The organism is Vibrio mangrovi (assembly GCF_024346955.1).
In the GTDB taxonomy this organism is placed as follows: domain Bacteria; phylum Pseudomonadota; class Gammaproteobacteria; order Enterobacterales; family Vibrionaceae; genus Vibrio; species Vibrio mangrovi.
The window spans coordinates 1,211,102-1,268,772 of sequence record NZ_AP024883.1; the positions used below are offsets into that span (position 1 = coordinate 1,211,102).

General features: G+C 44.8%; 47 protein-coding genes and 2 tRNA genes (2 of these 49 running past the window's edge). 32 read left to right on the forward strand and 17 right to left on the reverse strand.

Annotation, left to right across the window (positions count from 1 at the left end; translation table 11 throughout):
* The 10 genes from OCU74_RS05545 to OCU74_RS05590 all read left to right on the forward strand — a co-directional run.
* Positions 1-4: the final stretch of an MBL fold metallo-hydrolase gene (locus OCU74_RS05545; RefSeq protein WP_087480630.1), read on the forward strand. The gene continues 767 nt to the left of window position 1, outside the view; only the last 4 of its 771 coding nucleotides appear in the window; the start codon falls outside the window, past its left edge; it ends in the stop codon at positions 2-4.
* Positions 5-65: 61 nt separating this feature from the next.
* The gene (locus OCU74_RS05550; protein ID WP_234993567.1) at positions 66-1,091 is read left to right on the forward strand and encodes a GlxA family transcriptional regulator; all 1,026 of its coding nucleotides are present in this window, start codon (positions 66-68) and stop codon (positions 1,089-1,091) included.
* 477 nt (positions 1,092-1,568) lie between these two features.
* On the forward strand, positions 1,569-1,712 hold the full coding sequence (locus tag OCU74_RS05555; protein ID WP_159457408.1) for a hypothetical protein: 144 nt from the start codon (positions 1,569-1,571) through the stop codon (positions 1,710-1,712).
* A 248-nt stretch (positions 1,713-1,960) separates the two neighbouring features.
* Entirely contained in the window at positions 1,961-4,180 is a 2,220-nt protein-coding gene (locus OCU74_RS05560) for a type VI secretion system Vgr family protein (protein WP_087480632.1), read from the forward strand.
* A 14-nt stretch (positions 4,181-4,194) separates the two neighbouring features.
* Entirely contained in the window at positions 4,195-6,933 is a 2,739-nt protein-coding gene (locus tag OCU74_RS05565; protein WP_143693163.1) for a glycoside hydrolase family 24 protein, read from the forward strand.
* 18 nt (positions 6,934-6,951) lie between these two features.
* Positions 6,952-7,422, forward strand: coding sequence for a hypothetical protein (locus tag OCU74_RS05570; RefSeq protein ID WP_087480634.1), 471 nt, complete (start codon positions 6,952-6,954; stop codon positions 7,420-7,422).
* Positions 7,423-7,450: 28 nt separating this feature from the next.
* The gene (locus OCU74_RS05575; RefSeq protein WP_087480635.1) at positions 7,451-7,837 is read left to right on the forward strand and encodes a lysozyme inhibitor LprI family protein; all 387 of its coding nucleotides are present in this window, start codon (positions 7,451-7,453) and stop codon (positions 7,835-7,837) included.
* A 264-nt stretch (positions 7,838-8,101) separates the two neighbouring features.
* The gene (locus tag OCU74_RS05580) at positions 8,102-8,725 is read left to right on the forward strand and encodes an SH3 domain-containing protein (RefSeq protein WP_087480636.1); all 624 of its coding nucleotides are present in this window, start codon (positions 8,102-8,104) and stop codon (positions 8,723-8,725) included.
* A gap of 108 nt (positions 8,726-8,833) precedes the next feature.
* Positions 8,834-9,493: a hypothetical protein gene (locus tag OCU74_RS05585; protein ID WP_087480637.1), complete on the forward strand. Its 660-nt coding sequence runs from the start codon at positions 8,834-8,836 to the stop codon at positions 9,491-9,493.
* A 73-nt stretch (positions 9,494-9,566) separates the two neighbouring features.
* On the forward strand, positions 9,567-10,553 hold the full coding sequence (locus tag OCU74_RS05590; RefSeq protein WP_143693165.1) for a tetratricopeptide repeat protein: 987 nt from the start codon (positions 9,567-9,569) through the stop codon (positions 10,551-10,553).
* 154 nt (positions 10,554-10,707) lie between these two features.
* Here OCU74_RS05590 and OCU74_RS05595 read toward each other — a convergent pair whose 3' ends face one another.
* Entirely contained in the window at positions 10,708-10,905 is a 198-nt protein-coding gene (locus OCU74_RS05595; protein WP_087480639.1) for a hypothetical protein, read from the reverse strand.
* A 1,156-nt stretch (positions 10,906-12,061) separates the two neighbouring features.
* On the opposite strand from OCU74_RS05595, the gene OCU74_RS05600 reads away from it, so the two are divergent.
* On the forward strand, positions 12,062-13,741 hold the full coding sequence (locus tag OCU74_RS05600) for a carboxylesterase family protein (RefSeq protein ID WP_159457409.1): 1,680 nt from the start codon (positions 12,062-12,064) through the stop codon (positions 13,739-13,741).
* A 242-nt stretch (positions 13,742-13,983) separates the two neighbouring features.
* On the opposite strand, the gene arsB is transcribed toward OCU74_RS05600, so the two are convergent.
* The 3 genes from arsB to OCU74_RS05615 are packed head-to-tail and all read right to left on the reverse strand — an operon-like array spanning position 13,984 to position 15,833.
* Positions 13,984-15,000 (reverse strand): ACR3 family arsenite efflux transporter, encoded by a 1,017-nt coding sequence (gene arsB / locus OCU74_RS05605; RefSeq protein ID WP_087480641.1) that lies wholly within the window; start codon positions 14,998-15,000, stop codon positions 13,984-13,986.
* A 1-nt stretch (position 15,001) separates the two neighbouring features.
* A complete protein-coding gene (locus OCU74_RS05610) occupies positions 15,002-15,478 on the reverse strand; it encodes an arsenate reductase ArsC (protein ID WP_087480642.1) in 477 nt (158 codons plus the stop codon).
* A gap of 13 nt (positions 15,479-15,491) precedes the next feature.
* Positions 15,492-15,833, reverse strand: coding sequence for a metalloregulator ArsR/SmtB family transcription factor (locus tag OCU74_RS05615; protein ID WP_087480752.1), 342 nt, complete (start codon positions 15,831-15,833; stop codon positions 15,492-15,494).
* A 55-nt stretch (positions 15,834-15,888) separates the two neighbouring features.
* On the opposite strand from OCU74_RS05615, the gene OCU74_RS05620 reads away from it, so the two are divergent.
* The 3 genes from OCU74_RS05620 (at position 15,889) to OCU74_RS05630 (ending at position 19,579) form a co-directional block, all read left to right on the forward strand.
* On the forward strand, positions 15,889-16,428 hold the full coding sequence (locus tag OCU74_RS05620) for a DUF2946 domain-containing protein (protein WP_261856159.1): 540 nt from the start codon (positions 15,889-15,891) through the stop codon (positions 16,426-16,428).
* Positions 16,429-16,577: 149 nt separating this feature from the next.
* Positions 16,578-18,026, forward strand: coding sequence for a PepSY-associated TM helix domain-containing protein (locus tag OCU74_RS05625; RefSeq protein ID WP_087480643.1), 1,449 nt, complete (start codon positions 16,578-16,580; stop codon positions 18,024-18,026).
* Positions 18,027-18,184: 158 nt separating this feature from the next.
* The gene (locus OCU74_RS05630) at positions 18,185-19,579 is read left to right on the forward strand and encodes a sensor domain-containing diguanylate cyclase (RefSeq protein WP_087480644.1); all 1,395 of its coding nucleotides are present in this window, start codon (positions 18,185-18,187) and stop codon (positions 19,577-19,579) included.
* Positions 19,580-19,605: 26 nt separating this feature from the next.
* Here OCU74_RS05630 and OCU74_RS05635 read toward each other — a convergent pair whose 3' ends face one another.
* Complete coding sequence (locus OCU74_RS05635) at positions 19,606-20,448, reverse strand: helix-turn-helix domain-containing protein (protein WP_087480645.1); 843 nt, start codon at positions 20,446-20,448, stop codon at positions 19,606-19,608.
* A 393-nt stretch (positions 20,449-20,841) separates the two neighbouring features.
* Here OCU74_RS05635 and OCU74_RS05640 point away from each other — a divergent pair, with 393 nt between their 5' ends.
* From OCU74_RS05640 to OCU74_RS05670, 7 genes are all read left to right on the forward strand, one after another.
* Entirely contained in the window at positions 20,842-22,560 is a 1,719-nt protein-coding gene (locus OCU74_RS05640; RefSeq protein WP_087480646.1) for a purine-cytosine permease family protein, read from the forward strand.
* 13 nt (positions 22,561-22,573) lie between these two features.
* The gene (gene rhaM, locus OCU74_RS05645; protein WP_234993568.1) at positions 22,574-22,897 is read left to right on the forward strand and encodes an L-rhamnose mutarotase; all 324 of its coding nucleotides are present in this window, start codon (positions 22,574-22,576) and stop codon (positions 22,895-22,897) included.
* Positions 22,898-23,280: 383 nt separating this feature from the next.
* A complete protein-coding gene (rhaB, locus tag OCU74_RS05650; RefSeq protein ID WP_087480647.1) occupies positions 23,281-24,723 on the forward strand; it encodes a rhamnulokinase in 1,443 nt (480 codons plus the stop codon).
* Between the two features lie 10 nt (positions 24,724-24,733).
* The gene (gene rhaA / locus OCU74_RS05655) at positions 24,734-25,993 is read left to right on the forward strand and encodes an L-rhamnose isomerase (RefSeq protein WP_087480648.1); all 1,260 of its coding nucleotides are present in this window, start codon (positions 24,734-24,736) and stop codon (positions 25,991-25,993) included.
* Positions 25,994-26,143: 150 nt separating this feature from the next.
* Positions 26,144-26,944, forward strand: a complete 801-nt coding sequence (gene rhaD / locus OCU74_RS05660; RefSeq protein ID WP_087480649.1) for a rhamnulose-1-phosphate aldolase — start codon at positions 26,144-26,146, stop codon at positions 26,942-26,944.
* A gap of 13 nt (positions 26,945-26,957) precedes the next feature.
* Positions 26,958-28,100, forward strand: coding sequence for an iron-containing alcohol dehydrogenase (locus tag OCU74_RS05665; protein WP_087480650.1), 1,143 nt, complete (start codon positions 26,958-26,960; stop codon positions 28,098-28,100).
* 235 nt (positions 28,101-28,335) lie between these two features.
* On the forward strand, positions 28,336-29,991 hold the full coding sequence (locus tag OCU74_RS05670) for a glycoside hydrolase family 43 protein (protein WP_087480651.1): 1,656 nt from the start codon (positions 28,336-28,338) through the stop codon (positions 29,989-29,991).
* A gap of 41 nt (positions 29,992-30,032) precedes the next feature.
* Here OCU74_RS05670 and OCU74_RS05675 read toward each other — a convergent pair whose 3' ends face one another.
* The 3 genes from OCU74_RS05675 to betC all read right to left on the reverse strand — a co-directional run bounded on the left by OCU74_RS05675 (position 30,033) and on the right by betC (position 34,375).
* Positions 30,033-31,823 carry a SulP family inorganic anion transporter gene (locus tag OCU74_RS05675; protein ID WP_159457410.1) on the reverse strand — a complete coding sequence of 597 codons (1,791 nt, stop codon included), beginning with the start codon at positions 31,821-31,823 and terminating at the stop codon, positions 30,033-30,035.
* An 11-nt stretch (positions 31,824-31,834) separates the two neighbouring features.
* Complete coding sequence (gene choX / locus OCU74_RS05680; RefSeq protein ID WP_087480653.1) at positions 31,835-32,785, reverse strand: choline ABC transporter substrate-binding protein; 951 nt, start codon at positions 32,783-32,785, stop codon at positions 31,835-31,837.
* A gap of 66 nt (positions 32,786-32,851) precedes the next feature.
* Positions 32,852-34,375: a choline-sulfatase gene (gene betC / locus OCU74_RS05685; RefSeq protein WP_087480654.1), complete on the reverse strand. Its 1,524-nt coding sequence runs from the start codon at positions 34,373-34,375 to the stop codon at positions 32,852-32,854.
* 141 nt (positions 34,376-34,516) lie between these two features.
* Between betC and OCU74_RS05690 the strand changes: the two genes are divergently transcribed.
* Both OCU74_RS05690 and OCU74_RS05695 read left to right on the forward strand, forming a co-directional pair.
* The gene (locus OCU74_RS05690; RefSeq protein WP_087480655.1) at positions 34,517-35,422 is read left to right on the forward strand and encodes a choline sulfate utilization transcriptional regulator; all 906 of its coding nucleotides are present in this window, start codon (positions 34,517-34,519) and stop codon (positions 35,420-35,422) included.
* Between the two features lie 345 nt (positions 35,423-35,767).
* Complete coding sequence (locus OCU74_RS05695; protein WP_087480656.1) at positions 35,768-36,370, forward strand: nitroreductase family protein; 603 nt, start codon at positions 35,768-35,770, stop codon at positions 36,368-36,370.
* 102 nt (positions 36,371-36,472) lie between these two features.
* On the opposite strand, the gene OCU74_RS05700 is transcribed toward OCU74_RS05695, so the two are convergent.
* From OCU74_RS05700 to OCU74_RS05720, 5 genes are all read right to left on the reverse strand, one after another.
* Complete coding sequence (locus OCU74_RS05700; RefSeq protein ID WP_143693167.1) at positions 36,473-37,207, reverse strand: hypothetical protein; 735 nt, start codon at positions 37,205-37,207, stop codon at positions 36,473-36,475.
* 204 nt (positions 37,208-37,411) lie between these two features.
* Positions 37,412-37,502, reverse strand: a tRNA-Ser gene (locus tag OCU74_RS05705).
* Between the two features lie 168 nt (positions 37,503-37,670).
* A tRNA-Pro gene (locus tag OCU74_RS05710) sits at positions 37,671-37,747 on the reverse strand.
* Between the two features lie 51 nt (positions 37,748-37,798).
* Positions 37,799-39,604: a DUF3413 domain-containing protein gene (locus OCU74_RS05715; protein WP_087480658.1), complete on the reverse strand. Its 1,806-nt coding sequence runs from the start codon at positions 39,602-39,604 to the stop codon at positions 37,799-37,801.
* Between the two features lie 25 nt (positions 39,605-39,629).
* Complete coding sequence (locus OCU74_RS05720; RefSeq protein ID WP_087480659.1) at positions 39,630-39,854, reverse strand: YejL family protein; 225 nt, start codon at positions 39,852-39,854, stop codon at positions 39,630-39,632.
* An 84-nt stretch (positions 39,855-39,938) separates the two neighbouring features.
* Here OCU74_RS05720 and yejK point away from each other — a divergent pair, with 84 nt between their 5' ends.
* The 3 genes from yejK to asd all read left to right on the forward strand — a co-directional run bounded on the left by yejK (position 39,939) and on the right by asd (position 43,386).
* A complete protein-coding gene (gene yejK / locus OCU74_RS05725; RefSeq protein ID WP_087480660.1) occupies positions 39,939-40,940 on the forward strand; it encodes a nucleoid-associated protein YejK in 1,002 nt (333 codons plus the stop codon).
* A gap of 332 nt (positions 40,941-41,272) precedes the next feature.
* Positions 41,273-42,058: a nucleoside-specific channel-forming Tsx family protein gene (locus OCU74_RS05730; RefSeq protein WP_087480661.1), complete on the forward strand. Its 786-nt coding sequence runs from the start codon at positions 41,273-41,275 to the stop codon at positions 42,056-42,058.
* A 215-nt stretch (positions 42,059-42,273) separates the two neighbouring features.
* Entirely contained in the window at positions 42,274-43,386 is a 1,113-nt protein-coding gene (gene asd, locus OCU74_RS05735; RefSeq protein WP_087480662.1) for an aspartate-semialdehyde dehydrogenase, read from the forward strand.
* Positions 43,387-43,465: 79 nt separating this feature from the next.
* On the opposite strand, the gene OCU74_RS05740 is transcribed toward asd, so the two are convergent.
* Positions 43,466-44,317: an ion transporter gene (locus OCU74_RS05740; protein ID WP_200807699.1), complete on the reverse strand. Its 852-nt coding sequence runs from the start codon at positions 44,315-44,317 to the stop codon at positions 43,466-43,468.
* Between the two features lie 716 nt (positions 44,318-45,033).
* Between OCU74_RS05740 and adhE the strand changes: the two genes are divergently transcribed.
* Positions 45,034-47,739, forward strand: a complete 2,706-nt coding sequence (gene adhE, locus OCU74_RS05745) for a bifunctional acetaldehyde-CoA/alcohol dehydrogenase (protein WP_087480665.1) — start codon at positions 45,034-45,036, stop codon at positions 47,737-47,739.
* Between the two features lie 412 nt (positions 47,740-48,151).
* On the opposite strand, the gene OCU74_RS05750 is transcribed toward adhE, so the two are convergent.
* Together OCU74_RS05750 and rne are read right to left on the reverse strand one after the other, a co-directional pair.
* Entirely contained in the window at positions 48,152-49,711 is a 1,560-nt protein-coding gene (locus OCU74_RS05750) for a SulP family inorganic anion transporter (RefSeq protein ID WP_087480666.1), read from the reverse strand.
* Between the two features lie 309 nt (positions 49,712-50,020).
* Positions 50,021-53,095: a ribonuclease E gene (gene rne, locus OCU74_RS05755; protein ID WP_087480667.1), complete on the reverse strand. Its 3,075-nt coding sequence runs from the start codon at positions 53,093-53,095 to the stop codon at positions 50,021-50,023.
* Between the two features lie 655 nt (positions 53,096-53,750).
* Here rne and rluC point away from each other — a divergent pair.
* Entirely contained in the window at positions 53,751-54,710 is a 960-nt protein-coding gene (gene rluC / locus OCU74_RS05760) for a 23S rRNA pseudouridine(955/2504/2580) synthase RluC (RefSeq protein WP_087480668.1), read from the forward strand.
* A gap of 2 nt (positions 54,711-54,712) precedes the next feature.
* Here the strand turns inward: rluC and OCU74_RS05765 are convergent, their stop codons facing one another.
* Positions 54,713-55,294, reverse strand: coding sequence for a Maf family protein (locus tag OCU74_RS05765; RefSeq protein ID WP_087480669.1), 582 nt, complete (start codon positions 55,292-55,294; stop codon positions 54,713-54,715).
* 151 nt (positions 55,295-55,445) lie between these two features.
* On the opposite strand from OCU74_RS05765, the gene yceD reads away from it, so the two are divergent.
* The 4 genes in view from yceD to OCU74_RS05785 are tightly spaced (at most 40 nt apart) and all read left to right on the forward strand, a layout consistent with a single transcriptional unit that may run on beyond the window.
* A complete protein-coding gene (yceD, locus tag OCU74_RS05770) occupies positions 55,446-55,967 on the forward strand; it encodes a 23S rRNA accumulation protein YceD (RefSeq protein ID WP_087480670.1) in 522 nt (173 codons plus the stop codon).
* A 40-nt stretch (positions 55,968-56,007) separates the two neighbouring features.
* Positions 56,008-56,178, forward strand: a complete 171-nt coding sequence (gene rpmF, locus OCU74_RS05775) for a 50S ribosomal protein L32 (protein ID WP_021019534.1) — start codon at positions 56,008-56,010, stop codon at positions 56,176-56,178.
* A 9-nt stretch (positions 56,179-56,187) separates the two neighbouring features.
* Entirely contained in the window at positions 56,188-57,213 is a 1,026-nt protein-coding gene (gene plsX / locus OCU74_RS05780; protein WP_087480671.1) for a phosphate acyltransferase PlsX, read from the forward strand.
* Positions 57,214-57,218: 5 nt separating this feature from the next.
* Positions 57,219-57,671, forward strand: the 5' end (the start) of a protein-coding gene (locus tag OCU74_RS05785; RefSeq protein WP_087480672.1) for a beta-ketoacyl-ACP synthase III. The gene runs 498 nt beyond the window's last position; only the first 453 of its 951 coding nucleotides appear in the window; it begins with the start codon at positions 57,219-57,221; its stop codon lies off the right edge, out of view.

Consider the following 57,671-nt stretch of genomic DNA (forward strand, 5'->3'; position numbering starts at 1 on the left):
CTGAACCCAGTATTTGTTTATGATGCTCATATACAGGAATGATCACATACGGGAGTACTGTGCTTTTGTCTTCATCAATCAGGTCTGCAACAATTAGTTCATCAGAGCACAGCGCTTTAGAGAAAAGTGTGCGCCCGCCGGTTGTTGCCGTACTGGCTTTCAACCGGTTCAGTCCGTTTCACTTTTCGGTGCCGTGTACCATTTTCGGTCCGATTCTGCCGGAACGGCCTGCGCTGTTTCAACTGCGTATCTGTGCCGGAGAACCCGGCGTGCTCCGCTCTGAGATGGGATTATCGGTTGAAACCGGGTTTGGTCTGGAAGGTCTGCATGATGCGGATCTGGTGATCGTACCGTTCTGGCGCAAGTGTGATGAGCGACCGGATGAAGCCTTACTGGATGCGCTGCGGCAGGCATACCGACGCGGCGCAAAAATTGTCGGGCTGTGTCTGGGCACTTACGTACTGGCTTATGCCGGACTGTTGCAACATCGCAAAGCGTCAACGCACTGGGAGTACGAGCAGGACTTTATCCGCCGCTTTCCGGATGTCCGGTTAGACACCAACGCACTGTATGTTGATGAACAGCAGGTGATTACTTCAGCAGGCACCGGAGCCGGGCTGGACTGCTGTCTTTATCTGGTACGCCAGTATTACGGCAGTGCGATTGCCAATAAAGTCGCCCGGCGGATGGTGATTCCGCCTTACCGCGAAGGCGGACAGGCACAATTCATCGACCGGCCGGTGCCGGTTTCAACTCAGGATGCCCGGATCAATCAACTGCTGGATTATCTGCGCAGCCATCTGGATCAGACACATACACTCGATGTGCTGGCCGAGCGGGTAATGATGACCCGGCGAACGTTTACCCGCCAGTTTCATAAAGCCACGGGGATTTCGGTTGGCGAGTGGCTGCTGGCCGAGCGGCTGCAACGCAGTCAGGAACTGCTGGAGTCCACCGATCTAGGCATCGAGCAAATAGCCGGGCAGGTTGGTTTCAGCCACGGCACTTCACTGCGGACTCATTTCAAGAAACGTTTTCAGGTAACGCCGAATGAGTGGCGGAAGACATTTCATAATCAGGGGGATTTTTGATTTCGGTGCCCGAAGGCTTTTATTTTTCTAGCCTTTGGATATGAGATATGATGCGCAATTAATCTTTTGATGCGTGTAGGACACGCGCAGAGATGTCATATTTTGCTGCGCCAAACTGCAGCTATTTTTTCTCCTTCTAACTCTGAGATATGACGCGCAATTAATCTTTCAATTTCAGTTAGTTCAGTGATAGCGCACCAGTTACTTTTGATAGATGTCAGAAGTAACCAAAAACATCTGTTTGGGCTTCTGTGCTTGCTATCAGGGTCGTTTTTATTCGCTCCTGCTCATGCCTTTTTGTTAGGGAACAGCTAAAAATTCCGTCCCTGGAATTTTCCCCTGAGTTTATCGTCCAATTTAGCTTTTACAGTATTTCATCCAAGTTCAACGAATCCACTAAACGAAGAAAACCATTCCGGGAGAATGGTTAGGCTTTTCAGTGCAGGGATGCGCTTAAAAGCCGGTTCTGGACCATAAGTGACCAAGCCGACCCCAAAAGATTTTCTGGTTCGTCTTTCATCTTTGAAAGATGAACTGGCGCACATGACACCGATGTTTCTGAAATTGGAGAAAATTATTGTGCGTCATATCTCGGAGCCGGAAGCTGGGAGTTTCAAGTAAAAATCCAGTAACAACAAAATCCCCCACCTACTAATAACAAAACTGTTATACCCGTTCAGAAAATCGCGTTTCAAAAATAAAATTCACTTGATAAAGAGTGAAACCTGACCTGCAAGTTGCATATAATGCTTCAGCTTGCAGGTAAAATTCTATTTCAGATGAATGATTTGCCTGCGGTAGCGTGAATTTGAATAAAAACGTCAATCACGACGTCGACAATAACGAAGAACAACACGAAGGGTGTTTACATGGCAACGTTAGGGTTCAGGCTCACCATCGATGGGGTCGATGATGAGACGCTGGTGGTGCGTGACTATCAGGGCATGGAGTCGGTTTCAGACTCGGTGGATCATCAGGGTCAGCCGGTTTACGGCTATCGTTATACAATTGATATCGCCAGCCGCAACAGTGATTTAACCTATGAGCAGATGGTGGATACCACCGCACTGCTTGAAGTGATCCGGGATAGGGAAGTGGTGCAGAAAGTCCACGGCGTGATCCGCAACTTCAGCCGGGGCGATACCGGTCATCACCATACCTTTTACTCACTGACACTGGTGCCTTCGCTCGAAAGACTCTCTCTGCGCCATAACAGCCGCATCTTCCAGCAACTGGATGTGCCGGAAATTCTCTCGATCCTGTTCAAGGAAATGAACATCAGCGATTTTGCTTTCTCGGTCAAACGCGAATGTGCCAAGCGGGAATACTGCGTGCAGTACCGCGAGACTGATTTAGAGTTCTTCCACCGTCTGGCTGCCGAAGAAGGGTTAATGTACCGCTTCGGTCATGCCGATGACCGGCATGTGCTGGTGATTACCGATAACCCGGAAGGCTTCGGGCGTCTTGCCATGCCGGTGCCTTATAATGCCTTGTCCGGCGGTGTGTCTGAAAATCCGTATGTTTCGACCCTGACCGAGCGTAAGCGGACCGAAGTCAGTGACGTGCAGCTCAGTGACTACAGCTTTAAAAAACCTTCGTACCATATTTCTCAGTCGACCACCGCCCAGGACATGGATTATCAGCGGGGCGACTACGAACACTTCGACCATCCGGGACGCTTTAAAGACGATGCCAGCGGCAAAGCCTTTACTCAGGTCCGCCTTGAAGCGCTGCGCAGAAAAGCCCACACCTTTGAGGGTAAAAGTAACGAAGCGCGGCTTCAGGCCGGTCAGCGTTTTGATTTAATGGAGCACCCGGATAGTGAAATGAACCGCAACTATCTGTTGGTGCAGATTGCGCATCAGGGCAGTCAGCCACAGGCGTTGGAAGAATCCGGCGGCAGCGGCGCGACAACCTACGCGAACCAGTTTGCTGCCGTTCCCGGTGAGCAGGTATGGCAAATCAGCCCGCGCACCAAGCCGAAAATGACCGGCCCGACTATGGCAGTTGTGGTTGGCCCCGAAGGGGAAGAAATCTACTGTGACGAGCATGGCCGGGTGAAAGTACAGTTCCCGTGGGATCGTTACGGCAACTCCGACGATCAGAGTTCCTGCTGGATCCGTGTGTCACAGGGCTGGGCCGGTGCTCAGTACGGCATGATGACAATCCCGCGTATTGGTCACGAAGTGATTGTTCACTTCCTCAACGGCGACCCGGATCAGCCGATTATCACCGGCCGGACTTACCACGCGAGTAATGTCGCGCCGTATCCGCTGCCGGATAACAAAACCAAAACAGTCCTCCGCACAGAAACCCATCAGGGCGACGGTTACAACGAACTGAGTTTTGAAGACCAGTCGGGCAGCGAGAAAATCTATCTGCATGCGCAGAAAGATACCGATACGCTGATTGAAAACGACGCAACCACGCATATCAAGCACAACCAGAGCACGACCATCGACAATGACCGTTACAGTCATATCAAGGTCAACGATCACCACACCGTCAGCGGTGAAGCGAGAACCAAAATCGCCCAGAGCCAGTCACTGGTCATCGAAGGCGAACTGCATGTCAAAGCGGGAAAAGTCTGGGTCAATGAAGCCGGAACAGAAATCCACATCAAGGCCGGAGATAATGTCGTCATCGAAGCCGGTAGTGAAATCACCCTCAAAGCCGGCGGCAGTTTTGTCAAAGTCGACCCGTCAGGCGTTTCCCTCAGCGGCGCCGGGGTGAACCTGAACTCCGGCGGTAGTGCCGGGAGTGGCAGTGGCGTCAGTGCTCAGGCTGCCGTATTACCTAAGGTTTTAGATAAAGCGGCAGCCACCAATGAAGCAGAATTCACACCGGGAGAAGCGTCTCTGTCCACCGACGATGCAGAAGTAAAAACTGACATGCCGGATATGGAGATTGAGGGGAGTGCGGCATCTTCCTTTTCCTCTTCAGCGACGGGGACTGCTGGAACTGCTGTATCGAAAGTTGTATCAGACAAAGTTAGTTCTAGTTCTAGTTCTAGTCCTGAGTCGCTTTCAGATGAAGATAAAAAAGAAGATGATGATGAGAATTTCATCTCTTATAGTTTTTCTGGTTAATGGGGTTTCTTTGGATGAAGTTTGTATTTCCGATAACAAAAGAAGATGGTAAAGAGTTTCCGGATCAACAATCATTAGAAACTCAAGTTCAAAAAGAAGAAAATGGACAATTTGGTTATAACCCAGCTAATAAAAGCTGGCATGGTGGTATTCATTTTACGAAAAAAAATGCAAAATGGGTTAAAAATCAAAGGCCTATTAGGGCAATTGCTGATGGAAAAGTAGTAGCTTGTCGAATTGGTTCTGATTATCAAACAACAGAGTTTAATTGTCATATTTCGAAATATAGTAATGATTTCTGTCTGATTGAGCATGAAATGTCTTACAAGGAAGGGAAGACAGATAAATCTTTCACTTTTTATTCGTTGTATAAACATTTGGCTCCTCACTGTGAACCCCATGCTGCCATTAGTTTATGCCGTCGTTATGTAATAAGTGAGCCTCGTAATGCCCGGGCCCATGCAGGACTGAGTGGAGATTCAGTTAAGTTGGAAAAAGGAGTTGTCCTTGAAGAGACGGATTGTGAATCTCAAATTAAAGATAATTATGAATTTCGTCAGTTCAAAGTAGTAGGCAATCCATCTGATGGTAAAGGGATTGCAGATACGGGATTGAATATATGGCTTGCAGTCAGAGAAACAAAAAACCTGATGCCATCCTTCGCTACAAAAATAGAGAAGCTTCCCGGTCAGTATAAAATGACTAGATCTGACAGAAATGTTCGAAAGCAGGCTGGACTGGAAGGTTCAGCCGAAACGTTACACACAGGTACAATAATCGAAGTTCTGGATGAAGCCGGAATTAGCAAAGATGGTTATGAGTTCCGAATTATTAAAATTATTGATAATAAAGGAACTGCTACTGATTTGATTGATAATGGAGTAAAAGTTTGGTTAGCAGTCTCAGAAATTAAACATGCCAGAAATCTATTAAAGACTTTTGCGACAAAAATTAAAACGGAAGAAGATGATAATATTTCCGGGCAATATAAAATGACTAAGTCTGATCGCAGAGTCCGTAAAGAAGCAGGATTAGATGGAGACTCTGAAACGCTGTTTACTGGCACAATTATTGAGGCTGTTGATGATTCAGTTGATGTAAAAGATGGGTATGATTTCCATGAATTTAAAATAGTTGAGAATAAAGGCACAGATACAAATATAATCAAAAATGGGGCACATGTTTGGTTAGCATGTCGGGACAGCCAAGATATTTTTCCATCTTTTACATGTGAAGCTTCTCCTGATTGGATGGTTCATGGTGTCATTGCGAAAGTTACTACAAATATGATCGTACGTTCTGACCCAGATCCTAAAACTAAAAATATTGGCGACAAGATAGCAAGTATAAAATCAGGAACCCGTATCTTTTATCAGAAGACTCAGAATCATGATTGGTTTTTCCTAAATGGAAAGAAACGTTTATTTGCTCTATGTAAATTTATTGATAACGATGTTGAGATCGCAAAAGGCCGTTCATTAGAAACTGGCTGGTTATGTATTGAAAGTACATATATTCAACCACTAGCAAGGAAAACACTGGAGCTGGATACACTTCATAGTTTAAGTTCTAGTTCCCCATATATAGTTAAAGCTGGAGATCCGATAGGATATCTTGGTCGTTACGATAAACTGAATACTCAAAAAGAAAATTCTTTCGATCCAGAATATCAAATTCATTTTGAAGTATTATCTAAAGAAAGACCACCAGTCGGTTTTTTTGAACGATTGATGGATAAAGATTCAATAGAAAAACTTAGATGGATAAAAGATGAAGATTCGGATGGTTTTATTGATAAACCAGATCCACCATTTCTGTTTCAGGAAGTAACTCGCCTTGTTACCAAAAGTGATGATGTACAAACGACAGAACAGACAAAGGACGCTTTGCTACCGTGGGACAGCTTTAGAACGATTGTCGCCTATCATGAAAGTGAGTGGTATCTGAATTCTTCAGAGAAGCCATTTTTGGATGATTTGTTGGAAAAATATAGGCACCCACAAATGCCTGATATCATTAATCATGAAAAGCAACGGATAGATAGTCTGATATGGATGCAAGAAGAGAAGAAGATTAATTTTGACCGATGTGCATGGCATTGGTGGCCTATTTTTAGAAATGGTATTTCCCCAGAAGAAGCAAGAGTTAGAGCATTTTTAAGAATGATCCGTGTTGGAGAAGGGACTATTGGTGAGAAAGGATATGAGACGCTATTTGGTGGGGAATCTTTCATTAAAGATTATAAAAAAGATTGGTCGACACACCCGAAAATATTGATTAAGACTAAAGCTTTTAATTCAACGGCTGCGGGAGCATACCAAGTAATGGGATATACATGGGATGATCCTATGATGAAAAAATTGAGAGAGAAAAAATATTCTAATCTTATTCTTGATTTCTCCCCACTGTCTCAAGATTATTTTTGTATTGCGCTACTGAAATACAAGGTTAAAGGTTTTTCAGGAGAGATAAAAATCAAAGTAAATAATAAGGAAGTTATAAAGAAGTATAATGAAAAGTTTTATGTAGATGGGAAAAGACAATCAGCTTTAGACCTCATAATACGTGGTGAAATAGATAAGGCAGTCAAAGTGTCAGCATTTGTGTGGGCTAGTTTACCACCTGGTGTTTATGGCCAACCTAAAAAAGAAGAAAAAGAAGTAATGAAGTTATATAATAATTACTTACTGGAAGAAAAGTCAGGAGTAAGTGATTTACATTTGCCCCAAGGATTTTTAGAGTATTTTAAATAACCATATGGTATATTAAAAATGAGAAATAGCATAATTTTTTCAATTTTATCTTTTTTATTCGTCTTTTCTTTTGCCTCTGACTTGATGGGATATGAAAGTCCTAAAGAGATAAATAAAATTAATGGATATTGGATGTATGATTGTTCTGGTGAAAGTGATTACTCTGGATATGTTGATTTTTCGAATGATGATGAGGTAATCATTAATATTGCAGATAATCAAATATATATAATGGCAAGAGCTATTTATTCTAAGAATGTATTTGAAATGTATTACAAATCATCTGATATCGGTCGTGGAGGAATGGATATTGAGTGGGATAAGGTATCCAAAGAGTATCCAATAGCTACATTTAAGATGTTAACTGATAATAAAATGTCTTTTAGTTGGATTGGTTTGAAAGATGCTCGAAGTAAAAGAATAGGATTGCCATTTTTTTCACTTCCAGTGGAAAGAAAAGATTTAACTCTAATTAAGTGTGTAGAATGAGTCCAGTAATATTAGATAGAGCGCCATTATGAGATATCTATTGGTATTTTTTCTATATGTTGGTTTTTCTACATATGCAGATGAATTGATATGCAAAGATAAAACAAACGCGTCATATCATATATGTTTAACAAATGAGAAAAATAAGGTCAAAAAAATCGCTAATGATAAATTTACATCTATAGAAGATAAGTTATCTAAATATGAAGATTTTCATGATCTAAAGATGCAAGTTATCAAATCAAAAGATGATTGGGAAAAACAAGTAAAGAGTGATTGTTCTAACTATATCTATTTTATAGAGAGCACATCTCCTGTTAGTCAGGATCAACATAATATATGTATGATTCATGCTTATAGAGAGCGACTAAGTTATTATGATCGATTTATAGATATGATAGATACTTTCATTTGAAATATGATTACTAGAATGTATTATTTGGAAGATTAGGTACTTATTCTGTTTTAGAAAATGGCGTTATAACTAATTTATAGTTCCTCTTATCTCAACAAAACGAGCCGCTTCTGTGGCTCACTCATTGGTTCTTTCGTGAAAAGATAGATATGAAATCTACTTAATAAGAGAAGGGGAGTCATGGACATTGAATAAAAAGTATAATTAATAATCATACAGCTGCTAGGGCCATAGTAAATTCAGCCTAATTGAAGAGAAATTCGTATGCGATTTATAATAAGTGTGTTTATAACTGTTTTTTCATCTCTGAGCTTTTCTAATGAATTAACCTTTGAAGACGGATTTATAAAGAGTGAGTATAGAATAGGTGACTTCGATATATTAGAATATAATTGTGACTGTACAATGCAAGAGAATAAATTTTTTGTTGAGGATTTAAGTAAGACTTATATATCATATGAAATATTCGATGCATCTAAAGTTTCAGATAAAAATTTTAATAAAAAGAATGCACTTCTAAGTGCATCTACAGAATATTTTCTTAAAAATAAGAATCTTTGTGACACTCAAGAAAAATTCAAAGGAAATGAACTATATATATTTACCTTAATTCCACACAATGATTCATATTGTTATGAGTTGAGTGGTGTTATCGGTTCAAATGGAGTTAATTTAACTAGTCAAGATATTGTTATAAAATTGAGTAGTGAAATAAAAGTAGATAAACAATATCTATTTAAAAATAAAAATGAAGATTCGAAAACAAAAATGTATTTAATTAAGGGTGATAAGGTAGAAGTTTTGAAAGAGGATAAAGATTGGCTATATGTTATTTATAGAGGAAAGAAAGAAATTCGAGCTTGGATTCCTTTATCTTCTGTTCAATGAGGTATGCTATAATTTTGTGGAAGTATATAGGGAATGGAAGTAAATGTTTTTTAAATCTTATGCTATTAAATTTTGAGAAAAACATTAGAATTTTAATGGAAGAATAATATGCTAAAGGCAAGTTTTCTATTGATAATACCAACTCTTTCCTTTGGGGGAGATTATTCTCTTGAGTCAAGAGGGAATGACCTGGTTGTTAATAATGGTCATTCTTCTAAGATATATGAGAATATACTAAATGACTATCAGAATGATATGATATTCATATCCAGTTTTTTAGGGAGCCCAGTATTAGAAAGAACATCTGAGAGTATCAGCAAGGATGATATTGTTTTTACTTTTAATTCTGATTATTCAAAGTTTGATTGTGCCTATTTTTCATATTATTCATACTATAGCCATTTATTAATGGGGAAATCTGTTTGTGGTTTGGATAAGAAAATATCTAGTGAAAATATAGAAAATATTATAGATATACTTGGATCTATGAAATTAGATGAGGGTGATTCAAGTACTGTTTTAAAAGCTCCTATTCAACAAAGAATAGTTGAATTTGGTGATATAGATGTAGTTGTAAGTGCTTCTTCTATAGATGACATATTAATGGAAAATTTCTATATATTAATAAAGTCAGGAAAGAATGAAAAAACAATCAGTATGGATAAATATTATATTGAATATGATAAGAAAGGAGATCCAATATTTCTCTCTATATACAAGAATGAGGCTATTAAAAAATATAGCTACAATGAATTGAGTTATTTATGATTTTTCCTTTAATCGTACTATATATGTTATCCAATATTATCTTATTGTATTAAGTGGGGAACCAGACTGACTTGTGAAGAAACTATTACTAATGATATTGTTCCCAAGTGTTGCTTTTTGTGGTGAGTTACACTTTGATTTAGATTCAAAAAATCAAGAGAATATTATTTATAGTTCATCTGATAATAGATTTTATCTATATCCAGAGTTAGGTAAAGATAATTTTTACTATCAGGATATAGATAGTTCTGATGGGGGGGTTAATTACTCCCCTAATAAGATATTTGCTTTGATACAAAGAGCAGAAATAGGAACATTATGGAATGAGAATGGTGAGCCTGAGAAAAAATCAAAATATTATTGTGATCTAGTTAGAGTGGAAGATGGATGTATAATTGACTATTTTGATGGTGACATGTGTTATGGCAAATGGGATGATAAAGATAATATAATAGATGGAGCTGGACACATAGTAAAAGTTGATGTAAATAAATCACGTTTATTGCCACCCAAAGACATGAGTAATGATGATTATTTTGAGGTTGATTTTAAATATTCAATAAGACCTTATGTACAGTGTTATCCATTAGATAAAAATAACTTAGAACATTATGAAACCATAGCTGGCCTTTTGAAAAAGATAAAATACAGAGATGGGGAAGCTAATTATTTATACAGAAAAATAAAGAGTTATAATCTTCTTAGTCCAACTGATATATTAAAAAAAATAAAAGATAATAGTAAAAATATTGATGTAAAAACACTTAAAGATACATTGAGTGTACATCCGCTTTCTAAATATAATGTTACTCACTATAACAATATTGCGTATTACTTAGAGAGAAAAAATCAATATGAAGAATCTGTATTTTTGTTAAATAAAATCATAGAAAAATACCCTTCAAGAATTGTTGCATATATAAACATTGGTGATGCTCTCTGGGAGATGAAAAACGTAGATAAAGCAAAAGATGCATATCGTACTTATATCAAGCTAATGCAGGAAAATGGCAAAGAGAACAAAATTCCCAAGCAGGTGCTAGAGCGAGTATCTCGATAGATTTTGAGTGATAATTGTCCAAGATGCAGATTAAAATATTGAGATATACATTTTAACTTTGAGGCATGTAGATGAATTGATGAAGACTGTATTCTCTATAATCCCATATCAACAAAACGAGCCGCAAGCGGCTCGCCCATCAAATAAATCTCACTCAAGCAAAATCTTCCGCATCAACGACTTCATGGTATCGGCAATAGTGCGTGGTGATTAGGTTATTCAGATAGAGTAATACTTCGCACATTTCCTGTCGGTTCTCCTGCTGTTCAGCCAGAAATATTTCTTCCAGTTGACGTAAATATTCACGGGCTTTTTGTGACAGTTGCGGATCATAGTGGATGGTTTCGAACATAGTAGTCTCCAAGTAAAAGGTTATGTTGTTTCACCACGAAAGGGACCAATCTTTGGGTGGTGGACTGTATCGGGTTTGGTCCTACCGCTACTTGGATGACGGCCAGCCGAGGCTGCCCGATTCAGCCCACCATAATTCAGGCGCACTGATAGTCGCATAAAAGCAGCTCGGTGAGAACCGCAATTACATATCCAAGTATTGAAAACGGGGGACCAAACCCGTCCCGGATTTTTCCGGTGCAGGGTTAGATTAAGGCTTCCGCGTGGTTGGTACAATGGTGCCGAGGTATGGAAAAAGTATGGGGGTTTTCGAGTTAGATCTCTTTTTGGGATGTAGTGGTGAGAATAGGGGTAGTTTTTATTTAGTCCATTTGAATTTTTGTCTTTGGTTCTGAGGTATGACGCACGATTGGTTTTGTGGTTTCTATTACATGAGTGTCACGTGCGCTAGTTACTCTTTCAGGGATGAAAGAGTAACCAGAAAATCTCTTTTTGTTTGGGTTGGTCACTTGTGGTCCAGAACCGGTTTTTATGAGCCGTCCCTTGCTCAGAAAAACCTAGAAATCCATCCGTGGATTTCTTCCTTAGTACGGTGATCTTTTTGTTTTTTTCAATCAAAGAAAGTCACTAAATCCACAGGCCTCAGGGAAAATTCCAAGGACGGAATTTTTAGCTGTTCCCTAACAAAAAGGCATGAGCAGGAGCGAATAAAAGCGACCCTGATAGCGTGTGCTGAAGTCAAATCCAAGGCATTTTGGGATACTTTTGCTGCCGGGCAAAAGTATCTGGGGCACAGGTGAAAATGTCATTGAAATTGACTTGCTTTGAGCGCACCAAACCTCATAAATTAGCTTGAACAATCGTTCAAAAGAGAACAGAAAAGCCATCAATTTAATTCAAAAAAATAATACTTCCCCTCCTGTCAATTGATTTCAAAAACCTTTGTGTAAAATTATGAGCCGATAAACAGACGCCGTACCTTATTTATATTATTGTCGTTGAGTATCATGGATTGTTACTTCAGGGCTTGTCTCTGAAGGCAAAACCGGCACAGCTTCCTTACCGAGGCTGGCCGGTTTTTTTGTTTTTTATAGCTATAACAACAACATAACAGTCTGAAATGTACCTACAACCACCAATGGATGGGAATGAATTATATGAATAACTATATCGGTAAATTATCGACGTTCTTACTCTCTGCATCATTCGTAATGGGATGTTCTTCTGCCTCGGCTTACCCTGAACAGGTGAATTTAAAACAGGGCCGGTTCACCGGCGTCACCGACAGCAGCAGTGGGACAAATTACTGGCTGGGAATTCCTTATGCACAGGCGCCGGTCGGTGAACTGCGCTGGCAGGTGCCTCTGGCGCCGAAAGCGAGTCATGTCCGCTTTCAGGCTGACCAGCAGGGAAATATTTGTCCGCAGGTTTCAGCCGGTGAAGTCATCGGAGATGAAGATTGCCTGAATCTGAATATCTACCGGCCTGACTCCCGCAGACCATTGCCGGTGCTGATTTATATCCATGGCGGCAATAACCAGTCTGGCCGGGCCGATGAGTTTAATCCGCAACAACTGGCCGTTGATATTAATGCTGTTGTGGTGACAATGAACTATCGTCTGGGTGCGTTGGGATTCAACCCGATGGCGGCGCTGAAAACCAGTGATGCCGTTCAGGCTTCCGGCAACTTTACTCTGCTTGATCAGGCCCGGGCGCTGGAGTGGGTCCGGAATAATATCAGCCACTTTGGCGGACAGGCCAATAACATTACTGTTTCCGGATTTTCAGCCGGAGGCCGGGATGTAATGGCGATGCTGATTTCTCCGCTGTTCGCCGGTAAGTTTGAACATGCCATTGCATTCAGTGGTGGCATGACGACATCGCCGGTGGAAGACAGCCAGAAAGTATTCCGGCGCGAGTTCGCCAGACTGGTAGTTGAAGACGGAATTGAGTCGACTCAGCAAGCCGCAGAAGCGTGGCTGGCACAGCCAGATCAGGCGGTGAAAGATTATCTGCAAAACCTGTCGGCGGAACGGATTGCCCGTCTGATGCCGCGAGCCGGTATTCGGATGAGTGTTTTCCCACATCTGTATCTGGACGGAACGGTTCTGCCGAGACAGGGATTCGACACGCAGCGTTATAACGAAGTACCAACCATGATGCTGACCGGACACGATGAGTTCTCTTTCTTTGCGTTAGGTGATCCTTATTTCCAACAGCAGGGCGACTGGTCAACCGATCCGGAAATGGTTAATGCATACCGGTTTGTGTTCCGTTATGGCGGTATGCTCTATCGTTCATTTAATGTTGCCGAGTCGGCTCAGAAAATGGCTCCGCATTTCCGGGCTCCGATTTATGCGGGTGAATTCCGTTATGGTTCTGACCCGACTGTCGTTGGCTCACAACTGGACAATCTGGGTTCGTTCCATGGTGTCTTTCTGCCGTTACTTGACGATAAACTGCGCCAGCCATCTTTCGGAGAAGCTTTTGATACTCCTGGAGCCAAAGCGTTGGGTACTCTGTTTAAACGTCATCTGGGAGCCTTTATCCGTACCGGTCATGCCAGCTTTACCAGCCCTGTGAGATGGAATCCTTGGAATCTGAAACGCGAAGAGCTGGGTCAGTCGATTTATATCATGGATGCAAATCACAATAGTGCGATTGCATATCGGAGTGAGCCAACCTTCACTGTAGAAAATGTTATTACAATGATCGAAAATGACCATACAATATCTGAGGATATTAAAGTACACTTGCTGCAAAATGTTTTAAACGGACGCTGGTTCAGTCAGGAACTGGATGAGTATTTCGGGACACCTACATTATGGGAAAAGTGATTTTTCGCATCTGACAGAATGAGTCCTGCACTTGACGCCGGACTTGATAAGAGATATTAAGCAGGTAGTTTTAATTCATATGCATTAAAATATTGTCCGCAACCGCTGCTGGTCGATTGTCGTTCTTTGAACGTTCCCCCCAATGACATGGCAGCGTGTTGCGGACAAACCTTAAATCTATATTAGACTATATACTCTAAATTGGGGTGTGTCCTCTGATGATTATGGTTGTTGTTTCATAGTTATTCAAACCAATGCCGGGTCCGATTGGCAAAAGCGACCAGTGACAGCATCACCGGCACTTCCACCAAAACACCCACAACGGTTGCCAGCGCAGCACCGGAGTGCAGACCAAACAGAGAAATCGCCACGGCGACAGCCAGTTCAAAAAAGTTTGATGTGCCGATCATACAGGCTGGTGCAGCAACGTTGTGCGGCAGTCTCAGCCGCTTCGCCAGATAGTAAGCAATCGCAAAAATACCGTAGGTTTGCAGCAGCAACGGAATCGCAATCAGAACAATGATCTGAGGTTTTTCCAGAATCACCTGAGCCTGAAAACCGAACAGTAGCACGACGGTTGCCAGCAGCCCCATGATCGACCAGGGTTTGAGCCGGTTGATAAACTGATTGAGATGGGAATGATCATCTTTTCTGTCCAGATGCTGGCGGGTCAGCACACCGGCAACCAAAGGTATTACGACATACAGAACGACGGAAAGCAGCAGGGTTTCCCATGGCACTGCAATGTCTGACACGCCCAGCAGAAACGCAGCAATCGGCGCAAAGGCGAAGATCATAATAATATCGTTGACCGACACCTGAACCAGTGTGTAATTGGCATCACCTTTGGTCAGCTGACTCCAGACGAATACCATCGCCGTACACGGCGCAACACCCAGCAGAATCATCCCGGCAATATATTCGGAAGCCGATTGCGGATCGACCCAGTCAGCAAAGATGAGTTTGAAAAACAGCCAGCCAAGCAGCGCCATTGTAAATGGTTTGATCAGCCAGTTGATGACAACTGTCAGCAGTAAGCCTTTCGGTTTTTTACCGACATCTTTCAGCGATGAAAAATCAATCTGAATCATCATCGGATAGATCATCAGCCAGATCAGCGCTGCAATCACCAGATTCACATGGGCGTATTCAAATGCAGCGACCAGTGAAAACAGATCCGGTAAAAAATTACCCATAACAATACCGAGAATGATCGCCAGAGCGACCCAGACCGACAGATAACGTTCAAACAGTCCCATATTATTTTCTCCGGGCTCCGAGTTGAGCCAGTTCTGCTGCAAAGGCAGCTTTATCTGAGATATCGACATCCAGCGTGAGCAGTTTTTCTACCCGGCTCTGGATTTCCGCAATAGTTTGCCGGAATGCCTGTGCAACTTCAGTTTCGCTGCCCTGTAATTTGGAAGGATCAGCCAGTCCCCAGTGAATTTGCAGGCTCTTGCCGAAGTAGACCGGACAGGTTTCTCCGGCAGCAGAATCACAGACGGTGATGACCAGATCCGGTTCGAAGGATTCAAATTCATCCCAGGACTGACTTTGCAGTCCGTCGGTGGCAATCCCGGCTTCCTGTAAGTATCGGACTGAAAGTGGGTGAACTTCGCCGACCGGCTGGCTGCCTGCGCTGCGGGCAATCAGCTTGTCACCGCCGAGATGGTTGGTGATTGCTTCCGACAAAATACTGCGACAGCGGTTATGTGTGCAGATATAAAGAATTTTCATGAAAGTTCCTTAGTTATGAACCCGAACAGCCATCACTTTCACAGGAGAGTGTGTCCAGATGCCGGGATTCTTTGGCAATATAAGCGGATTGATGTTGCAGAGTCTGATGTAAAACATCCCGTGCCCATTGCGGTAATGTAGGATGAAGGCGGTAGTAGACCCATTTTCCCCGTCGCTCATCGGCCACGATATTACATTTACGCAATTCGGCCAGATGGCGTGAGATTTTCGGCTGACTCAGGTTCAGGGCACCGATTAAGTTACATACGCAGAGTTCTTCCCGCTGGGCAATTAAGAGCAGGGACTTGAGGCGAGTCTCTTCAGCGAGACATTTATAAAACTGTAATGGGTTCATAGCTAACACATCTGAAATTTCATATATGTCGAAAATCATATATATGAAATTCCGAATGTCAATAAATTCCTGTTCATTCCCTAATGAGAAGGCAGTCACTTTTAATGCATGCTGTCAGGATGAGTATGTGTTTCTGTGGCTAAGTGATGGTAAGATGCCGGACCATCATTCATTCTCATTTGTATTCGTTATTTTGTTCAGAAGCAGTTGTGGTGATTTTATCTGTCGTTCCGGACTAAAGCCTAAGTGGATGCCGTCAATGGCATGGCTTGGGCTGTTTGCGATGCTGATGATTTACGTCGCGCCGCTAGTGTCTCAGTCGATGATGAGTGGTGCAGGGCATCATAGCCAGATGTCTCATCACCATTCGGCATCACCAGCTAAGCCAAACCATCAGACACTGTCGTTACACCATGAATGGTGCGGTTACTGTTCACTATTGCTGCATATTAGTGCTATCGAATTCGAATCCCTGAAACTGACGGGTTATCGCGTTGTTCTGGCATGGGTAACGACTACAATTCAGCCACTTCTGTTTCAGTCCGGCGATTACAGAACTCAGCTTCCCCGAGCCCCGCCTGTAACGCTGGTGTGAATATTTGATTATCCATTCATAAATATAATTACCCGGATAGCAATATGTCGGGTGATAGCGTATGACCATGTTGAAATGGTTACGGAACACGATTACTAAAATTGCCGGTTAAGGTCGATGAAACCTGAATTCCGGTACAGAGAATTATAATGAAAACTCAGTCTTCAAGCTCTCCGTTTACAAAAAATCAGTCTGCAAGACCTCAGCCTTCAAATGATGCTGCGACAGGTTTGCTGGCTTTTATTACCCGGCTGCATTTCTATGTGGGATTGTTTGTCGGTCCGTTTATTTTTATTGCCGCGCTCACTGGTACTTTATATGTGCTGACACCGAAAGTGGAACAGCAGTTGTACCAGCAGGAACTGACAACACCGAGCCGGGGAACATTTCACCCGCTGGCGGAACAGATCCGGGCAGCGCGGGAAAGTCTGCCACAGGACTTACAGCTGAAAGCCGTGCGTCCTTCCGTCGGGCAAGGATACACCACGCGGGTGATGTTTATTGATCCCGATTTGTATGGCTATGAATCTCAGACCGTGTTTGTCGACCCTGTAACTTTGGATGTACGCGGCAAACTTGCCAGCTATGGCACCAGTGGGATTTTACCGCTGCGAATTAAACTCGATTATCTGCATCAGAATCTGTTACTGGGAAGCTGGGGGCGCTATTACAGTGAACTGGCAGCTTCATGGCTGTGGATTGCAGCCGCAGGTGGTCTGGTTTTATGGTGGACGTCGCGACGTCGTTATCAACGGGCTAATCAGCGTAATGATTTTATCAGACAGCGCCGCCGTCACGTGCAGGCCGGGCTGGTGATTGTGCTGGGAATCTTTTTTATCTCAGCAACCGGACTAACCTGGTCAAAATGGGCTGGGAGCAATATTGCCGAGTGGCGCCGGGCGATTGGCTGGGTGACGCCGTCGGTCTCAAGAGATTTGCCGGGTGTCGGTTTATCTGCTGATTCCGGTGGTGAAGATCACAGCCACGCACATGCGGCGCATCAGCCGGAACCGTTACAGACACTTTCTCCAAATCGATTGTCTGATACGCAGTTTGATGAGGTTTTACTGACAGCCCGGAATGCAGGAATCGATGCGGCGAAGCTGGAAATTGTCCCGTCGAAATCTGCTGACAAAGCATGGCTGGTTCGTGAAATCGATCGGTCATGGCCGACTCAGGTCGATAGTGTGGCAGTCGACGCGCGGCGGATGGTGGTCACCAGCCGGGCTGATTTTGCCGATTTCCCACTGATTGCGAAGCTGATCCGCTGGGGAATCGACGCCCATATGGGCGTGTTGTTCGGTCTGCCGAATCAGTTATTGCTGGGAGCGTTTGGTCTGACGTTATGTATGATGGTCGTCTGGGGTTACCGGATGTGGTGGAAACGCCGTCCGCCAGCCGGAGCGCCGGTTCGGACACTGCTGCAAACCTGGCTGGCGATGCCATCATTTTATCGTGGTGTGACAGTTGTCGTTGCAGTTCTGCTGGGGCTCGGAATGCCGGTGATGGGAATCAGCCTGCTGTTTTTCATTGGGGTCGATACATTACGCTGGTGGCGTGCAAAGCAGATGCGACGGGCCAGTGCTGTTTCACTTTAATCTTTTTTAATCGATTAAATACACGCTAATAGTTTCAGGATGAGCTCGTCTGGCGGGAGCATCCTGAGGCTGTCCGGGATACAAATACAGTTCGTGGAAATTTATTGCATATCGGTAATACTTGTTGAGAGGTCACCACACTCCGATAAGGATGATATATGGAAATGATCGCCGAAGAACTGCCGGGCCTTGATGCCCGGACACTCGCCCAGATTTTTGAACATATCGAAACCGCCACCGTGGTGGCGACTATCGAACGTAAGATTGTCTGTATGAATGCTGCGGCCCGCAGCCTTTTCCGCTATTCAGCCGAAGAAATATATCTTCAGAGTACGGAAGTGCTCTATGCAGATAAAGCCGATTTTATCGCGCTGGGCAAACAGCGTTTTCACGCGGATGCTAACTGTACTGAGGAACCTTATGTGGTCAGTTATGTCAGTGCCGCAGGAGATGTATTTCAGGGACAGACTTCGGGCGGGCCGATTAAAAGCTCACAGGGTGACACGCTGTTCTTTGTGGCGATGATTCAGGATGAGTCAGCCCGGATTGCTGCTGAAGAAACACTGAACCGGCTTCACTCGATTACATCATCCAGACAATTAACTTTTAAAGAACGCATTCAGGCCATTTTAGAATTGGGTACGGTGCATTTCGGTCTGCCGATCGGTATCTTCAGCCAGATTTCAGGAGATCAGTATGTGATTCAGCAGGCTGTTCATCCCGATGATGCGCTGGAAGAGGGAATGAAGTTTGATCTGGGGATTACTTACTGTAGTCATGTTTATCAGGCTGATGATGTGCAGGGTTTTTCCCATGTATCAGAGAGTGCGATTGCGACGCATCCCTGTTTTGAAAATTTTGGTCTGGAAGCCTACCTTGGCGCACCGGTTTTTGTTGACGGTGAGCGCTACGGCACACTGAACTTCTCCAGTGTCTGCCCGACGCGGGCATTTATCCGGCAGGACATTGAAATTATCCGCCTGCTGGCTGAATGGGTCGGACATGAAGTGGCTCGTGAACATGATTTACAGGCGCTGGAAAGGGCTCACTACCAGATGGAAGAGTTGGCAAATACGGATAAGCTGACTGGTCTTGCCAACCGGAACTGTATTGAAAAGGCATTACAGGATCAGTTGGTGTATGCCACGAAATATCAGCGAAGTATGGTGGTGGCTGTACTTGATTTCGACCATTTCAAAACGATTAATGATCGCTTCGGGCATCAGGCCGGAGATGAAGTTCTGAGATGTTTTGGTCAACTGGTCTCAAGATTGGGCAGAAAAGGTGATTTTTATGGTCGTTGGGGTGGGGAAGAGTTTATTGCTCTTTTTCCGGATACGGATATGTCAGGCGTTTTTATTGCACTGGAACGTCTGATGGATAATGTCAGGGTGGCTGAACCGATAGATCATTATGATGGCCTGAAGCTGAGCCTGAGTATTGGTGTGACATCGCTGCGGGATGGTGATGATCCGGAATCGATTGTCCGGCGGGCTGATCGGTTACTTTATCAGGCAAAAGCGTCTGGACGGGATCAGATTCAGCACGATTGAGAGCTGAGGTGTTTACTCAGACAGTGTCATTTTGACAGAAACAGCGTCTGGTTTTCTTTTCTGAGTCGGGCGTCTCTGGGCGTCATGTTGAACACTTGCTTGAACTTGGTCGAGAAGTAGTTGCTGTCCTGATAACCGACCTGAAACGCAATATCGGTAATCGGGCGATCAGTGTACAGGAGCTGGGAAAGTGCTTTGCTGGCACGAATATAATGAATGTACTGGTTATAGTTCATTCCGGTCAGGTGCTTAATGCTCTTGGTTAACTGTCTGGGAGAGAGTTGCGCCATCTCAGCGACGGATTCCAGCTCCATCAATTCTGCATAATTGTTGTTGATATGCGCCAGCGCTGAAATAACCTTATCGTCACTGTTGAGCATATCGACCGGCTGAATTTTTCCGCGCCATAGTTCAATAATCAACTGCTGAAACAGGGATTGGGTGAGGATGCGGGATTCTTCGGAGTCGGTATGGGATTCTATATGCAGTCGCTCAACCAACTGGTGAATCCGCTCTGCCGCATTTTCGTTGATAAACCAGCCGTGATTTTCATCAGCAGGTGACGGCATGTATTTGCTCAGGGTTGAGCTGAGTGACAGCCTGCTTTTATCGAAGAGAACATTACTCAGATAGAGCTTGTCGACGTTCTCAAACAAATGCCGGTCTTCTCTTTTCACAAAACAGACGTAATTTTTGCTGAGGTTCATCGGAATGTCATTCATGACATGAATACCGTTACCACTGGAAACAATGATGATTTCTTCAAATGAATGTGCATGCTCCGGGAAAGGTTCCTGTGGAGAGCGCAGCTCCGTTGCCACCGGGCTTTGGGAGTCGATAAAAAATTCATTGGAGTTGAGATAAATCATGATGTCTCTCCGGTTCAGCATCCCACATGATAAACGCAATACCTCGTTTTTTCTCTGCTGTAGCCCACAGATTCTACACCGAATCACCCAATCGAAAAAGTGTGAAGACGATGCAGCCCACCTTCATAAAGTGACGCTGTTGTACAAAACGCGTGCTAATTTTCCAAGGTTTATTGTGCATTATGTTTTTATGCTTGAAAAGCATAGATCTTGAGTGCAGTGATTCGTGCTGTACATGTACTGATTGAATAAAATCGAAGCGCGCGGGAACAGTCGACTTCGTGAATAAAAACAAATAATTATACCCAAGTAACCTCAAGGTGCAGAGTTCAGATTGCCTCGTTGAAACTACATCCTAAGGTCATTTGGGTATACCAATAACAAGGAGACATCATGTCTACTACGATTACCTCTACAACCGAAGAAACAAAGGTTCAACTGAACGAATATGAACAGGAGCGGGTGCCCAGACACCGATGGCTCGGGCCGCGGCATTTCCTTGGCACTTACTCTGGTGAACACGTTGCGGGAACGGAATTTGTTATCGGCGCTGCTTTTGTCGCCTGGGGTGCAACCACACAGGACATTCTGTTCGGATTGCTGCTGGGGAATTTCATGGCAGTGATGACCTGGGCACTGATTACGGCTCCGATTGCGACGCAGTCACGTTTGACCGTTTATGAATATCTGAGAAGAATTGCCGGCCCCGGCTTTAACAAAGTGTATAACGTCGTTAATGCGGTGCTGTTCTGTGCGCTGGGCGGCTCGATGATTACCGTTTCTGCCTCGGCAGTGCGTATTTTATTTGATATTCCTGCCCAGACTCACTGGTATCCGGACAGCAGTGCCTTTGTGGCGGTTGCGCTGGCTGTTGGTGCGATTGTAGTTGCGATTGCTGTGCTGGGATTCAAGAAGTGTGCGCAGTTTGCGACAGTTTGCTCGCCATGGTTGCTGGTGATTTTTATTACCGGCGGTATGGTCTGCTTGCCGGTACTGAGTAATCTGGGCAATGGTGAAGCATTTGCCGGAATCAGCCAGTTTACCGAACTTGCGGATAAATATATCTGGACTGGTCAGACTCCGGATGGTTCACCGTCAATGACCTTCTGGCAGATTGCTGCTTTTGCCTGGGTTTGTAATCTGGCGATGCATGGTTCTCTGGGTGATATGGCGATATTGCGTTTCGCCAAAAGTCCTAAATATGGTTACTTCTCTGCTTTCGGGATGTTCTTCGGTCACTATCTGGCCTGGATTTGCGCCGGGATCATGGGAGCCGGAGCAATGCTGGTGATGAATACCAGTATGTCAAATCTGGATGCTGGCGGAATTGCTTACGCGGCATTGGGTGCTACCGGTATTATTGCGGTGATTATTGCCGGATGGACGACATCAAATCCAACTATTTACCGGGCCGGTCTGGCCATTCAGAGTATCTTCCCGAATAAATCCCGCGCTTATATCACTACTATTATCGGAATTGTCACAGCGATTATTGCCTGCTTCCCGTTTGTATTTACCCGTTTGCTGGATTTTGTTGGTTATATGGGGCTGTTGCTGGCACCGGTCGGCGCGATTGTTGTTTCCGAGCACTGGATCTTTAAGAAAATCGGCCTGACACCGCTGTGGTCGAAATATCAGGGCAACAACCTGAACATGGCAGCATTGTATACCTGGATCTGTGGGGTGGTTTTTGCGATTAGCTGTGAACAGCTGGGCATTCTGCACCTGTTCTTCTTATTTGTGCCGACTTATCTGCTGTCGATCGCGCTCTACATCACCTTCGCCAGAATGATGGGAGCGGGCAAACAATATACAGCGGAAATTCAGGCCTATGAGGAAGAACTGAGTCAGGAAGCTGCCCGTCATGCGCAGGAAGCCAAGCTGGAAGAGAGTGTTGTCGAAGAGAAAGCTGATAAGGCCAGTCTGACAGAAAAAATTTCCGGAGCCGTTGCGCTGGCTTCACTGGCAGCAATTCTGATTGCAGCTTCAAAGGTATGGTTTGGTGGTGCTGAATATGCATTGGCATTCCAGACATTCAAAGATTTCGCCATCTATCCGACCCTGATTTACTTTGTTTCCGCGACATTGTGGATCACTCAGCGGGATAAATAAGAGGAGGCATCCATTGAGCCACATAATTCGCAAAGGTTTTGTCATGCAGTTGAATGAAGGTTGTAAGGCCGAATATCAGAAACGGCATGATGAAATATGGCCAGAGCTGGTCGATGTGCTGAAAACGCACGGCGGGCAGAATTACTCGATCTTTTATCATGAGCAGACGAACCAGTTATTTGGTTACGTTGAAATTCAGGATGAAGAACGTTGGCAGCAGGTTGCCCAGACGGAGGCCTGCCAGAAATGGTGGGCATATATGCAAGACATTATGGCAACCCATCCGGATAACTCACCACAGTCGCTGGAACTCGAATCGGTCTTTTATTTACCGTAAAGAACAGTGGTTGTAACGACGGGTTATTGCAAAGAAAATAGCCGTACGCTGATATAAAAATATTCAACAGATGTATTTCTATGACCGGAGCCCTGCATTATGCAGGGCTTTGTTTATTGGTGGTGTGTGAGCTTTTTAAGCTATTCCAGTCAGAAGACACAAGGTTGTATATATGGTGGCATCCGGCCGTTATATCCGGATACAAATCAAGGTGCATATCTCAGCAGCGGCGATGGTTTTACTGCAATATAAAAAATTTGAGTTGTGGCAGGATTTTCTTGAAAAAAACGCGTCAATTCGTTTTTTCGCCGCAGATATTTGAAGTTATTTTCCAGAGGAAAAAGGTTTAATACTTCCAAAGAATAAGGGGTGTTAAGCACAATATGAAAGCTGTAATTGCAATAGATCTTGGTGCGTCCAGCGGACGCGTTATGGTCGGTTATCTGGAAAGTGGCAAGATTCGCCTTGAAGAATTTCATCGCTTCCCGAATCAGCAGGTGATGCACGGTAACGAATCCTGCTGGGATCTCTACGCTATTCTGGAAGAGATTAAAGTTGGGATTAACAAAGTTGTTGCGACTGGTGTGGAAGTCTGTTCTCTGGGCATTGATACCTGGGGTGTGGATTTCGTTCTGCTGGATCAGTATGGCAAGCATCTGGGTGAATTTGTCAGTTACCGTGATGCCCGGACTGAAGGTGTGCTCGAGACCTTGTTGCAGGACAACCAGATGAGCCGGGAAGATATTTACAATATTACCGGTATTCAGTTCCTGCCGTTTAATACGATTTATCAGCTCAAAGCAATTCGGGATCAACAGCCCGAATGGTACAACGAAATTGATACCCTGCTGTTTGTGCCGGACTATCTCAATTACAAATTATGTGGCGTGAAGCATTGTGAATACACCAATGCATCGACCAGCCAGTTGCTGAACTGCCGGGAAAAAAACTGGAATCCACAGTTGGTTGAGGCTTGTGGCGCAAAAATGGACTGGCTTCTGCCTCCACAAATGCCGAACCGGATTATCGGTCAGTATCAGTTGGGTGACATTCACATTCCGGTCTGTTCTGTTGCCAGCCACGACACGGCTTCAGCGGTTGCTGCCACACCGATTGCCCATGATGAAATGGCTTATCTGAGTTCCGGAACCTGGTCGTTGATTGGTATTGAAAGCATGGAACCTTATACCGGTGAACTGGCTTACCACTACAACCTGACCAATGAAGGCGGTGTTGATGGCCGCTACCGGGTGCTGAAAAATATTATGGGGCTGTGGCTGATTCAGCGTATCAAGGCCGAGAACCCTTCCTTGACGTTCCCGGACATTGCGATGCTGGCCCGTCAGGCCGAACCATTCAAATATATCGTTAATCCGAATGACAATGATTTCTTAAATCCGTCTTCGATGACGCAGGCAATTAAACAATGGTTTAAGAAACGGGATCTTCCTGCTCCGGAAAGCCTGTCTGAGGTTGTGCGTTGTATCTACGACAGCCTGACGCTTGCGTATGCTGATGCGCTTGAACAGATCGCCGAAGTCTCGGGGAAAAATATCCGGGAACTGCGGATTGTCGGTGGCGGCATTCAGGACCGCTTCTTAAATCAATTATGTGCAGATGTTTGCGAAATTAAGGTTTCAACCGAACCGACAGAAGCTTCTGCGCTGGGTAATGTCGTCAATCAGTTGATTGCATCCGACATCATTACTTCTCTGGGTGAAGCCAGACAAATTATCGATGCGTCTTCCGACGTCCATGACTACACACCAAACCACATTGACGGATTAGAACAGATCAAATCCCGTTATCAACAGATGACAAGATAGGTAATTAAAAATGAGTAAAGAACAGGTAATTTCAGCATATCAACAGGCGAAACAAGTCTTTGAAAAGTATGGTGTCGACACGGAAAAGGCACTGGAAACATTAAAGAGCGTTCCTATTTCTATCCATTGCTGGCAAGGCGATGATGTTAAAGGTTTTGAGTCTCCGGATGTGGCTTTGACCGGCGGTATTCAGACAACAGGAAACTATCCCGGTGCAGCAAGAACACCAACTGAACTGCGTGCCGATATGGAAAAAGCACTGTCTCTGATCCCAGGGAAGAAGCGCGTCAACCTGCACGCTATTTATCTGGATACTGATGAAAGTGTTGAACGCGATCAGATCAAACCTGAACACTTTGCCCGTTGGGTTGAGTGGGCGAAAGCACAAGATCTCGGACTGGACTTTAACCCGACATTTTTCTCTCATCCAAAATCAGATGACGGTCTGACACTGTCTCACCCGGATGAAGAAATCCGTGAATTCTGGATCAACCACCTGAAAGCCAGTCGTAAAGTGTCTGAATACTTTGGCCGTGAGTTGGGTTCTCCTTCTTTCATGAACATCTGGATTCCTGATGGAATGAAAGATCAGCCGGTTGACCGTTTAGGGCCTCGTCAGCGTCTGGCTGATTCTCTGGACAAAGGTCTGGCTGAGAAAATCGATACTGCGTATCACGTTGACGCAGTAGAAAGTAAGTTATTTGGTATCGGGGCTGAAGCCTATACCGTGGGTAGCAACGAATTCTATCTTGCTTATGCATCGACTCGTGGAACGGCACTGTGTCTTGATGCCGGGCATTTCCATCCGACAGAAGTGATCAGCGATAAGATCAGTGCCTGTTCTCTGTTTGTGAAAAACCTGCAATTGCACGTTACCCGTCCGATTCGCTGGGACTCAGACCACGTTGTTGCATTCGATGATGAAACTCAGGCAATCATGCGTGAGATTGTCCGTAACGAATTGCTGGATCGCGTGGCGATTGGTCTGGATTTCTTCGATGCGTCAATCAACCGGATTGCAGCATGGGTAATTGGTACTCGTAATGCACAGAAAGCATTGCTGAAAGCGTTGCTGGAACCAACGGCTCAATTGAAAGCCGCAGAAGCTTCTTTTGACTACACCACTCGTCTTGGCCTGATGGAAGAAGCCCATTCACTGCCTTGGAGTGCTGTATGGGATTACTACTGCCAGCAAAATGATGTGGCTGTGGGCTTTGACTGGATTAAAGATGTGAAAGATTACGAAGCGACCATTCTGGAAGTTCGTTAATCATCCCCGTTTCACAGACGGATCAGTGAGGCAGCCGTATGGCTGGCTTGCTGATTCGGTGAGTTAAGCTCCTGAGTGTAGCCACTGTTTAAGTAAAGAGCTTTGTGTTAAGCGCTTTCTGAGTGAAGAGATTAGAAAAGGTTTATTGATATGATTCAGTTAAATGATGCAGTAAAAGAAGAAATAGAAAAAGTCAGGGAAGTTTCCCAGTATTTGTGGCAAAGAGAATGGGCCGAGCGTAATGGCGGCAACATTTCTGTCGACTTGACCGATATTTTCGGTGAGGTCGGTGAAGTTTCAGCACCGGAAAAGAAACTTCCGCTACAACTGCCTGAAGAATGTGCGGGCCATATCTATTATGTGAAAGGTACAGGACAACGTATCCGTGAATTGAGAGATCCGGAATATGCGGGCTGTATTCTTCGTATTAATGGCAAGGCGAACGGCTACCAGATCCTCTGGGGTGGTAAAGCAAGCGAAGATTTCGCACCGACCTCCGAATTTATCAGCCATGTGAAAATCCTGGTTGCAAAAGAAAAAGCCGGATCGGATCACCGCTCTGTCGTTCATACCCACCCGCTGGAATTAATCGCTCTTTCCCACCACCCGGATGTTGCAAAAAGCAGTGAATTGTTTACCTACACATGCTGGAAGATGTTGCCGGAAGTCCGTGCCTTCGTTCCACGTGGTATTGGTGTAATTCCGTACTGCCTGCCTTCTTCAGAAGAACTGGCAGACGGTACAACCGCATCTTTGCTGGTGAATGATGTTGCTATCTGGGAAAAACATGGTGCGACAGCCTCCGGAGCCGATGCGTTACAGGCGTTCGACTACATTGATGTAGCCAACAAAGGTGCCAAACTGTACCTCATGTGTACGTCTGCCGGTTACGAGCCCGAGGGTGTCTCTAAAGAAAATATGGATATTCTGAAACAAGAATTTAATTTATAGAGGTAACTAAATTATGGGTGTATTCAAACTCGCTTTTCCCAAAATCAACTTATCGGGTGAGGGTGCTATTGGCGCGTTGATTGATCGTCTGAAGGAAGAACACGGTAATGACAGCGGATTGCTGATCTGCGATCCGGCTCTGGTTGAGCTGGGCCTTGCAGCTCAGTTAATCGAGAGTGATCTGAACCTGACACTGTTCAAAGACGTTCGTCCGAATCCGGACACCAACACGGTCAATAATGCTTACGATCAGTATGTCAGCTCCGGCGCTAGTTATATTATCGGTTTCGGTGGCGGCAGCTCGATCGATACGGCCAAAGCTATCAGAATTCTGTCTGCCAATGATGGCCCGATTGCCGCTTATAACGGTGTTGAAAAGGTAAAAGTGATTGGTGCACCTCTTTATGCAATCAACACAACTGCCGGTACAGCCGCAGAAGTAACCAGTAATGCGGTGATTACCGATACGGCTACACATGTGAAACATGTCATTATTTCAGACAAAATCATCCCGGATATTTCTGTGAATGATCCGAGCGTCATGCTGGGTATTCCGAAATCCGTGACTGCGGCAACCGGGATTGATGCGTTGACGCATGCGCTGGAATCGTATGTTTCAGTCGGAGCACATCAATTGACGGATTATGTTTCGCTGGAGTCGATCCGCATGATTGCTGAAAACCTGCCAAAAGCTGTTGATGACGGTTCTGACATCAAAGCGCGTGAAATGATGGCTTATGGTCAGTTTGTCGCTGGTTTATCGTTTAACAGTGCTGGTCTGGGAATGGTGCATGCGATGGCTCACCCGGCTGGTGCACATAAAGATTTACCACACGGTGTGTGTAATGCGATTCTGTTACCGATTGTTTCTGAGTTTAACCGTCCTTACAGAACGGAAAAATTTGCCAAAGTAGCTGAAGCTCTGGGTGTTGATACTTCAGGTATGAGTATTGAAGAAGCGAGTTTTGCCGCGATTGATGCATTAAATGCGTTGAATCGCCGGGTTGGCATTCCTGCCGGTTTTGGCGAGCTGGGTGTAACTGAAGCCGATACACAGAGCTGGATCGAAGATGCGCTAGCGGACCCATGTGCCGGAGGCAATCCTCATCCAATGACTCACGAAGATGTTGCTGCACTGTATCGCCGTGCTTTGTAAGTCTTAACTTAGCTTTATAGATTTCGACACAAAAATTTAAACACTGCCTGCATCCCAATCTCGTATCCGTCCGGATATAAGGTTGGGATGTATTTCTTTTATCTCCTCTGAATATTTCCTTTATTTTCAAGTCAGTCACAGAAGTTTTTCACGAAAAAGGGTTGAATCACAGAGGTCGTGTTCCGATCGGGGGGAATCTTTTTGTGAACACGTTTAATTGATGAAGGACAAGAGAATGAAGCAGAAAAAGTTGTTCATGTTGTTCAGTGCTCTGATTGCTCTGGTGGGAATGGATACTGCGCTCGCCAGTGAGGCGAAGTTTGAACGGTTTAGTTATCATGGTGAGTCAGATATTCAGGCAAATGCCCATCAGTATGTGAACCCGGTGATGCCGGGATTTTATCCGGATCCGTCAGTGACCCGGGTGGGCGATGACTACTATCTTGTAAATTCCAGCTTTGGTTATTTCCCCGGTTTGCCGATCTTCCATTCAAAGGATTTAGTGTCCTGGCAGCAGATTGGCAATGCGTTCGACCGTTACGAACAGTTCAATTTTGCTAATGTCGGAACATCCCGGGGAATCTTTGCACCGGATATTTCTTATCATGACGGGCTGTTTTATCTCACCAGTACTTGTGTTGAGTGCAGTGAGCATTTTTTAGATAACTTTGTGATGACGGCCAAAGAGCCTCAGGGTCCGTGGTCTGAGCCGGTTTCTCTGGGATTTGGCGGGATTGACCCATCGATATTCTGGGATGATGACGGAAAAGCATACATCGTTCATAACGATGATCCTCAGGGCGGGTCGCTATATGACGGACATAAAGCTATCTGGCTACAACAGTTTGACCCTCAGTCGATGAAAATGGTGGGCGAGAGAACGCAGGTTATCAATGGTGGCGTGGATCTGAAACAACAACCGTTCTGGATTGAAGGGCCGCATATTTTTAAAAAAGACGGGCAGTATTATCTGACGGCTGCTGAAGGAGGCACTGAAAGTAACCATTCTCAGGTGATCTTCCGGGCAAATAGTATTAAAGGACCTTATCTGCCTTACGCACACAATCCTATTCTGACCCAGCGGACACTTAAAAAAGACAGAAAGAATCCGGTTGCCAATGCCGGTCATGCGGATCTCGTGCAAACACAATCCGGTGACTGGTGGTCAGTATTTCTGGCGGTTCGTCCTTATGATCAGACGGGAGATTTCAGCACCGGCCGGGAAACCTTTCTACTGCCGGTGACCTGGAAAGATGGCTGGCCGGTAATTTTAGAGCCCGGAAAACCAGTGCCTCTTGTTGTCTCACGACCTGAAATACACCCATCCGGTCAGGCTATTCAGGGCTCTCTGAAATATAGTGATGAGTTTAATGAAGACCAACTGAGCTTACGCTGGATTTCATTACGCAATACCAAAGCACCTTTGTACCGGCTTGAACAGGGAGCATTGATGTTCCGGTCCGGAGGGCGGATTGGCAATCAGAAAGAAGTTCCGGCCTTTGTCGGTGTACGGCAGCAGCACAATCAGGCTACGGTGAGTACGACACTGGCGTTTTCGCCGCAACATAACGGTGATCAGGCAGGGCTTGTCGCGCTTCAGAGTGATCAGTCTTTTCTGTTTTATGGAATTGAAAAACGGCACGGTAAAAATATCTTAGCAGTATTCAGCCGGGAACAGTCTGCAGAAGACCGGTTGATCCGGTCGGTTCCTCTGCCAGCGGAAACTGTTGACTTAACGGTTCACATCAACGGAGGAAAGATGACGTTTGACTACCGTGTGAACGGGCAAAGCAAAATACTCCTGGCTGATTTTGATACCCGTTTTCTCAGCACGACAAAAGCCGGGGGTTTTGTTGGTACTGTGATTGGTTTGTATGCTTACCAGAAATAGTGTTACCAGAAATAGTAGTTACCGGCAGCAATAATCCGGGATCACGGCAATACGGATTCTTCATGTCCGTTACCGACGGAAATGGACTGGGATATTGTTGATCCCGGTTCTTTTCCCGGACATTCAAAAAAGATTTTGTGTTTACATTGCTGACAGATGGACTGATTCAGTTGAGGTACGATCTGCTGAATCGCCATCTGTTTTGCCGGATACAGATTCTCTTCTCCGACCGTCTCCATTAAATGGTATTCACGACATTGTTTCAGTTTCCACTGTGAGCGCATCACAAAAGCAATATGACCGCCGCTATGAAGGTGGCGGCTGATGATGTCCTTGAGATAATGTGCGCCGTGAATGTCCAGATCCGAAATGCCATTGCCGTTGAAAATCCAGAATGGTTTGGTACCTTCTCTGGCCATAATAGCCGTCAGTTTCTGGTCAATATGTTCAACCGAGCCGAAGAACAGTGGTCCGTCAATACTGATGAAATGAATCTGTGGGCAGGTGTTCAGGTCAAAGCGATGGGCATTGTGGAAAAATGTTCCCTGAGAACTTTGCAGTGGTGCGATTGTTTTGACAACCGGCTCCATCGTCCGTTTCAGAAACAGACAGATCGAGAGTCCGACGCCGACGTAGAGGCCGAATTCCATACTAACTAGCAAGGTGCCGAGCAGGGTCGCGATTAAAATGACTATCTCTTTTCTGCTCGAATGTAAGTAGCGCCTTATTTCTTCAAAGGCGATCAGTTTCCAGCCGACGAGAATAATGACGCTGGCAATTGCGGCAATGGGTAAGTGAGCAAATAATGGTGCCATGAGTGGCAGCAGTATCAGGAGAAACAGAGACATCAGCACCACGGCAAGTGGTGTTTTCGCTCCGGTTTCAACATTAATGCCACTGCGGGTAAACGATCCTGAACTCATATAGGACGAGAAGAAACTGCCGATAAAATTGGACATTCCCTGACCGATAAATTCCCGGTTTACATCGATTTTCTGATCGGTCTTCAGGCTGATGGCTTTGGCGATTGATGCAGCTTCCAGTAAACCGACGAGTGCGATGGCGATTGCACTGGGCATAATCTGCTCGATAAGTTCAGGATGAAGCGTCGGCATGCTGAGAGGCGGAACCATCCCGGGCAGTGGGCCGATGGTCAGGATCTCGGCACCATTCTGGCCGAATATATATCCCAGAACGGAGCCTGAGATCAGGGCAATTAAATAGTGTGGTAATGCCGGACTGAACAGCTTACAGATAACCGCGACCGTGATGGTAAAAATGCTGATGAGCGCTGCATACAGACTGGCATGGGAAAGCCGGTCCGGGAATGTATAGAAGTAATCGATCAGACTTTCGGCTCTGGGGAGCTCAATCTGAAGTGCGTGATCGATCTGACTGAAGATAATCAGCAGAGCGGCTCCGGTAATGAAACCGGACATCACCGCATGGGAGACAAAATGGGTGATAATGCCGAACCGGCTGAGTCCCAGAGCGGTCTGTATCACCCCAGCCAGAAATGTCAGGGTAATCACCGCCTGAATATATGCTTCGCTTCCCGCAGAAAAATCATGGTGTAGTGCGCCGAACAACAATGCCGATATAGCCGTTGTCGGGCCGCATACCATGTGCCATGACGAACCGATTAATATCGCAATAATCGGCGCGACAATCGCACAGTAGAAGCCGTATTCAGGCGGCAGACCGGCGATGGTTGCAAAAGCGACTCCCTGAGGAATCGCCAGAGAGGCACCGGTAACTGCGGCGATGACATCCGCCCGGAACGTTTGTGGGGAGACACGCGCGATCCAGGGGAACCAGTAAGAGGTTGTCACGGGATTCTCTCTTATATTTTCAGTGCTTGTTTCATGGCTGGTAACGCATCTTTGCCACTGAAGGTTGTGACACCTTTGAGCCACTGATTCAGGGTTTCAGGATGCTGACGAATCCAGTCACGGGCTGCCTGTTTAGGTTTAATTCCGTCTTTGTTGGTCTGGTTGATCAGTTCATTTTCCATACCGACGGTGAAACTTAAGTTACTGAGAAGTTTGCCGACATTGCTACATTCTTGTGAGTAGCCCGTACGGGTCACTGTCCGGATGGTTGCACTGCCGTAATCGGGACCGAAATATTTGTCGCCGCCGCTGAGGTAACGAATGTCAAAGTTGACATTCATCGGATGCGGTTCCCAGCCGAGAAAAACGATGAACTGATTGCGACGAAAAGCACGATTGACTTCAGAGAGCATTGCCTGTTCTCCGGACTCGACAATTCGCCAGTCTTTCAGACCAAAATCATTGGTTTCAATCATTTTTTTGATATTGTCATTGGCCGGAGAACCGGCAGAAATTCCGTAGATACGTGAACGGAATTGATCGGCAAACCGATTGAGGTCTTTGAAGTCGTGCACTCCGGCATCGTACACATAGTTTGGTACTGCAAGTGTGAATTTTACGCCACTGAGGTTGGTCCGGATAATATCGATATCCTGTTGATATTTCTCAGCGTAATTTTTCTGGGCCGGCATCCAGTTGCCCATGAATACATCAACCTCACCACTTTTCAGACTCTTGAACCCGACTGGTACGCCTAACAGATAAACTTCAGTCTGGTAACCTAATCCTTCCAGCAGGGTTGTTACGACGCCGTTTGTCGCTCCGATATCGCTCCAGCCCGGATCACTTAACGTCACCTTTTTACACTGTTGTGGTTCTGCTGCGTAGCTTGAGAATCCGGATAAAACCAGCGCAATTCCCGCGGTCGTTTTACACCAGTTCTTTAATTTTTGTGTACTCATTGTTCACTCCCTGAAGTTGGAACTATCCGTGTATTGTGATGTGCTGAAGCGACCCGGAGGGCTGCATCAGACTTTTGGGAAACGGGCACGCGCTTCTAAATCGTCCAGATCAATATGATTGCGCATATACATTTCACCGCTGTTAAAGATTGGCTGGTGATCCCAGACCACTCTTTCTCCCTGATTCAGTGCCGCAACAATCAGACGGCGGCGGCGCTGACTCGTAAGCACATCCTGAGTTAACTTTTCGGAATCCCAGCGTTGTGCTGTTTCCTGTCGAAATTGTGCCAGAATTTCAGCATGATTGGCATCATCAGCCAGATTGATCAGCTCCTGCGGGTCATTTTGTAAGTCAAAAAGTTGATCGGGATCGAGCGGGCAGTGAATATATTTGTATGGCCCACGTCTGATCATGTACATCGGTGCCAGAGCTCCCTCGCCGAAATATTCACCAATCACTTCATCGTGAGCTTCGGGTTTACCTTCCAGATGAGGTAACAGACTGCGTCCCTGAATCGGCATTGCGTATGCCTGGGGTTGCCCGCCCGCTGCGAGTTCAGCAAAAGTGGGAAGTAAATCCATGGTTGAAACCGACTGTTTTACCCGTTTGGGAGAGAATTGACCCGGATAGTTAATAATCATCGGTACCCGGACTGACCCTTCAAAGTAAGACATCTTGTACCATAGGTTGCGTTCTCCCAGCATGTCTCCGTGGTCGCCGGAGAAGACGATGATGGTATTTTCCCGGAGTCCGGTCTCATCCAGTGTTTTGAGCAGAGCGCCGATCTGGTCATCGACATAGCTGATCGCACCGTAGTACGCCCGGCGGGCATTGCGGATTTGCTGGTCGGTAATCTCCTGATCATAGTAGGCATAGACATCCTGCAGACGTAGCGAATGAGGGTCCTGCTCTTCTTTACTGATTCTGATTTGAGGCAGTCCGATATCTTCGTCCTGATATCTGTCCCAGTAGGATTGTGGAATAGCATAAGGATCATGCGGATGTGTCATCGAAACCGTTAAGCAGAATGGACGGGATTGCTGACCACGAACATAATCGTAGAGGTAGCGTCTGGCGTGGAAAACGACCTCATCGTCAAAGTCGAGCTGATTGCTGCGAATACAAGGCCCGGCCTGAGTGACAGAAGACATGTTGTGGTACCAGGTCGGGCGGGTTGCCGGATCATCCCAGTTCGGGAACCAGCCATAATCAGCGGGATAGATATCTGTGGTGAGCCGTTTTTCAAAACCGTGTAACTGGTCAGGTCCACAAAAATGCATCTTTCCTGATAGTGCCGTCTGATAGTTCTGATTTCGCAGATAGTGGGCAAACGTTGGGATATCCGCCGGAAAATCCGCTGCATTATCATAAGCACCGATAATACTAGGTAACTGACCGGTCATTAATACATACCGGGATGGTGCACAAAGCGGACTGTTACAGTAAGCCGAGTCAAATACGACGCCATCTTCGGCAATCTTGTCCAGATTCGGGGTTTTAGCTGCCTTATGATTACCATACACCGCCAATGCATTGACTGTCATCTGATCGGCCATGATGAAAAGTATATTCGGTTGCTGAATTGCCATTGATGCTCCTTAACGGTTTGAAGTTACTGAATCAATCCTGTCACCGTTTTTATCGTTGTTTGTGTGGAATAGAATTACCTTGCACGTAAATGACGATTCTGTAAACTCACTGATTATTTATGGCATCCATAAGTTGAACTAATGGTATATAAAAGCGACATCCCTAACTTACAGACGCTGGTGGTCTTCGAGGCTTCGGCTCGTTTATTGAGTTTCACCGCCGCCGCAAGAACACTGAACACCACACAGTCTGCGGTCAGCCAGCAAATGAAGGCATTAGAAAATGAGCTGGGAGTGATGCTTTTCCGGCGAATTTACCGGGGAGTTGAACTGACCGATGAAGGGCAGATGTTGCTGGAAACGACCCAGAGTAGCTTAAATGAAATTCGTGACGTATTACGCAAAATTAAACGGAAGAAAGCGGCCAAACGGATTATTTTCGCCACCGATTTTGCTTTCGCATCGTACTGGCTGATGCCGGTGCTGGCGAAGTTCCGTCAGCAATATCCGGAGATCGATATCCGGATTGAAACATCTCAGCATCATATTGATTTGGTTGATTCCGAGTCTGATATTGCGATCCTGTTCGGTGACGGAAATTATCAGGGTTATCATTCAGAAAAACTGTTATCGGAAGAAGTCTATCCGGTCTATAGTCCCAAATTGTTCAGCAAAGATATTTCTTTATCTTCAATTTCAGCGCTAACGAGTGCTCCGTTATTAAAACTCAATGCAGATATGGGGCAGAAATGGATGACTTGGGAAGGGCTGTTTCAGGCTCATCATGGCGGATGGTCAAGACCAGATTCACTGATGGAATTTGACAATTATACGTTGGTTGTACAGGCTGCGATTGGAGGACAGGGTGTTGCTCTGGGCTGGGCTCCGCTGCTGGATGATTTTATTGCCAGTGGTGTACTTGTGGCCCGCAAAGAGTTCACGCTGACCTCGGACAGGGGATATTATATGGTGACTTCATTACAGCGCGATCTTTCTCCGGAAGTCAGAACATTTGTCGACTGGATCAAACACAGAGACGAAATATAAACCTGTTATTTGCAGGGTTATTTCCCCGGAATTTATCTGGATTATGTTGCCTGAAATTATTCGGATATATATTAATTTGATTGGTTTACATTAATTAATTCACTTCATTTTTCTTTGAAAAAATAACTGTGTTTTGTCGCCGAATATCCGCTTGCTTCTTTTCTTACCGCCAGTTATGGTTTTATGGAACTGCCTATATAAAGCACATGAGTATGGTTTGGTGTCTGGTTTAAGACCAGTATCTTACTGACATACTGTTTGTGTATTCTTTGAATCTCTGTGGTGCTCTTGCTGCCGTTGTCGGAGAAAATCACATCAAATTAAGTTTCTGTTTTTGGAGGATTTATGGAAAACCCCGTCATCAAAAATCTTAAGGAAAGAAGATCAATTTATAGTATTGGTAAAGATGTATCTCACAGCCAGGATGAGCTGACAGCATTGATTCAGGATGCAATTAAATATTCTCCTTCTTCTTTCAACTCGCAAAGTTCACGTGCACTTATTTTATTCGGAGAGAATCACCATAAACTTTGGGATACGGTGAAAGCTGAGTTAAGTAAAATTGTTTCGGCTGAAGCAATGGAGGCAACGACCGCAAAGATCGACAACTGTTTCCGTTCAGGTTTCGGTACGGTGCTGTTTTTTGAAGACAGTGATGTTGTCACTAAGCTTGAAAAAGAGTTTCCATTGTATGCTGACAACTTCCGGATTTGGTCTGAACAAAGCGGTGGGATGGCTCAGCTTTCAGTCTGGACAGCGTTAGCTACAGAAAAAGTGGGAGCGACACTGCAGCATTATAATCCAGTGATCGACGAAGCTGTTGCCAGTGAATGGAATATACCTGCTTCTTGGATTCTCAGAGCTCAGATGCCATTCGGAAGCATCGAACAGGAAGCGCAAGAGAAAGCATTTATGGACGACAGCCAGCGTTTTATCGTTTGTAAATAAGCGTTCTGTTGTCGATGCAGGAGATTACTGTCTCCGTTTGTTTGATAAGTTCAGAGCTGTATGAGTGGGGTAAAGCTTTTTCTCTACAGCTCTGATTTTATTCTAGAAGTTGTAACGATAATTAAAGAACCAGTTGCCGTGATTATCAGGATAAACGTAGAAATGTTGGTTTGAGTTATCATCAAAGAACATACTGTTGGCATATTCTCCCAGCATGATTAAGTTCATGCCGACAAAATTAATCATAAAAACTTCTTCATCGATCTTGCGATCTCCGTCTGCATCACGTTCTTTTTTCACATCATTTATCAGGTTGTAGGCACCTAAAGCAGCAAAACCATACTGTTGTATTGGGTATCTTTGACCAGAGTAGGAGTCAAATGAAAAAGCGCTTACTAACAACTGAGTGCCGCCAACTTCATCATCGTAGCCAACTGCTGCCCCATATGCCATAAATGCAAATACAGCTTCTCCAATCGTGAACACAGCGACATCACTAGCATTCAGGTTGGTAAAAGCGTTTTGTTTCTCTTTGAACCGCAGATTAGTATGAAGAGATGTATATTCGGATGTGTTGTACGGAAGTGTTATGTCTTGCCCGGCCGAAGTTAATGAAGAGCTCAGTGATATATTGTTGTTGGCCTGACTTATTTTTTCTGAATCGAAGGAATGCGATGGTTCGATATCATTTTTACTGACAAAGGCTTGTGTATTAAAACTCGTAAATAATGAGACGAGTGAGATAATTCCTGAGATAAGCAGTATTTTTCGCTGACGCATACAGACGTAGGGGTGTTTTTCATAACTTCCGGAAAGGAAGCGAATTATATTGTTCATATTTGGCCCATATTATTAAAATTATTGACTTTATTATGACATAGAAATGTTGTATCTCAATGGTGAATAGTAAGGGCGTTCAAGTTATGAAGTTAATGCTATGAGTTGCATTTAGATACGGATTATTCACAGTTTATCGCTTGTACCAAACCTGTGAGTAAAAAAGAAAAAGGCCGTTGGTTTATCAACAGCCTTTTTTGGAAGTGGCGGAGAGATAGGGATTTGAACCCTAGGTACGCTACAAACGTACGCCGGTTTTCAAGACCGGTGCTTTCAACCACTCAGCCATCTCTCCGAATTGCTAGAAATCATAGCGGCCAATGATTGTTTTGTAAAGAGAAAAAATATCAGAATGATGTAGTTATGACTACCCTATGGGTATTTTCAGGTCTATCAGTTATTTTTTCATGTTATCAGAATGAAAAAAGGGAAGTTTCCGATAAGAAAACTTCCCTTAGGTGTATGGTCGGACTGAGAGGATTTGAACCTCCGACCCCCGACACCCCATGACGGTGCGCTACCAAGCTGCGCTACAGTCCGATGGGGCGTAATCTAACTCTTTTGCCTGTATGAGTCAAGCAATAGGCTGATTTAATTGTCTTTGCTATAGAAGCGTTTCAGCTCTGTCAGACCCTGCATGAGGACCGGTAGTGTCGGATTTGTTTCTGGCAGACGACGATAATGCTCATCATAGACTTTGAAATTACCAAACTTATCAATAACAGTTGTTTGATTATTGGTCACTAGCGCCAATTCACGGGCATCTCCTGCCAAAATCCAACGTCTTTTCCCTTCATCAAACAAGTTCTGGCCGCTACTGTAATCATTCGGGTTTGAAGACACACCCAATAAATCCTGCAAAAGCGTGACTGAAAAGTCGAGGTGGCTGGTTCGTTGAGTATATTCTGCTGCGACTTTTCCGGGCCAGTGGATAACCATAGGGACTTTTAACTGATACTGACTGTAATTGGTATTCGAGCCCCAGCTATTTGAGTTGGTTTCATTAAACTCTGTACCATGATTGGAAGTGATAACGACAATCGTCGAATCAATCATATCCATCTGATAAAGCTTTTTAACCAGTTGACCAAGTTCCCGATCAGCAATCTGAACAGATTGTTCATAGTTGTGTTTGAGTTTGTCTTCTGTCGATTGTCCGAATGAGTTGTCCGGAGCATCAAATCCCTGAACAGTCGTCAATTCTAAATAGCTGAACCAGCGATCACCAGATTGATTGGTTACCCATTTCGACCAGTTATCAATGACTTGTTCATCGTGGCTAGCACCTTTTATAAACTCAGTATGATTTAAAGGTAAACCTCTGAACACGGTTTCAGCATACAAGGTATCCTGAAAATTGTTGCCACTGAAAAGTCCGAAATTGTACTTTTGAGCTTTAAGAGTGTCGAACAGAACCGGCAGTGTGCCCTGCACCTTAATGCTTGATGCATAGCTGCTGGGAAGGCCATAAAACAGACCGAAAATACCGAACATATCGTTACTGGAACTGTAGTGGTTACGGAAGTTCAGACTGTCTTTGGCAAAGGTTGTCGCCAGCGGCATATATTTTGTGCTGAGCATATCTGCACGCAGGTTGTTGACACTCACGACCAGAATATTGAGTGGATTGATGCGCCGGTCAAATTTGATTGGCTCCAATGGGTAATTCACCAGTACTGAGCGATGGGTCTGTTTCTCATGCAGTCGCTTGAGATATTCTTCCCGGTCGAATAGTCCATGTCTTTCCATAAATGATTTTGCCGTCATCGGGTAGGAAAGCGGGAAATTCGACTTCTGGCTGGTAACCGGCGTATACAGAGAAGCATCCGACCACACATAGATCAGATGACTGGTAATAAAACTGATAAAGAAAATAGTCGCCAGTGGCCGACCAATATGCTTGTGTGACAGACGCCGTTGTTTTCTCCAGACCCACTCGGATAAGCCGATTTCCAGTGCAAATATCAGAGGTAATAGCACAAAGAGATGTTGTAAATCATCTGAAGTCGCTTTGGTGTTGTCACTGAAAAGAACTTCCCATACGACTGGAGTTAAGTGGAGGTTCAGCTTGAAATACAACTGAGTATCAATCAGCAGGATGGTTAGTCCCCCGGTCGCAAAGCAGACGGCAAAAAAGCGGAATAGTTTGCGTGAGGGGACAAGGAAGGTGAGTGGAAACAGGATCAGCAGGTAAATGGCAAAAACCAGAAACCCAAAATGTCCGACCCATGAAACTGCCAGATAGAATTGCCCTAACAGTGTTTCGGGCCAGGGAGACTGGGCAATGTAACGTGTACCGATAAGCATGGCTGCGATGATGTTAAAAAACGCAAACCAGTGCCCCCAGCCAACTAAACGGGATACCCGTTCTCCGTAGGTGTTTTCACTCTCTACCATGTCTGTTCGTTTTATCCGTTCTCTGTTAGTGAATTGTGCTGTCGATTGACGACATCAGTGCCTGAGCAAACTTCTCGGCGATTGCTTTTCTCTGACTCTCAGCAATGTTTTGATTCAGCACATTGGTTGCAATATTTCCGGCGATCATCAGAACCAGTTCCGGAGATGCATCGTGTTTATCAAAAACAGCAGCAATTTCGGTCAGGATCGTTTCAATTTTTTGATCACTATATTTTGATGTAATGGGCATATAGACTCTAACGATGATAGTAAAAACGGCTTATGATAACCTACTATACCTGTCAACTGAAACCAGAACGATGATAAATTCGCTATGAGTCTTGATCTCTCCAATGTAATACTACACCAGCTGCGTAAAAATGAATCGGATGAGCTGGTGGTTAACTACCGCTCCCAGTCCCTGGAAAACAATGCTTCGACGGAAAGTCTGGTCGCTGAACTGCACCGGGTTTTTAACGCAAAGCCTTCAAAAGGCTTTGGTTCTTTCCAGTCTGACAGTGAGTTTCAGAACTGGTTGCATGAATTAAAAAGTGAGACATTAAATTTCTATGAGTTCTCACAATCCAGTGCCAGAAGGCTGAAAGAAGAGCTCATTAAATATCCTTTTGCCGAAGAAGGTATTCTGGTCATGGCTGAATATCAGTCACTGGCTACACAATATCTGTTTATCGGCCTCCTGCCGATGAACCAGAGTCTGAAAGTTACAGAAGGCTTAGATATCAGTGCGACTGATTATCTGGATATCCGCCAGATGGATATTGCTGCCCGCATCGATTTGTCGCTCTACCGGACGGATCCGGAGTCCAACCGTTATCTGACTTACATCAAAGGCAGAGTTGGCCGTAAAGTTGCAGACTTCTTTCTGGATTTTCTTCAGGCGGATGTCGGGTTGGATTCAAAGCAGCAGAATCTGGTGTTGATGCAGGCTGTCGAAGACTTTTGTAGTGATGCTCAGTTTGAGAAAGATGAAACAATTACTTACAAAAAACAGGTTTATGATTACTGCAATGATCAGATGAAGTCGGGGGATGAAGTCCAGTTGAAGGAGCTATCCAAAGAGTTACCGGATAACACCGATGGCACGACTTTATGGGATTACACGCAAAGTCACGGCTACGAACTGGAAGAGAGTTTTCCTGCGGATCGCTTAACTGTCCGTAAACTCACTAAATTTGTTGGCTCCGGTGGTGGGCTGAATCTGAGCTTCGATAGTTTATTGTTGGGTGAACGGGTATTTTATGATCCTGAATCGGATACCCTGACCATTAAAGGAACTCCACCTAACCTGCGTGATCAACTGACAAGAAACCGTTAATTATATTCAGGCTCCCTTCATGGTAAGGGAGCTTCTTCTTTTCCTTTCTATTCTTTCCTCTTATTTATTGCTTACTGTATATGCAGACCGATGTTCAACGGCTTTGTACTGAAGTTTGTAATACGCATATTAAATCCAATTCTTATTTGTAATAAAAGTTCAATATTTCAAATTGAAATATGATTCTCATCACGAATTAATTTTGTTTCTGTCATTCATTACACTTCTAATTGGGATATATATCGATATTATTAGGGCTCCTAATATAAATGTTATTAGCGCATGGATTGCGCTGATAAATGGTCATCAACACTGAGAATAGAGAGCTCAATATGCGTAAATCACTTCTGACGCTTAGCTTACTGGCGGCAATTTCAACGCCTGCACTGGCTGCAGATTATTCGGACGGTATTCATAAGAACGACTATAAATGGTTGCAGTTTAATCTGATGGGTGCTGTCAATGAACTACCGGGTAAGTCGAATCACGACTATATGGAAATGGAGTTCGGTGGTCGTTCTGGTCTGTTTGATCTGTATGGTTATGTTGATGTATTTAACCTGAGCAGCGATCCGGGAAGTGATAAAGCTGATGCAAAAAGCAAGATGTTCATGAAGTTCGCGCCACGAATGTCTCTGGATGCATTGACCGGAAAAGATCTTTCTTTTGGCCCGGTTAAAGAGTTGTATGTTGCATCGCTGATCGAGTGGAGTGGGGCAACTGGTGATACAAACAATCAGAAAATCGGTCTGGGCTCCGATGTGGAAGTTCCCTGGTTCGGCAAAATTGGTCTGAACCTGTATGCGACTTATTTAGGAAATGAAAAAGACTGGAATGGTTATCATCTGGCCACGAACTGGTTTAAGCCTTTCTATTCCTTTGAAAATGGTTCATTTATCTCTTATCAGGGCTATATCGACTGGCAATTCGGCATGCAGGGCGAACATTCAGGTTCTGGAACTGGTGGTGCGATGTTTAACGGTATCTACTGGCATTCAGACCGTTATGCGGTCGGCTATGGGATGAAACTATATAAAGATATCTACGGTATTGAAAATTCAGACGGTTTCCGTTCTACCGGTATCGGTCACTATTTTGATGTGACTTACAAGTTCTGATTGTGGAAATCAGTAGTTCTGTATGGCGCTCTCAGGAGCGCCACTTTTTTGCAATGAAATGATGATTTCTACCTGTTACCCGATTAAATATGCAGATTTCAGTAATAAATAAGAAAAATTGATGGGAAAGTCCAAATTGATCTTGAGATTTTGTTCTGAACCGCTTATAGATGTGGTGTGATATTTTAACCAGAAACACACGGAGAGTTTGTGCAATGAGAGTAGGTTTAGTCGGGTGGCGTGGTATGGTCGGTTCTGTACTGATGCAGCGTATGGTCGAAGAAGGCGACTTCAATGAGATCGAGCCTGTATTTTATAGTACTTCGCAGGTTGGTATTGCCGCACCCGATTACGGGAAAGATGCCGGGTTACTGCAAGATGCTTATGATGTTGAAAGCTTGAAACAACTGGATGCTGTCATCACATGTCAGGGTGGTGGATATACTGAAAAAGTGTACCCGCAACTTAGAAATGCGGGCTGGAATGGTTACTGGATTGATGCCGCTTCAACACTACGGATGGCTGATGAATCGATTATTACTCTGGATCCTGTCAACCTGACGCAGATTCAACAGGCGATTCATGCGGGAACAAAGACCTACGTTGGCGGAAACTGTACCGTAAGCCTTATGCTGATGGGCTTAGGTGGATTGTTTGAGAAAGGTCTGGTTGAGTGGATGAGTGCCATGACTTATCAGGCAGCTTCCGGTGCCGGGGCTCAGAATATGCGCGAACTGATTTCTCAGATGGGTGTGATTAATGATTGTGTCAGCTCTGAACTGGCGAATCCGGCCAGTTCGATTCTTGATATTGATCGCAAGGTTGTGGAAACAATGCGTTCTAGCTCTTTCCCAAGTGAAAACTTTGGTGCTCCACTTGCCGGTTCTCTAATCCCATGGATTGATGTGAAGCGTGATAACGGGCAGAGTAAAGAAGAGTGGAAGGCTGGAGCGGAAGCGAACAAAATTCTGGGTCTGCAAAGCTCTCCAATTGCAATTGATGGTACTTGTGTACGTATCGGAGCGATGCGTTGCCACTCTCAGGCTCTGACCATTAAACTGAAGCAGAATGTGCCGATGGATGAAATTGAAGACATCATCGCTTCTCATAATGACTGGGTCAAAGTGGTTCCGAATGAGCGGGATATTACTGCTCAGGAACTGACACCAACCAAAGTAACCGGCACATTATCTGTTCCTGTTGGACGTCTGCGTAAGATGTCGATGGGAGATGATTTTCTCAATGCATTTACAGTGGGTGACCAACTGTTGTGGGGTGCGGCTGAACCATTGCGCCGTACTCTGCGGATTATCCTCAGCGAAAAGTAACGTTCAGCCAGGATATATCATCGGTTTCAAATCATAAAGAGTGCACAACGTGCACTCTTTTTTGATCGGGGCACACGGATCAGGAAGCTGGTGGGTTCACCGGCACGACACGTTTATCCGGATCTGCCAACTGGCTGCCGCAGTGCTTACAAAATAGCGCATCACTATCATGACCGGTTTGAGAACAGTTGGGACACTTGACCAACTGGCGGTGGATATTCATCTCTTTACTTAGTTCTGCAGTCAGGATACCGGTTGGTACGGCGAGTATCGAATAACCCAGCAGCATCGTGAGCGAAGCAAGGGACTGACCAAGAGGTGTTTGTGGCACGAGATCGCCATAACCTACCGTTGTGATCGTTACTATCGCCCAGTAGATACTTTTCGGAATGCTGGAAAATCCGTGTTCCGGTCCTTCAATGATATAAATCAGCACACCAAAAATAGTGATCAGTATAGAAACCGTACTGAAAAAGATAAAAATCTTTCTGCGGGCCATCAACAGAGAACGCATCAGAATATTAGAATCCTGCAGATAGCGCACCAGCTTCAGTATCCTGAAAATTCTCATGACCCGAATGAGACGGACTACTGCCATAAATGAAACGGATGGGAATATCAGGGCAAGATAAGTGGGCAAAATTGCAAGTAAATCGATGATGCCGTAAAAACTTTTTGCATAGGCTGCCGGTCGGGGCGAACAGTAGAGACGGATGATATATTCCACGGTAAACAGGAAGGTGAATCCGTACTCAAAATAACGGAGCTGCTCATGCCACTGAGCATTGACCTCGGGGATTGATTCCAGAATAAAAACCAGTAATGAGCTGAGAATTGTTGCAATCAGGCAGAGGTCAAAGAGTTTCCCCGCCCGGGTATGTGTACCGAAGATAATGACATAAAGACTGGTTCTTAGTGACGATTCGGTCATGGTTTTCCTATCGATTCTTTTACGTAATCGGTGCTATGGGTGGTTGATGTTATATATGCCAGTTGCGGCTCCGCCAGCACTCTATTCGTTACTCATTGAAAATCCTGCCCAGAATGAGATTGCCGGGTCGGTATCCGATTGGCGCAGTATTCTCCCGTGATATGAATCATATGTCACCTATTTTACGCATTTTTGCCATAGAGTTGCGGGAGAATACAGGAATGAAACATTTTAACCTGATAAAACCGGGGATAGCATTCGCGTGGTCTGCCTGTATGTTCCCCATATGTAGGGATATTGTAAAAAAATATCTCTTAGAAATGGTGTTCTCAGACATTACCTATATAATTATTAGTGGCACGAAAACAACGGATTAGGTCTCATCATACATTCCTCTCATGAAAATTTATTACATGAAAATGTAGTTTTTCTATTTTTTGAATGAGTGGGTTTTCTTTATGGAACCGGTACCTTTTTATTTTTTATACTATTAATCATATAGTTATGGTTTTTTTGGGTGGAATTTCGACAAGTGAGCGAATTAGTTTTTAGAACTGATCTGGGTCAATGTTTTCAAATACTGAAAGATTATACTCAGAGATGAAAGCAATTTACTAAGCTTGTTGCTGATAAAAATCCCTGATTTTGACTATTTATCTCGGACTACAATCTTAATAAAGAGTTTTTAACATTTTTTTAATTTTAGGAGATTCACTATGCCTGTAACAAATATGGCGGAACTTAATGCTCTTGTTGCTCGTGTAAAAGCTGCACAAGCGGAGTTTGCAACTTACTCTCAGGAGCAAGTCGACAAAATCTTCCGTGCAGCATCACTGGCAGCAAACCAGGCGCGTATTCCTCTGGCTCAGCAAGCTGTGGAAGAGTCTGGAATGGGGATTGTTGAAGATAAGGTTATCAAAAACCACTTCGCATCTGAGTATATCTATAACAAATACAAAGATGAGCAAACCTGTGGTGTTCTTGAAGAAGACGAGAACATGGGAACAATGACTATCGCTGAGCCTGTCGGCATTATCTGCGGTATTGTTCCAACAACAAACCCAACTTCAACAGCTATCTTTAAGTCTCTGATTTCTCTGAAAACCCGTAACGGAATTATTTTCTCTCCTCACCCACGTGCTAAAAATTCAACAAATGATGCAGCAAAACTGGTGCTTGAAGCAGCAGTTGCAGCCGGTGCACCAAAAGATATCATCGGCTGGATTGATCAGCCTTCTGTTGAATTGTCTAACGCACTGATGAAGCATGAAGGTATTGCACTGATTCTTGCAACCGGTGGCCCGGGCATGGTTAAAGCTGCATATTCTTCAGGCAAGCCTGCGATTGGTGTTGGTGCTGGTAACGTTCCTGTCGTAATCGATGAAACTGCAGACATCAAGCGTGCGGTAGCATCAGTGCTGATGTCGAAAACTTTTGATAATGGTGTGGTGTGTGCTTCTGAGCAGGCTGTCATCGTTATGGACGAAGTTTATGATGAAGTAAAAGAGCGTTTTGCAACTCACAAAGCTCATGTATTAAGTAAAGCTGACGCAGATAAAGTGCGTAAAGTACTGCTTATCGATGGTGCTCTGAATGCTAAAATCGTTGGCCAGCCTGCGACAGCAATTGCAGAAATGGCGGGTGTCACTGTTCCGGCTGATACTAAAATCCTTGTGGGTGAAGGTATCGGGCAGGTTTCTTACGACGACGAGTTTGCTCACGAAAAATTATCTCCGACTCTGGGTATGTTCCGCGCTACTTCTTTTGAAAACGCGGTAGACCAGGCAGTTAAAATGGTAGAAATCGGTGGTATCGGGCATACCTCTGGTCTGTATACTAATCAGGATGTGAACAAAGATCGTATCCGTTATTTTGGTGATAGATTAAAAACAGCTCGTATTCTGGTGAATATCCCGACAACTCATGGTGGTATCGGTGACCTGTACAACTTTAACGTTGCACCTTCTCTGACACTGGGTTGCGGTTCTTGGGGCGGAAACTCCATCTCAGAGAACGTCGGTCCTAAACACTTGATCAACAAAAAAATTGTTGCTAAGCGAGCTGAAAACATGTTGTGGCATAAATTACCTAAGTCTATCTACTTCCGTCGTGGTAGCCTTCCTATTGCACTAGGCGATCTTGAAGGTAAAAAACGTGCATTCCTGGTTACTGACCGCTTCCTGTTCAACAATGGTTATGCCGACGATGTTGTCAGCCTGCTGAAAGCACAAGGAATGGAAGTTCAGACATTCTTTGACGTTGAAGCTGATCCAACACTGTCAGTGGTAGAAAAAGGTGCGGCTCAGATGGCTAGCTACCAACCAGACGTAATTCTGGCTCTGGGTGGTGGTTCACCAATGGATGCTGCGAAAATCATGTGGGTAATGTATGAGCATCCTGAAACGCACTTCGAAGAATTAGCGATGCGCTTCATGGATATTCGTAAACGTATCTATAAATTCCCGAAAATGGGTCAGAAAGCAGATCTTGTATGTATCACTACAACTTCTGGTACCGGTTCTGAAGTGACGCCATTTGCTGTTGTTACCGATGACAAAACCGGCGCAAAATACCCGCTTGCAGATTACGAATTGACACCAAACATGGCAATCGTTGATGCCAATCTCGTGATGAACATGCCTAAGTCTCTGACCGCGTTTGGTGGTTACGATGCAGTAACTCACGCACTGGAAGCTTATGTATCCGTTCTTGCCAATGAATACTCTGATGGTCAGGCTCTACAGGCTCTGAAGATGTTGAAAGAATATCTGCCATCAAGTTATGCAAATGGTTCTGGTGACCCGATTGCCCGCGAAAAAGTGCACAATGCTGCAACCATTGCCGGGATTGCATTTGCGAATGCTTTCTTGGGTGTGTGTCACTCAATGGCTCACAAAATCGGTGCTGAGTTCCACTTGCCACACGGTTTAGCTAACGCTTTGTTGATTGCTAACGTTGTTCGTTATAACGCGAATGATAACCCAACCAAACAAACTGCTTTCTCTCAATATGACCGTCCTCAGGCTCGTCGTCGTTATGCTGAGATTGCTGACCATCTGGGCTTATCTCAACCAGGTGACCGTACAGCACAGAAAATTGAGCGTCTGCTGGGTTGGTTAGAAGAGCTGAAACATGATCTTGATATCCCACTGTCAATTCAGGCGGCTGGTGTCAATGAAGCTGACTTCCGTGCAAAAGTTGATGAGCTTTCAGTTCAGGCGTTTGATGACCAGTGTACCGGAGCAAACCCTCGTTATCCTTTAATCAGTGAACTGAAAGAAGTTCTGTTGTCATCTTACTATGGCAATGCTTATGTTGAAGGTGAGACAGTTGAAGGGACAACTGTTATTAAGAAGAGAGCGGATCAGGAAGCAGCTTCTCCAAAGAAGCGGGCATCTAAAAAGGCAAAATCTGAAGCATAATCGCATGTGAATTATTGTCTGTGAAGTGAAGAAGCCCCAACCATTGGTTGGGGTTTTTTTTATGTCTGAATGATGCATTCTATATTGGTGAAATTATAAATAGACAGAGAGCGATCATGCTGTCTGCAAACACTGCAAAGCAGATTAACTTCTGTATTAAAAGAAGAGTTCCGGATGATTGTCAGCCTGTATTTAGCCATATTATTAGCCAGAGACAGGTACGTTAGACAAGGTGTCTGTATTATCCGGATACAATGCGTAAAAAGAATACGGTGAGGTGCTCTGTCAGAATGGATTCAGGCTCTGTTTTTTCACTAAAAGGCCTGTGATGGTTTCGCACCAAATAAAAATGCCGTCGTTCTATATTTCTGTATAGAACCGACGGCATCTACCTTTTTATAGCAGCGGTTTTCTAACCGGCCAGTACATCGGTAGCGACTTTATAAGTCGGGTCCTCTTTGACATTAATTTCTATCAGGCTACCCGCTTTATGGAGTAGTTTGCGGCAATCCTGACTCAGGTGGCGCAAGTGGAGGGTTTTTCCAACCATTGCATAACGTTCTGCAAGTGTCTCAATTGCATCAATTGCTGAGTGATCGGTAACCCGGGATTGAGCGAAATCAACGATGACATGTTCAGGATCCTGGTGTGCATCAAACAGCTCCAGAAAGTTTGCCACGGAGCCAAAGAAGATTGGACCATGGATTTGATACTCTTTCGAACCGTCTTCGTTTTCACGGCTGGTCGCATAAATGTGTTTTGCATGATCCCATGCAAACATCAGTGCCGAGGTGATCACACCTACAGCAACAGCGATTGCCAGATCAGTGAATACGGTTACGATTGTGACAAGAATAATGACAAAGAAATCCTTCTTCGGAACTTTTCTGGCCAGCTTGAAGGTTGCCCACTCAAACGTACCAATGACAACCATGAACATTACACCGACAAGTGCGGCTAACGGAATCATTTCGATCAGCGATGAAGTAAACAGGATAAAGCACAGCAACATTACTGCTGCAACAATACCAGACAGGCGTCCTCGTCCTCCTGAGTTGACGTTAATCATCGACTGACCGATCATTGCACATCCACCCATCGCACCAAAGAATGAACAGGTGACGTTTGCCAGACCCTGACCCATACATTCACGATTTGACTGACCCCGTGAGTTAGTCATCTCATCCAGCACTGTTAGTGTTAACAGTGATTCAATTAGCCCAACAGCTGCAAGAATGATGGAGTAGGGTAGGATGATTTTCAGTGTTTCAAGTGTAAAGGGTACATCCGGAATTGAAAATGAAGGAAGTGTACCTGCAAGAGTTGCAGTTTCATCACCTGACATTGTACGAAGGAAGTCAACAACAGTTCGGGTATCTAAATCGAGTCCCTGAACCAGTAAAGTCATCACAATGATTGCAGCCAGAGAAGAAGGTACGGCTGTGGTTATCTTTGGCAGAAAATAGATAATTGCCATGGTTAAAGCAACAAGTCCTAACATCAGTAACATTTGATCGTAAGGTAACCAGGTTAAAACGCCATCCAGAGATGGAACTTTAAATTGGCCCAACTGAGCAAGAAATATCACGATGGCTAATCCGTTAACGAAACCGATCATGACTGGATGAGGGACAATACGGATGAATTTTCCGAGTTTGAATAAACCAGCTCCGATTTGGAGGATTCCCGCCAGCAGAATAGCGGCAAAAAGATAAGAGATACCGTGCCCGGAGACCAGGCTAACCATGACGACAGCCATTGCGCCGGTCGCACCGGAGATCATCCCGGGGCGTCCGCCAAAAATAGCGGTAATAAGACCGACAATGAATGCGGCATAAAGGCCAACCATTGGATCGACACCAGCTACAAATGCAAAAGCAACGGCTTCCGGAACCAGGGCTAAAGCGACGGTCAGTCCCGAAAGGACATCATTTTTAATCGAATATGTTGATTGATTTGGAAATTCAAGCATGAGTGTTACTGTTTTCTGTTAATGACTGAACAAAAACCGATATAGCTCTCTTGTTTGATTCAAATATCAATAAACAAGCAATATGAACTAAGTACTTCGGATTAACGTATTTCCAAGTTTTCTCATGACTAAAAGAAAGAAGTTCTGTCGTGTGAAGTGACTTGGGTACAAGTTGGCGAATGCTACAGAAAAGTGTGATTAAGGTCAACTCGCCCGGTGACAAGCTGACCTGACTGCTTTTGTTACGTTACAAAAAAAGAGCTGCGTAATGGCAGCTCTTTTTACATCAAAGTTTACTCAATAATAGTATCAAAGTACCTGAGGCGGTTTCGCCATCGCTGAACTTGCATGATTTGTTGCAGCCTGACTACCGGCTCCTCTTGGCTGATAGCGTTCTTCCCGTAGCGGTGCAGCTTCTAAGATTACTTGCATCAGTTCACCACTTCCGGGCGCCTTCGCCATAGGGGACGAAGAATGCCCTTTGACAACAGTGACTGTGTCAGTTGTCGTTGGAGATTGCTCCTCTGCCTGACTCTCCTGAGCTGGAGTTATGTCGTTCAGAGGTGTCTTCTGAATGACTTCCTGAGATTCAATCCCGGCAGTTGTTGTTTCAGTCTCAGTAACTGGCTCAACTACAGAGGGCTGTTGTTCCGCATTAATATTCTCCACAGTTTTATTATCAATAACTTCAGGAGTTGCAGTTACAGTTTCTGCTACTGGTTTACTTTCAACGACGGGTTGAGCGACTTCTTCACTGACGGGCGATGTTGCTATAGTTGCTGCTGTACGAACGATGACCTTGCCCATTGCCATTTCCGGGAATGCCACACCGCTCAATGGCACTTGTGCCTCTTGGTTCGCTGGCGTTTCGTTCTGCGTTGCCTGAGGCTGGGCTTTTTTCACCAAACCGTAACTTGGCATAACTTTACCCATTGCCATTTCAGGAGACGCGACACCACCTTTCCGCAAGCGGAATGGATTAGGTCTGCGATCCCGCCCTCTGCGACGACGTTGTCCGTTTGCCCGCAAATGACGAGGAGAACGGCGACTACGGCGCTGCTTCGGTTCTTCTGCATTAGCAACATCGTTATCTGCTTCAGTGACAGTACCGGTCTGTTGCGCTTCTGCTGTTGGTACCTGAGCTTGTAATGACTCAGTCACAGTATCGCTGGCTTCTGTTGCAATCTCGGGATTATTACTTGTCCCATCCACAGTCGACTGGGACTGAACCCGAATCTGTTTTGTGAGTTTGCGACGCTGGCGGCGCTCTTTGGCAACGACTGCCTTCTCTTGTGCTTCTTCTTTTTTCACTTCGGATGCTTTTTCAACCTGTGTGGCATCCTGAGTGATTTTCTGTTCTTCTTCAGCGAGTTTTGCCGCGGAGGTTTTATCCTGAGAACCGCGCTTTTCCTGTTTAGGTCTACGGTTCTTCGGTTTCTTCTCATCAGAAGATTGTTGCTTCGTATCAGCCACATCCGTTTTATCGGATTTTGTTTTAGTCTCCTGAGACTGCTGACGGGACCGTTTCCGCTGTTCGTTGTTCCGGTCACGGGAACGACGTGGCTTTCTGTTACTGTCAGAGCGCTGTTGTTCCTGCTCTGATGTTTCTGTGCGAGTGACGGTTTTTGCAGAGGAATCACTATCTGAAGCCGAATCAGAGAAGAGGTTTGCCAGTCCTTTTACGAAGCGGCTGAATAACCCTGGCTTAGACTCTTGTGGTTCACTCTTCGGTTGCTCCTGAGTCGCTTTTTGCTGTGGTTGCGGTGCAGATGTCGCTGGTGCAGCAAAGCCTTTTAACACCGGCTCTTCGATCCGTCTTTGTTTCGTCTCGGTCTCTACAATTTCTTTACCGTCAACTTCGCGGAAGCTTTCCAGACGTTTCGGTACAAGGTAAGAAAGGATTTCCTGCTCTTCACCTTCTCTGACGCGAATAACCTCAAAATGAGGTGTTTCCATATCAGAATTTGGCACAATCGTAATTTTTACATCCTGAATACGTTCGATGTGATTGATCGAGCGACGTTTTTCGTTCAGTAGATAGGATGCGATCGGAACAGGGACAACTGCCAGAACCTGAGAGGTGTTATCTTTCAGGGCTTCTTCTTCAACTAAACGCAGTACGGAGAGTGCCAGTGATTCATTATCGCGGACGACACCGGTACCTGAACAACGAGGACAGATGTGATGGCTTGCTTCGGCCAGAGACGGGCTCAGACGTTGCCGTGACATTTCAAGCAGTCCAAATCTGGATATTCTGCCAATCTGCACCCGGGCACGGTCAACACGAACCGCTTCACGAAGTTTGTTTTCAACTTCACGTTGATGGCGAACCGGAGTCATATCGATAAAATCGATAACCACTAAGCCACCTAAATCCCGTAAACGTAACTGTCTGGCGATCTCTTCTGCCGCTTCCAGATTGGTATTGAGAGCTGTTTCTTCAATATCTCCGCCTTTGGTTGCCCGGGCAGAGTTAATGTCGATGGAAGTCAGTGCTTCAGTGGGATCAATTACAATCGAGCCACCGGAAGGTAAACGGACTTCACGCTGGAATGCGGATTCGATCTGGCTTTCTATCTGGTAATGGCTAAACAGCGGGACTTCACCTTCGTACTTCTTCACCCGATTGATAAAATCAGGGCGGACAAGACGAATATGTTCAAGTGCACGTTCGTAAATTGTATTACTGTCGATTAGGATTTCGCCGATATCACGACGCAGATAGTCACGGATAGCCCGTGCAATGACATTACTTTCCTGATGAATCAGAAACGGTGCCGGATTAGAATCGGAGGCCTGTTTAATGGCATTCCAGTGATTAAGCAGAACGTTGAGATCCCACTCTAATTCTTCAGCACTTTTGCCAACACCAGCGGTCCGGACAATGAGTCCCATTCCCTGAGGAAGTTCAAGTGTACTGAGGGCTTCTTTCAGCTCAGTCCGTTCATTCCCTTCAATACGACGGGAAATCCCACCGGCACGGGGGTTATTTGGCATCAGAACCAGATAACTGCCCGCCAGAGAGACGAAAGTTGTCAGGGCTGCACCTTTACTACCTCGTTCTTCTTTTTCGATTTGGACGATAACTTCCTGGCCTTCGCTCAGGACTTCCTTAATACTGGGTCGTCCCTGATAAGTATATCCGGCCGGGAAATATTCTTTCGCAACTTCCTTTAATGGCAGGAATCCGTGTCTTTCTGCTCCATAATCAACAAAGGCAGCTTCCAGACTTGGTTCAACTCTTGTGATTTTGCCTTTGTAAATATTCGCTTTTTTAGACTCGTATCCGGGGCTTTCTATATCCAGATCAAAAAGTCGCTGGCCGTCGACCAGCGCGACACGCAACTCTTCTTTTTGAGTTGCGTTAATTAACATTCTTTTCATTTAAAAATCTCGTTGTATTTCTTTTGTTTTGATTATTTGTTGCTCTTACTGTTTGTATTTCGTCTTCACGGTGCCTGATCCCATGGCTTTTTGTTGCAGCCTCTCGGCTGGAAGGGACGCTCAAAAAGGCACTTCAGTTCTCACCACCTGATTATATATTAGTGATGAGCCGCGTGTGCGGTAAGTACTCAACATGAATGACGATGAGTAGAACAATAAGAAATTATGGTCATGTCTGTCTTACGCCACCTGCAGCATACAAAGAACCATAAGTTTCTACCCAAAATTGCTCGAAACATGGCGTCATGAGTTAAATTATCGCCAGTTTGCCTATTGCAGCTATGAACTATAGCAGTGGCTACGTATTTCAGCAATCTGCTTTATAAAAAATAAGTCTAAAAAAGCAGGGCTCATAAGTCATGATTATTTACTAATCCGCTGTTTTTGCATACTTTGGTGGTGAGTCTGGGGGATAACAGCGGGAATCCTAAAATATTTATAGCTAGGATATAACGCATCAAGATAGTATGATGCGCGTTTTTAAACCGATGTCGGCTTTAAATGAATCTTTCTGCATAATTAAAGTGCCGTTTTTACCGAAGCACTTGATAAGCACGTTTTTACACACAGCTTCATACATAACCTCGATAAACAAATGAGTGAAATTAGAACACAAGTTCAGCTTGTCAGCATTGATGAAGATATGGCCGGACAGCGAATCGATAATTTTCTGCGTAATAAACTGAAGGATATTCCTAAAAGTGTTGTTTATCGCATTCTGCGTAAAGGTGAAGTTCGCGTTAACAAAAAGCGGATAAAGCCCGAATATAAATTACAGCCCGGAGATATTATCCGAATTCCGCCAGTGACACTGCCACAGAGTGATACTGTAGCAGAGCCTTTGAGCACGAAACTGGAGAAAGTATCTGAACTGGAGCAGTGTATCTTGTTTGAAGATGATCACTTGCTAGTGTTGAATAAACCTTCCGGGACGGCAGTGCATGGAGGAAGTGGGTTAAAGTTTGGTGCGATAGAAGCGTTACGTGCTCTTCGACCCCAGGCGCGCTTCCTTGAGTTGGTTCACCGGATTGACAGAGACACCTCCGGGATTTTGTTAGTTGCTAAAAAACGCTCGGCGCTCCGGCATCTGCAAGCTCAGTTTCGGGAGAAAACAGTTCAGAAGTATTACAATGCTCTGGTTATGGGAACATGGGATACAAAATGCCGGAAAATTAATGCTCCACTGCTGAAAAATGAAGTGAACAGCATTGTTCGGGTAAATCCTCAGGGAAAAGCTTCGGAGACCCGGTTTAAAATTATCGAATCATTTTCTCAGGCAACATTGATTCAGGCGAGTCCTGTGACTGGACGTACTCATCAGATCCGGGTCCATACTCAGTATGCAGGACATCCGATTGCCTGGGATGATCGGTATGGCGATCCCCGTTTCGATGCATATACGGGGAAATTAGGTCTGAACCGACTTTTTTTGCATGCGGCTCAGATTCGGTTTATTCATCCGGCGAGTGGGGAATCGATGGAAATATTGGCGCCGATGGAACAGAAACTTGAAATGGTACTGGCAAAATTGCGTTCAGATCTTACCAGCTCCTGAATTCAGAGGACAGCCATACCTTCAGCCTCCAGCATATCAATCAATCTGATAAGCGGGAGTCCTATCAGTGCATTGGGATCGTCACCTTCCAGGCGTTCAAATAAAGCGATCCCAAGTCCTTCACTTTTAAAACTGCCGGCACAGTCGAGCGGTTGTTCTCTATCGACATAATGCTCGATCTGTTTTTGGCTCAGCAGGCGAAAATGGACGTGAAATTGGTCAACAGTACATTGACAGGTTTTTGTTACGTTGTTGTATACCGCCAGACCGGTATAGAAAGTAATGTTCTTGCCCGCCTGAGACATCAGCTGTCTGACTGCCTGCTCTTTATTATGCGGTTTTCCGATGATTTGCCCCTGAATAACACACACCTGATCTGAGCCGATGATCAGGCTGGGTTTTTCCTGCGGGCAGCTTTGTGCTTTCAGTTGTGCTAACCGCTGAACGAGATCTTGCGGCGATTCACCCGGATATGGTGTTTCATCACACTGAGGAGATGCAGTAATAAAAGGTATGGCTATTTTTTCTAACAGTTGGCGTCGGTAATCTGATGTTGATGCTAAAACAAGCTGGTAATGACTCATCTGGATATTTCATGAATTCTCTGGTGTTGTGACGAGAATATATGATAATGGTGCGGAGATCACCGTAAGTGGATCGGAATGGCGAAAAAAAGATAACTTTTTTCCCTTTTTCTTTGACTAAATTTGATTTGGAAGATAATATTCGCGCCCTATGCAAAAGGTAAAAATCCCGCGAACGGTTGATCCGATAAAAGCTGCTCAGAAGAGACTGGACTATGATGGTATCATTCAGGTTAGTCTTTTTAAGCGCTTAGAGGAGTCAGTCGAAGGCGTAAAATGTGACGCTGATGTCTCATTGTCATTTGGGTTTGATGAACAGCGACTCGTTGTTATCTCTGGTAAAGCTAGCATCGAAGTTGATTTGCAGTGTCAACGTTGTAATGAGGTCTTCCCGCATCGTTGTGATGTGGCTTTCACTTACACCCCGAATCTCGGGAAGAAAAGTGAAGATGCACCGGAATCGTACGATTTGGTAGATCGGAACGAATACGGTGAAGTCGACCTGGTTCAGTTGATTGAAGACGAGTTCATCATTGGTTTACCCCAGGTAGCAATGCATGATGAATCAGAGTGTCGTGTTGATTCAGACAATATGGTGTTTGGCGAAATTCCTGAAGAAGTTCCGGAAGATAAACCGAATCCATTTGACGTATTAAAGAGCTTGAAGCGCTAGTTTTTATCGCTAAGCATTCATTAACATAGGAGTAGGGTCCATGGCCGTACAACAAAACCGTAAGACACGTTCTAAGCGTGGCATGCGTCGTTCACATGATGCGCTGACTACAGCTGCTCTGTCTGTAGATGCAACTTCAGGTGAAACTCACCTACGTCACAATGTAACCGCAGACGGTTACTATCGTGGCAAAAAGGTAATCAACAAGTAAGGTTGACCTTTGCAAAATTATACCGTTGCACTTGATGCAATGGGCGGGGATTTCGGTCCCCGCGTCACAGTGCCTGCCGCCGTGCAGGCACTGTCGCGTTTCCCAGCGCTAAAAGTGATTTTGGTTGGTGATCGGAACGCAATCACCTTTCAATTGTCCCAGTTAGGTTACTCTGACAGTTCTCGTATGAGCATTGTTCATAGTGATCAAGTCATCTCTAATTCAGAAAAACCTTCTCTTGCACTGCGCCGTTTTATGCATAGTTCGATGGGAATGGCGATTGACTTGGTAGCAGATGGTGTTGCTGATGCGTGTGTCAGCGCCGGAAATACCGGAGCTCTAATGGCCCTTTCCCGCTTCCGTCTGAAGCTGCTTCCGGGGATCGACAGGCCGGCATTGATCTCTGCTTTACCGACAGTCTCCAGAAAATGTATCTGGATGCTGGATTTGGGAGCGAATGTTTCCTGTGATGCCGACTCTCTATTTCAATTTGCGGTGATGGGAAGTGCTTTGGCTGAAGTGCATTTGGGACATCAGGCTCGAGTTGCTGTTTTAAATGTCGGAGAAGAAGAAATCAAAGGCAATGATTTTGTCAGACGATGTGCCGATATGTTGAGACAAACACAGTCGATTCGTTTTGTCGGGAATGTCGAAGGGAATCAGATATTCAATGATCTTGCTGATGTTGTCGTTTGTGACGGTTTTGTCGGGAACGTCTGTCTGAAAAGCTGTGAAGGGACTGCCCAGCTATTTATTGATAAGCTAAAAAACCAAATGTTTGGCGCATCAATAAAGGGTTGGATCGCAAGAAAATTATTTTCAGACCTATTTATTGGCTTAAAAACCCTGAACCCCGACCACTATAACGGAGCAAGTTTGTTAGGATTGCGTGGCATTGTGGTGAAAAGCCATGGTAGTGCTGATATATCCGCTTTTGCCAATGCGGTCGGAGAAGCGGTACACGAAATCAAAGAGCAAGTACCCAGTCGTATTAGCGATCGATTAGAGGCAGTTTTACTCGAGAGGCATTATTAGTCTTCATGTATAGCAAAATATTAGGTACAGGCAGCTACCTGCCATCTCAGGTGCGGACAAACGCAGATTTAGAGAAAATGGTAGATACTAGTGATGAATGGATTGTTACGCGCACGGGTATCAAAGAAAGGCGTATTGCTGCCGAAGATGAAACGGTAGCCGATATGGCTTATCTGGCAGCTGTGAATGCGCTGGAAATGTCAGCTGTTTCTAAAGATGACATTGATATGATTATCGTTGCGACAACCAGTGGCAGTCATTCGTTTCCTTCATCTGCATGTCAGGTCCAGGCCCGGCTTGAAATTAAGGGATGTCCTGCTTTTGATGTTGCAGCAGCATGTTCAGGGTTTATGTATGCTCTTTCCATTGCTGATCAATACATCAAATCGGGAATGTGTAAGAACATCCTGGTGATTGGTTCTGATGTGCTGTCGAAAACATGTGAACCGACAGATCGT

Bases quoted from the DNA above. Each gene is read 5' to 3' on its own strand.
- rhaA (WP_087480648.1), top strand. From the start codon at position 24,734: ATGAGTAAAGAACAGGTAATTTCAGCATATCAACAGGCGAAACAAGTC.
- rluC (WP_087480668.1), top strand. From the start codon at position 53,751: ATGAGTGAAATTAGAACACAAGTTCAGCTTGTCAGCATTGATGAAGAT.
- OCU74_RS05620 (WP_261856159.1), top strand. From the start codon at position 15,889: ATGTCAATAAATTCCTGTTCATTCCCTAATGAGAAGGCAGTCACTTTT.
- OCU74_RS05600 (WP_159457409.1), top strand. From the start codon at position 12,062: ATGAATAACTATATCGGTAAATTATCGACGTTCTTACTCTCTGCATCA.
- rhaD (WP_087480649.1), top strand. From the start codon at position 26,144: ATGATTCAGTTAAATGATGCAGTAAAAGAAGAAATAGAAAAAGTCAGG.
- OCU74_RS05740 (WP_200807699.1), bottom strand. From the start codon at position 44,317: ATGACCGAATCGTCACTAAGAACCAGTCTTTATGTCATTATCTTCGGT.
- OCU74_RS05715 (WP_087480658.1), bottom strand. From the start codon at position 39,604: ATGGTAGAGAGTGAAAACACCTACGGAGAACGGGTATCCCGTTTAGTT.
- yceD (WP_087480670.1), top strand. From the start codon at position 55,446: ATGCAAAAGGTAAAAATCCCGCGAACGGTTGATCCGATAAAAGCTGCT.
- OCU74_RS05695 (WP_087480656.1), top strand. From the start codon at position 35,768: ATGGAAAACCCCGTCATCAAAAATCTTAAGGAAAGAAGATCAATTTAT.
- OCU74_RS05625 (WP_087480643.1), top strand. From the start codon at position 16,578: ATGAAAACTCAGTCTTCAAGCTCTCCGTTTACAAAAAATCAGTCTGCA.
- OCU74_RS05665 (WP_087480650.1), top strand. From the start codon at position 26,958: ATGGGTGTATTCAAACTCGCTTTTCCCAAAATCAACTTATCGGGTGAG.
- OCU74_RS05730 (WP_087480661.1), top strand. From the start codon at position 41,273: ATGCGTAAATCACTTCTGACGCTTAGCTTACTGGCGGCAATTTCAACG.
- yejK (WP_087480660.1), top strand. From the start codon at position 39,939: ATGAGTCTTGATCTCTCCAATGTAATACTACACCAGCTGCGTAAAAAT.
- OCU74_RS05580 (WP_087480636.1), top strand. From the start codon at position 8,102: ATGCGATTTATAATAAGTGTGTTTATAACTGTTTTTTCATCTCTGAGC.
- OCU74_RS05635 (WP_087480645.1), bottom strand. From the start codon at position 20,448: ATGATTTATCTCAACTCCAATGAATTTTTTATCGACTCCCAAAGCCCG.
- rne (WP_087480667.1), bottom strand. From the start codon at position 53,095: ATGAAAAGAATGTTAATTAACGCAACTCAAAAAGAAGAGTTGCGTGTC.
- OCU74_RS05575 (WP_087480635.1), top strand. From the start codon at position 7,451: ATGAGATATCTATTGGTATTTTTTCTATATGTTGGTTTTTCTACATAT.
- arsB (WP_087480641.1), bottom strand. From the start codon at position 15,000: ATGGGACTGTTTGAACGTTATCTGTCGGTCTGGGTCGCTCTGGCGATC.
- OCU74_RS05560 (WP_087480632.1), top strand. From the start codon at position 1,961: ATGGCAACGTTAGGGTTCAGGCTCACCATCGATGGGGTCGATGATGAG.
- rpmF (WP_021019534.1), top strand. From the start codon at position 56,008: ATGGCCGTACAACAAAACCGTAAGACACGTTCTAAGCGTGGCATGCGT.
- OCU74_RS05720 (WP_087480659.1), bottom strand. From the start codon at position 39,854: ATGCCCATTACATCAAAATATAGTGATCAAAAAATTGAAACGATCCTG.
- OCU74_RS05585 (WP_087480637.1), top strand. From the start codon at position 8,834: ATGCTAAAGGCAAGTTTTCTATTGATAATACCAACTCTTTCCTTTGGG.
- asd (WP_087480662.1), top strand. From the start codon at position 42,274: ATGAGAGTAGGTTTAGTCGGGTGGCGTGGTATGGTCGGTTCTGTACTG.
- OCU74_RS05700 (WP_143693167.1), bottom strand. From the start codon at position 37,207: ATGAACAATATAATTCGCTTCCTTTCCGGAAGTTATGAAAAACACCCC.
- rhaB (WP_087480647.1), top strand. From the start codon at position 23,281: ATGAAAGCTGTAATTGCAATAGATCTTGGTGCGTCCAGCGGACGCGTT.
- choX (WP_087480653.1), bottom strand. From the start codon at position 32,785: ATGAGTACACAAAAATTAAAGAACTGGTGTAAAACGACCGCGGGAATT.
- OCU74_RS05565 (WP_143693163.1), top strand. From the start codon at position 4,195: ATGAAGTTTGTATTTCCGATAACAAAAGAAGATGGTAAAGAGTTTCCG.
- OCU74_RS05615 (WP_087480752.1), bottom strand. From the start codon at position 15,833: ATGAACCCATTACAGTTTTATAAATGTCTCGCTGAAGAGACTCGCCTC.
- OCU74_RS05670 (WP_087480651.1), top strand. From the start codon at position 28,336: ATGAAGCAGAAAAAGTTGTTCATGTTGTTCAGTGCTCTGATTGCTCTG.
- betC (WP_087480654.1), bottom strand. From the start codon at position 34,375: ATGGCAATTCAGCAACCGAATATACTTTTCATCATGGCCGATCAGATG.
- OCU74_RS05640 (WP_087480646.1), top strand. From the start codon at position 20,842: ATGTCTACTACGATTACCTCTACAACCGAAGAAACAAAGGTTCAACTG.
- OCU74_RS05570 (WP_087480634.1), top strand. From the start codon at position 6,952: ATGAGAAATAGCATAATTTTTTCAATTTTATCTTTTTTATTCGTCTTT.
- OCU74_RS05610 (WP_087480642.1), bottom strand. From the start codon at position 15,478: ATGAAAATTCTTTATATCTGCACACATAACCGCTGTCGCAGTATTTTG.
- OCU74_RS05750 (WP_087480666.1), bottom strand. From the start codon at position 49,711: ATGCTTGAATTTCCAAATCAATCAACATATTCGATTAAAAATGATGTC.
- OCU74_RS05595 (WP_087480639.1), bottom strand. From the start codon at position 10,905: ATGTTCGAAACCATCCACTATGATCCGCAACTGTCACAAAAAGCCCGT.
- OCU74_RS05690 (WP_087480655.1), top strand. From the start codon at position 34,517: ATGGTATATAAAAGCGACATCCCTAACTTACAGACGCTGGTGGTCTTC.
- adhE (WP_087480665.1), top strand. From the start codon at position 45,034: ATGCCTGTAACAAATATGGCGGAACTTAATGCTCTTGTTGCTCGTGTA.
- OCU74_RS05765 (WP_087480669.1), bottom strand. From the start codon at position 55,294: ATGAGTCATTACCAGCTTGTTTTAGCATCAACATCAGATTACCGACGC.
- OCU74_RS05630 (WP_087480644.1), top strand. From the start codon at position 18,185: ATGGAAATGATCGCCGAAGAACTGCCGGGCCTTGATGCCCGGACACTC.